This window comes from Mycolicibacterium wolinskyi (assembly GCF_002101965.1).
GTDB classification, from domain to species: Bacteria; Actinomycetota; Actinomycetes; order Mycobacteriales; family Mycobacteriaceae; genus Mycobacterium; species Mycobacterium wolinskyi.
Genome location: NZ_LQQA01000017.1, coordinates 173,015 through 230,002, shown reverse-complemented (window position 1 = coordinate 230,002; position 56,988 = coordinate 173,015). Strand labels below are relative to the sequence as shown.

The following is a 56,988-nucleotide window of genomic DNA, read 5'->3' as shown; positions in this document are numbered from 1 at the left end:
GGCCTGTGCGGACAGCCGCTCGGCCAGCGACATCGGACCGGCGTTGTTGGTCGCGGCCAGGGTCGCCAGGTGCTGGTTGAACCGGTACAGACCCCACGCCGACAGTGCCGCGATGCCGATCAGCATGCCGATCATGCGGGCGACCACCACGAGCGCCGACGCGATGCCGTGCTGTGCGGACGGAACCACGCGCAACGTCGCCGAGGTCAGCGGGCCGATCACCAGGCCGAGCCCGAGCCCGACGATCGCGAGGTCGGTGTCGAGCACCGGCAGGCTGAACAGGCCAAGGTCGTGGCGGGCCGACAACACGTCGATCGACCAGTGCGACACCAGCCAGAAGCCGCCGGCCGCGATCACCAGACCGATGAACGCGACGGCCCGGTCACCGATCCTGGTGGCCAGCCAGCCACCGAGCAGCGCGCCGATGGGCAATGCGATCAAGAACCGCAGCAACAGGAACGCCGCTTCGTTCTGATCCTGACCGAGCACGCCCTGGCCGAAGAGCTCGACGTTGACCAAGGTGACCATCAATGCCGCACCGGCGCACAGCGACGCGCCGAGGGCCGCCAGGAACGGCCGGAAGTGCACGCCTGCGGGCTCTATCAGCCGGGTCTTGGCGACCTTCTCCCACGCGAAGAACGCGACCGTTGCGATCAACGCACCAGCCAGAACCGGCAGGCCCCAGCTGGGCAGTACCTGCTTGCCGTCGGGTTCGGGGTTGTAGAGACCCACGACGGCCAGGCCGAGCGCGATCGCCAGCAGCACACCGCCGACGACGTCTACCTTCTCCGGGGGTTGGTCTTTGTCTCGTGGCGGCAGGCTGAAGTGGATCATCACCATCGCGATGACGGCCAGCGGCACGTTGACCCAGAACACCGCCTGCCAGTGGCTGAACAGCCAGACGAGCGTGATGCCGTAGACCGGGCCCAGGACCGCTCCCAACTCCTGCGCGGCACCCACCCCGCCCAGAACACCGGCGCGGTTACGCGCCGACCACAGATCGGCGGCCAGGGCCAGCGTGACCGGCAGCAGGGCGCCGCTCGCGGTGCCCTGCACGATGCGGCCGATCACAAGGGTGGTCAGATCGCCCGAGAGCGCGGTGATCACCGATCCGATCGCGAAACCGGCCAACCCCACCTGGATCAGCATCTTGCGGCCGAACCGATCGGACGCGCGGCCCAGCAGCGGCATGGCGGCGATATAGCCGAGCAGATAACCCGTGATGATCGGCGTGACCTGCTGGATCTTGTTGATCGCGATGCCGACGTCTTTCATGATGTCGACCATGATCGTGATCACGACATAGGTGTCGAGGGCGCCGAGCAGCACGGCGAGGCTGCCCGCGCTGATCGCGATCGTGCGGTTTCCGCGGGAAGTCACCGCGTCAGCGGTCCGCATCAGGGAGCGGGCTTGGTGACAGTGACCTGCTTACCCCAGTCCGACAGGGTCATCGTGACGCTGTTTCCTGGCGTGGGCTCCAGCTTGGCCTGCAGCAGGGTGTGCTTGTCGTCATCGGTGATCCACGCGGTGCCCGGCACCGGACCGCTCGCCTTGAGCTGCGGTGCGATCTTGTTGACGGCGTCGGCGCTGACGTTGCCGGTCACACGGACACCCTCGGTGCCGTTGATCGACTCACGGCCCTCGGCCTTGGCGTCACTGAAGTTCGCGAGCACGTTGGCCAGGCCGGTGTCGGGGTTGAGGATGGCCGAGACGTCGTAGATGTTGGCGGCCGCGCCGTAGTTCGACAGCGGGTCACCGGGCGTGAGCGCGGCATACAGATTGCCGTCGGCGACGACGAATTGCGCGTCGGCGATCTTCTGGCCGAACGCGATGAGATCTGCGGTGCCCTGCGCGGCGACTGCCGGAGCGTTGGTCAGGTCACCGTCGAGTTTCTCGACCGGCAGCCCTTCGATCGTGCCCTGCACGGTCAGCAGCAGGTGCACGCTCTGCTGGCTCTTGGTCGCCGCCGAGGACTCCTGCAACAGCGTCGTGGCGTCGGGAAGCGGAGCGTCGGACGTCTTCTCCGACGACGAGCACCCCGCGACGAGCGCAACGGAGGCGAAAAGAACGGCGAGCAAGGATTGGACTGCGAAGCGTGGGCGCGTCTGCATGACTGCATCGTAGAGGCTTGCCGCGACGAACTGTCTTTTCGCTCCTCACGTGTGCGGCCGTTTCTCCAACCGGTCACCGACTGAATACTCTGGTCCTCGTGTTCACCGGAATCGTTGAAGAGCTGGGCGTCCTCGTCGACAAGGAGGACCTCGCCGATGCCGCGCGGTTGGCCATCCGCGGGCCCATCGTGACCGCCGACGCGCGGCACGGGGATTCGATCGCGGTGAACGGCGTGTGTCTGACCGTCGTGGACATCCGGCCCGACGGGATCTTCACCGCCGACGTCATGGCCGAGACCCTCAACCGGTCCAGCCTGCAGAAGCTCGAGGTCGGCGGCCGCGTCAATTTGGAACGTGCCGCGGCCGTGAACAGCCGCCTCGGTGGACACATCGTCCAGGGGCATGTCGACGGCACCGGACATGTGATTTCGCGCACGCCGTCCGAGCATTGGGAGGTTGTGCGGATCGGCCTGCCCGAGTCGCTGTCGAGGTATGTGGTCGAGAAGGGTTCGATCACCGTCGACGGGGTGTCGTTGACCGTCTCCGGCTTGGGCGACGACTGGTTCGAGGTGTCGCTGATCCCGACCACGCGTGAGCTCACCACGGTCGGCCACGCGGACGTCGGTGCGCAGGTGAACCTCGAGGTCGACGTCATCGCCAAGTACGTCGAGCGGCTGATGAGCCGTACCGCTCAGTAAGAGCTGGCAATAACTGCTGGTTTTCGGTGGTTCATACTGGAGTCGACGACGATGGTTCCACGTATGGAACGTCGCACTGAACAGGCAAGGTGGCGCAGATGACCAGGCTCGATTCCGTCGAGAGGGCGATAGCCGATATCGCGGCGGGCAAAGCCGTGGTTGTGATCGACGACGAAGACCGCGAGAACGAGGGCGACCTCATCTTCGCCGCCGAGAAGGCCACGCCCGAATTGGTCGCGTTCATGGTGCGCTACACGTCGGGTTATCTGTGTGTGCCGCTGGACGGCGAGATCTGCGATCGCCTGGGCCTGTTGCCGATGTATGCGGTCAACCAGGACAAGCACGGCACCGCATACACCGTCACCGTTGACGCGAAAAAGGATGTGGGAACCGGCATTTCGGCCTCCGACCGGGCAACCACGATGCGTGCCCTCGCCAACCCCGACACGGTTGCCGACGACTTCACGAAACCCGGCCACGTGGTGCCGTTGCGCGCCAAGGACGGTGGTGTGCTGCGGCGCCCCGGCCACACCGAGGCGGCCGTCGACCTCGCCCGGCTGGCCGGTCTGCAGCCCGCCGGCGCGATCTGCGAGATCGTGAGCCAAAAGGACGAAGGGGACATGGCGCGCACCGACGAGTTGCGCGTGTTCGCCGACGACCATGACCTGGCGCTGATTTCGATCGCCGACCTCATCGAGTGGCGGCGCAAGCACGAAAAGCACATCGAGCGCATCGCCGAGGCGCGGATCCCGACCCGGCACGGCGAGTTCCGCGCCGTCGGGTACAAGAGCATCTACGAGGATGTCGAGCATGTCGCCCTGGTCCGCGGCGAGATCGCCGGCCCGAACAGCGACGGTCACGACGTGCTGGTCCGCGTGCACTCCGAATGCCTGACCGGTGACGTGTTCGGATCGCGGCGCTGCGACTGCGGCCCGCAGCTGGACGCCGCGATGGCGATGGTCGCACGCGAAGGGCGCGGCGTGGTCCTCTACATGCGCGGGCACGAGGGCCGCGGCATCGGTTTGATGCACAAGCTGCAGGCCTACCAGTTGCAGGACGCCGGCGAGGACACCGTCGACGCCAACCTGATGCTCGGATTGCCCGCCGACGCACGCGATTACGGCATCGGCGCACAGATCCTGGTCGACCTCGGTATCCGGTCGATGCGCCTGCTGACCAACAATCCGGCCAAGCGCGTCGGACTGGACGGCTACGGCCTGCACATCATCGAGCGGGTGCCGCTGCCGGTGCGGGCCAACGCGGAGAACATCCGCTATCTCATGACCAAGCGGGATCGCATGGGCCATGACCTTGTCGGCCTGGACGACTACGACGAAGCGGTGAGCATGGACGATTACGACGAGGCGGTGTACCTGCTGGGGGACCGCCGCCCGCCGAGTGCCGAGGGTGTGGCGGATAAATGAGTGGGGGCGCAGGCGTTCCCGAACTGCCGCAGATCGATGCCTCGAATGTGAAACTGGCGATCGTGGCCAGTACGTGGCACACGAAGATCTGCGATGCGTTGCTCGACGGTGCGCGCAAGGTTGCCGCCGATGCCGGCATCGCCGAGCCGACCGTCGTCCGCGTGCTCGGTGCGATCGAAATCCCGGTGGTGGCCCAGGCTTTGGCGGCCACCCATGACGCGGTGGTGGCGCTCGGTGTGGTAATCCGTGGCCAGACACCGCATTTCGACTACGTGTGCGATGCCGTCACGCAAGGACTGACCCGGGTGTCGCTGGACGCGTCGACCCCGGTGGCCAATGGCGTGTTGACGACCGACACCGAAGAACAGGCGCTCGATCGGGCCGGCCTCCCGTCGTCGACCGAGGACAAAGGCGCCCAGGCGGCAGCGGCCGCACTGTCGACCGCACTGACCCTTCGTGAGTTGCGCGCCCGCGCATGACCGGTCAGATGACGGCAGACACCTGGGACGTCGAGATCCGCCCGTACCGCACACCGATTTTCGCCTACGGGGCGGCATTGATCATCTTCGCGGCGCACGTCTCGGTGGGCGCGTTGCTCAAAGTGGGGTCCACCGGCGTCGTATTTCGCACTGCCGATCAGGTGGCGATCGCGTTGCTCGGTGCCGTGATCGCCTGTGTGGTGCTGATGTTCGCCCGGCCGCGGCTGCGGGTCGGACCGTCGGGCGTGGCGGTGCGCAATCTCGTCGGCTATCGGACCATCCCATGGTCCGACGTCGTCGATGTCTCGTTCCCGCGGGGCGCCCGCTGGGCCCGCGTGGATCTGCCCGACGACGAGTACATCCCGGTGATGGCGATCCAGGCGATCGACAAGGGACGTGCGGTCGACGCGATGGACAAGGTCCGGGAGCTGGTCGCGAAGTACCGCACCGGACTCAGCTGACCCGCAGCGTCATCGCCAATTCTTTGGCCCCGGCCGATGATTCGGCATCGGCCACATCGAAACCGAGGCTTTCGTACACGCAGCGGGCCGCTGCGTTGTCGGTCGCGACCCGCAGTTTGACGGTCTGGACTCGCCGGCCGCGCGACCAGTCCACGGCCGCGCCGATCAGCCGATGCGCCAGGCCGTGCCCACGCGCCGCCGGATCGACCCACAACGAATACAGGTACATCGTGTCGGCGTTCTGCTGCTGCGCGCCGATGAGGCCGACCGCTCGCCCGTCGACCGCCGCGGTGAATTGAGCGTGATCGCGCAGTCTTCGGCGCCATTGTGCGGCAGTGAATCTGGATTCGCGGCGATAGTGCTGGTCGTCGACCCCCAGCGAGTCGGCAAGCGCACGCAACCGCAGGACGGCGAACAGTCGCCAGTCCGCCTCGGTGAGTCGGATCACCCGGTACCTCATGGGCGTGCGGGTCAACCCGGGTCGCCCATCACCAGACCCTCGCGGCGCGGGTCGGCGCCACCGATCCAGCCGGGCTCGGCGCGCACGATCGCCGAGAGACCGCTGGACTGATCGGCGAGGTCGACCTGATGGCCCAGTGCGCGTAGGCCCTTCACGAGCGGGTCGTGATCACCGGGCAGTCCCGGCGGGCCGGAGGTGTCGATGTTGGGATGTTCGCCGCCGATGTTCGTCTTGGGTGTGTTGGCGGCGCCGAAGTCGACCATCGACACCGCCTGCTGCGGGTCCAGGCCCCAATCGACGACGCCGACAACGGTTTTGACGACGAATTGAATGATGACCGAACCGCCGGGGGAGCCCAGCACGGCGTAGAGCGGGCCTCTCGACCCGGGCGGGCCTGCCGTGCCCTTGTCGAACATGAGGGTCGGCGCCATGGTGCTACGTGGCCGTTTGCCGGGCTCGACCCGATTGGGCACCGGCGTGCCCTCGGGACTGACCGGTTCGGCGGCGAAATCGGTGAGCTGATTGTTGAGCAGAAATCCGTCCACCATGTGGAACGAGCCGAACGCAGATTCGATGGTCGTGGTGAGCGAGGCCGCGTTGCCGTAGCTGTCGACGACGCTCACCTGACTGGTGCCGTGCTCGCGTTGCGGCGGTGCGGTGATGGGTGGGCCGAAGTTGCCCGGCTGTGCGGTACCCATGGTGCGCTGTTCGGAGATCAGCGCGGCCCGGCCGGTGAGGTAGGCGCTTCCCAACAGCGTGTCGGGCGAGCCGCCGGGCAGCGCGACGAAATCGGTGTCGGCGACGTAGCGATCCCGGTCGGCGTAGGCGAGCCGTTCCGCTTCGGAGATCAGGTGGACGCCCATGACGGTGGGCCGCCCGCCGTTGAGATCGATGTCGGTCGGCTTGTGGTTGCCCATCGCGAAGTGTTCGAGCACACCGAGCGTGGCGGCCACCGCGATGCCACCGGACGAGGGCGGTGGCATGCCGCAGATCTCGCGGCCGCGGTACGGCGTGCACAACGGTTCGCGCTGTTTGACGGTGTAGGCGGCGAGATCCTGTTCGGTCAGCATGCCCGGCGTGCGGCCGCCTGCCGGGTCGGCGGTGGCCGCCACGATCGCGCGCGCGATGTCGCCGCTGTAGAACGCCTGCGCCCCATCGGATGCGATGGCGCCCAGGGTTTTCGAGTACGCCGGGTTGGTGAGGCGGGTACCAACCGGCTTGGGGCTGCCGTCCGCATTCAGGAAGTAGGCGGCCGCCGCGGGATCGAGCCGGAGTTCGGTCGCAGAGTCCTCGATCGCCGCCGCCAGGCGGGGGCTGACGTCGAAACCGCGGTCCGCCAGGGAGACGGCCGGGTTGAACAGTTCGCGCCACTCCTTCTTGCCGTACTCGCGGTGCACCTCGTCGAGCAGGCGCACGATGCCGGGCACGCCGATCGAGCGGCCCGACGCCCGGGCGTCGGGCTTGGGCTGGGTGCGGTCCGTGTCGGAGATCCAGCGCAGGTAGTTCTCGTCGGCAGCGGCAGGGGCGGTCTCGCGGCCGTCGTAGGCGCGTACCGCGCCGGAGGCGGCGTCGTAGTACAGGAGGAATCCGCCGCCGCCGATACCGGACGACTGTGGTTCGACCAAGCCCAACATGGCCTGCGCGGTCACGAGCGCGTCGGCCGCCGTGCCGCCGTCGCGCAAGACCCTGCAGGTCGCTTCGGTGGCCAGTGGATTCGCGGTGGCGACCGCGTATTTGGCGGTGCGCACGGCCGTCATGTCACTGCGGTAGCCGGTCGCGACCTCGGGTCGGGTGGCGAGGTCGCGGCTCGTCGGAGGCGGGGCGGGGACAGGTGCCGGCGGGGCCGACTGCGGGGGTGAAGCGGCCGGTGGCTTGGGCATCGGTGTGCCGTTGGACACAATCTCGCACGGGCCCGCAACGGTGCGGGCCGGCCGTTCGGGGCCGTCGGCGCACCCCGCAGCGATCAGCACGACACCGCTGAGCAGGGCGATGACCGACCGTGTGGACGCCAGCAATCGCACCCCTCGACGGTAGCGGAGTTCCGTCGGATCGCGGCAGTAACCTGGAAACCGTGCCCGATCCAGCGACGTACCGGCCGGCGCCCGGGTCGATACCAGTTGAGCCGGGGGTGTATCGGTTCCGGGATCCGCACGGTCGGGTCATCTATGTCGGCAAGGCCAAGAGCCTGCGCAGCAGGCTGACGTCGTACTTCGCCGATCTTGCCGGTCTCGCCCCGCGCACCAGACAGATGGTGATGACCGCGGGCAGCGTCGAGTGGACGGTCGTCAACACCGAAGTCGAAGCGCTGCAGCTTGAGTACAACTGGATCAAAGAGTTCGATCCGCGCTTCAACATCCGTTATCGCGACGACAAGTCGTACCCGGTGCTCGCGGTCACCCTCAACGAGGAATACCCCCGGCTGATGGTGTACCGGGGGCCGCGCCGTAAAGGTGTCCGGTATTTCGGCCCGTACTCCCATGCGTGGGCCATCCGGGAAACCCTCGATCTGCTCACCCGGGTGTTCCCGGCGCGAACCTGCTCGGCCGGAGTGTTCAAGCGTCACAACCAGATCGACCGCCCGTGCCTGCTGGGCTACATCGACAAGTGTTCGGCGCCGTGCGTCGGCCGGGTCACCGCGCAGCAGCACCGCAAGATCGTCGAGGATTTCTGCGACTTCCTGGCGGGAAAGACCGACCGGCTCGCCAGGGATCTGGAGCAGCAGATGGCCGCCGCCGCCGAGGAGCTGGATTTCGAGCGGGCTGCGCGGCTGCGCGACGACATCTCCGCGTTGAAGCGGGCACTCGAGAAGCAAGCCGTGGTGTTCGGCGACGGCACCGACGCCGACGTGGTGGCGTTCGCCGACGACGAACTCGAGGCCGCCGTACAGGTGTTCCACGTGCGCGGTGGCCGGGTCCGCGGCCAACGCGGGTGGATAGTCGAGAAGTCGGGCGACCCGGAACAATCCGGGCAGGACCAGTTGGTCGAGCAGTTTCTGACCCAGTTCTACGGTGAGCAGGCCGAACTCGGTGGCGCGGCCGACGAGGCCACGAATCCCGTACCGCGGCAGGTGCTGGTTCCGGTGTTGCCGCCAAATGTCGACGAGTTGGCCACCTGGCTGTCGGGCCTGCGCGGTTCGCGGGTGAGCGTGCGAGTTCCCGTCCGTGGTGACAAGCGGGCGCTCGCCGAGACCGTGCAGCGCAACGCGCACGAGGCGCTGGCCCAGCACAAACTGCGACGGGCCGGCGACTTCAACGCGAGATCGGAAGCGCTGCAGAGCATTCAAGACACGCTCGGGCTGGCGGATGCGCCGCTGCGTATCGAATGTGTCGACATCAGCCATGTGCAGGGCACCGACGTCGTCGCGTCGCTCGTCGTGTTCGAGGACGGGCTGCCACGCAAATCCGACTACCGCCATTACGCGATCCGCGAGGCGGCGGGCAACGGGCGGTCCGACGACGTCGCCTCGATCGCCGAGGTCACCCGGCGACGTTTCTTGCGTCATGTGACCGACTCCCAACCCGACGCCGGCGGTGAGCAACGTCCCAGACGGTTCGCCTACCCGCCCAATCTGTTCGTCGTGGACGGCGGTGCGCCACAGGTCAACGCGGCCGCCGCGGTGCTCGACGAACTCGGCATCGACGACGTCGCGGTGATCGGGCTCGCGAAGCGACTGGAGGAAGTGTGGGTACCCTCTGAGCCGGATCCGGTGATCTTCCCGCGCAACAGCGAAGGCCTGTATCTGCTGCAGCGGGTGCGCGACGAGGCGCACCGGTTCGCCATCAGCTTCCACCGCAGCAAGCGATCGAAGCGCATGACGGCGTCCGCGCTCGATTCGGTTCGCGGGCTCGGCGAGCATCGGCGCAAGGCGCTGGTGACGCATTTCGGTTCGGTTGCCCGGCTCAAGGAGGCCACGGTGGAGGAGATCACGGCGGTGCCGGGCATCGGTGTGGCCACCGCGCGAGCCGTGCTTGAGGCGCTCGGCGGTCCGCCGAGCGAACCGGGAAGTGAGCCGCAGACCCAGCAGGAGGGCGTGCCGGCCGAGACCGGGTCGGGTACTGAGGTGAATGCCGAGGCGAATTCGAACGCGCCCGCAATGGTTATCGAGGATGATCGACGCAGGGTGATGACGGGGTCGGGGATGAACGAGGGCGAGCAACAGGCGGACCGCACGTGAGCGGAGACCTTCACGAGAACGGTCCCGATACCGGGATCGCCGAAGGGGACGAGGAGTCGGGTATCGACGTCGTTCTGGTCACCGGGCTGTCGGGTGCCGGGCGTGGCACGGCGGCAAAGGTGTTGGAAGACCTCGGTTGGTATGTCGCCGACAATCTGCCGCCCGAGCTCATCGCGCGGATGGTCGAGCTGGGGCTGGCGGCCGGGTCGAGGATCACCCAGCTGGCCGTGGTCATGGATGTGCGCTCCCGCGGATTCACCGGTGACCTGGACTGGGTGCGCCACGATCTGGCCACGCGCAACATCACCCCACGCGTGCTCTTTCTGGAGGCCTCCGACGACATCCTGGTGCGCCGGTATGAGCAGAACCGGCGCAGTCACCCACTGCAGGGCAACCAGACCCTGGCCGAGGGGATTGCCGCCGAGCGGGCGATGCTGGCGCCGGTGCGAGCGGGCGCCGACCTCGTGATCGACACGTCGAAGCTGTCGGTGCCCGCGTTGCGGGAGAGCATCGAGCGCGCGTTCGGCGGGGAGACCGTCGCCTATACCAATGTCACGGTCGAATCGTTCGGCTACAAGTACGGCCTGCCGATGGATGCCGACACCGTGATGGACGTGCGGTTCCTGCCTAACCCGCACTGGGTCGACGAACTGCGCCCGCACACCGGTCAACATCCCGACGTGCGCGACTACGTGCTCGGTCAGCCGGGCGCCAAGGATTTCCTCGACACCTACCATCGGCTCTTGGACGTTGTGATCGCGGGATACCGCAGGGAAGGGAAGCGCTATATGACCGTCGCCATCGGCTGCACCGGCGGTAAACATCGCAGTGTCGCGATTGCCGAAGCACTGGCGGAGCGGTTGCAGGGCGGTGACGGGCTCACGGTGCGGGCGTTGCATCGGGATCTGGGGCGCGAGTGACGCCCCGCATCGTCGCGCTGGGCGGCGGCCACGGGCTCTACGCCACGTTGTCGGCTGCCCGGCGGCTCACCCCACACGTCACCGCGGTGGTGACGGTCGCCGACGACGGCGGCTCGTCGGGCCGGTTGCGCGGCGAGCTCGACATCGTCCCGCCTGGCGATCTGCGAATGGCGTTGGCGGCGTTGGCATCTGACAGCCCGCACGGTCGTCTGTGGGCCACCATCATCCAGCACCGGTTCGGTGGCAGTGGCGCGCTCGCCGGTCACCCGATCGGCAACCTGATGCTCGCCGGCCTCAACGAGGTGCTGGCCGACCCGGTCGCCGCGCTCGACGAGCTGGCGCGGATCCTGGGTGTCAAGGGCCGCGTCCTGCCGATGTGCCCGATCGCGCTGCAGATCGAGGCCGACGTCGCCGGCCTGGAGGCCGATCCGCGCATGAGCCGGGTGATCCGCGGTCAGGTGGCGATCGCGACGACGGTGGGCAAGGTGCGCCGCGTCCGGCTGCTGCCGGGCGACCCGCCGGCCACCCGGCAGGCCGTCGAGGCGATCATGGCGGCCGACCTCGTCGTGCTGGGACCGGGTTCGTGGTTCACCAGTGTGATTCCGCACGTACTGGTGCCGCAGCTGGCTGCGGCGCTGCGCGCGACGACGGCCCGCCGCGCGCTCGTCCTCAATCTGGCCGCCGAACCCGGTGAGACCGCCGGGTTCTCCGCCGAGCGTCACATCCACGTGTTGGCCCAGCACGCCCCCGATTTCACGGTGCATGACATCATCGTCGACGCCAGCAGAGTGCCCAGCGACCGCGAACGTGAGCAGCTCAGCCGCACGGCTAACATCCTCGAGGCCCGCGTCGAGTTTGCTGACGTGTCTCGACCTGGTACACCTTTACATGACCCGGCAAGGTTGGCCGCGGCTCTGGAGGGGGTCCGGTTGCGAGCAATGGCACCCGGCCGGAGCGTGCAGGAACCGACCGTTCCCACGCCCGCCGCCAGGTCGGTCGACGTCACGCGTCAGGAACCGGCACCGAACAGATCGAGAGGGGACGAGCCGTGGCGATGACAGCCGAGGTGAAGGACGAGCTGAGCCGCCTCGTGGTCAACTCGGTCAGTGCGCGCCGCGCCGAGGTCGCGTCCCTGTTGCGCTTTGCCGGAGGGCTGCACATCGTCGCGGGCCGGGTGGTCGTGGAGGCCGAGGTCGACCTCGGCATCATCGCGCGCCGGTTGCGCAAGGACATCTACGACCTATACGGCTACAACGCGGTCGTCCATGTGTTGTCCGCCAGCGGTATTCGCAAGAGCACGCGGTATGTGGTCCGCGTGGCCAATGACGGTGAGGCACTCGCGCGCCAGACCGGTCTGCTCGATCTGCGGGGCCGTCCGGTGCGCGGACTTCCGGCCCAGGTCGTCGGCGGGAGCGTCGGTGATGCGGAGGCCGCGTGGCGGGGCGCGTTCCTGGCGCATGGCTCGCTCACCGAGCCCGGTCGCTCGTCGGCGCTCGAGGTCAGCTGCCCCGGACCGGAGGCCGCGCTGGCTCTGGTGGGTGCCGCGCGGCGGCTCGGCGTCAGCGCGAAAGCCCGGGAAGTCCGGGGGAGTGATCGCGTGGTGGTTCGCGACGGCGAGGCGATCGGCGCACTGCTGACGCGGATGGGCGCTCAGGACACGCGGTTGACCTGGGAGGAACGGCGCATGCGCCGCGAGGTCCGGGCGACGGCCAATCGGTTGGCCAACTTCGACGACGCCAACCTGCGTCGCTCGGCCCGCGCCGCGGTGGCCGCGGCCGCCCGGGTCGAGCGGGCGCTGCAGATCCTCGGCGATACGGTGCCCGACCATCTGGCGGCGGCGGGCAAGCTGCGGGTCGAGCATCGGCAGGCCTCTCTGGAGGAGTTGGGTCGGCTTGCCGATCCGCCCATGACGAAAGACGCTGTGGCGGGGCGTATCCGGCGACTGCTGTCGATGGCAGACCGCAAGGCCAAGCAGGACGGGATTCCCGACACCGAGTCGGCCGTGACACCGGATCTGCTCGACGACGCCTGATCGGCCCGCGAAAAGCCAAGCGTTGCAGGCGATCAGACCGACAGCAGAGCCCAGCCGACGCCGACCACGGTCACCAGCGACACGACGGTGAGCGGGATGCCGAAGCGCATGAACGTCGCCGTCGAATAGCCCCCGGCCGCATCACCATGAGGTTGGACTGGTGGCTGAACGGGTTGAAGAACGTGAACGAGATGCAGGTGCCGACCGTGATGAGGAGCAGCATCGGGTCGAGGCCGGTGCTGGCCGCGATCGTCAGGACCACCGGTGTCAGGATCGATGCCGCGGCGGCGTTGGTGACGACGTTCGTCAGGATCGTGGTACCCACCGCGATGACCAGGACCACGAGCGCCGTGCTGTCGCCGGACAGTTCGAGGATGGCTGCCGAGATGTAGCCGCCGAGACCGCTGTTGACGACGATGACGCCGAGCCCGATGGATCCGGCGATGATCGCGAGGATGTTCCAGTTCAGCGCGCGCACGGCCGATCTCGGCGTCAGCACGCCGGTGAGAACGATCAGCACCGCACCGGTGACCGCGGCGAGTTCGACCGGGGCGATCCCGAACGATCCGGCCAGGATGACGGCCGCCAGGATGCCGAGCGCCACCCACGTCTTGCCGGTCTGGGGAGCCTTGCCGGTGGCCTGCTGCCACAGTGCGACCAGGGGACTGTGCGCGAGTACGTCGGCCGAACTCGCGGTGACCAGGCAGAGTGCGCCCGGCTCGGCGGGGGCGTCGCGGAGTCGCTTGTCCGTCTGGGCCGCGACCACCATGATGTCTTCGTCTTCCTCGAGCTCGCGCACCGTGGCCTGCTCGTTGTCGGCGACCGCGACCAGATAGAGCCGTTGCGGGGACAACCCGAATCGTGGACTGCCCCAGAGCATTCGGACACCTGATTCGGTCGCCCGGTACACGAGGACGTCGTCGACCTCCAGCACCGAGTCCGCCCCGACGGGCTTGCCCCAGCGAAGCACCTCCTGTAGCCCGAACTCGGGGGTGGTGTGGATGCCGAACTCGGCAGCGGTCCTGCCGACCGCGATGGCGCGCGCCGAGATGGGAATCTCGGCCTGCCACGACAAGTCCCGCGCGGCGATCTCCGATGTGCCACCCAGTATCCGCGGCGCCGTCAGGAGCAAGACGACCCACCCGACGAGCGCAACCGGGACGGCGACCGGCACGAACGAGAACATCGACAGTTCGACGCCCGCGGGTGCGGCGAGGGCGGCGATGAGCAGATTGGAACTGGTGCCGATCAGTGTTGCGGAGCCGGCGAGGGTCGTGGCATGGGCGATCGGCAGCAGCACGCCGCGGGCCGGCACGCCGGATTGCTGCTGCAGTTCTTTGGCGGCCGGGATCAGCATCGCGACGATCGGGGTGGTGTTGATGAGCGCCGAGACGAACCCGACCGGCGGGATGAGACGGCGAAGCGCCTGGCCTGGCGTGCGCACGTCGGTGAGCAGGCGGTAGGTCACCCGCGAAACCACCCCGGTGTGCAGAACCCCTTTGGCGATCACCAGCATTGCTGCGATGGTGATGACGCCCGCATTGCTCAGACCGCCGAAAAGCTCGCCGGGAGTGGCGATTCCAAGTAGGCCCGACGCGACCAGGGCGCATATCAGGGCCAGGACCGCAGGTGCTCGGCCCGTCGTCATCGCGATCAACGTGAGGACGACGATCACCGCAGCGACGAATGCCATGTACCGCATTCTCGGGCACTGCCGACCGCCGCGCCGACTCACAGCGTTCCCAGAATGATCGATATTCAAATAACGACTACTATCTGAATATGCCTCACGATGACGATGAAAAACCCCGGCGGCTGACGCGCGCCGAGAACCAGGCCCGCACCCGTGCGCTGTTGCTCGACGCGGCGGCGCGCACTTTCGCCCGCAAGGGCTATGCCGCGGCATCGGTCGATGAGATCGCCGCGACCGCCGGGTTCTCCGTGGGAGCCGTCTACTCGAACTTCTCGGGCAAGGAGCAACTGTTCTCCGAACTGATGGCCGAGCGCGCATCCGGCCGCATCGACCAGGTGGTCGACACGCTCGCCGAAGGCCGACGGGAGACCGGGGAACCGTTGCGGGCGCTGGGGCGGATGCTGATCGAGATCGCCGACAAGGACATCGAGTTCGAAGCGATCCAGTCGGAGTTCTGGCTGCAGGCGGTGCGCAACCCGGACGCGATGCAGATCCTGGTGGATCGCTCGGCACGCACACTCGCCTCGGTGCGCGACATCGTCGCGGAAGCCTTGGAGCGCAACAATGTTGATGACAGCGTCTCTCCGGATGCGTTCGCGGTCGTGGTGCTCGCGTTGTTCCAGGGGCTGATCCGGCAACGCCGCATCGACCCGGACCGGGTGCCCGAGGAACTGTTCGGGCAGGCCCTGGCATGGCAGATCGCGGGCATGCCCAAAGCCTCGGCGGGGCGGGGATAGCCGATGGTCGACGCAATGCGAATCGGGCTCTACGCGATGCCCGCCTTCTTCGTCCTCATGGCGATCGAGTTCCTCAGCTACCGCTTCGACAAGGACAATCCTCGGCCGCGGGCCGGCATCTCGTGGCGCGACAGCTCCACCAGCCTGTCCATCTATGCCCTCGGCTATCTCGTCCGGCCGTTGGAGCGTTTCATCGAGGTTCCGATCGTGGCGATCGCGGCGGCGTTCGCGCCGATGCAGCTGTCGGCCGCGCACTGGTGGGTCTGGATCGTCGCGATCGTGTCGGCCGACCTGGCCTATTACGTCAAACACCGGATGTCTCACCGCATCCGGCTGTTCTGGGCGGCGCACAGCGTGCACCATTCCAGCCAGCACTTCAATCTTTCGACGGCCGTGCGCCTGCCGTGGCTCATCCCGGGATCGTTCCTCAGCTCGATCGTGTACGTGCCGCTGGCGGTGATCGGCATCCCGGTCTGGTTGATCTTCCTGTCGCAGGCGATCGTGCTGCTCTACCAGTTCCCGATTCACACCGAGCGCATCGACCGGCTGCCGCGGCTGATCGAGTTCCTGTTCAACACGCCTTCACACCACCGCGTGCACCACGGCGCGAACAACCCGTACCTGGACAAGAACTACGCGGGCATCCTCATCGTGTGGGACCGCATGTTCGGCAGTTTTGCGCCCGAGGGCGAACCTGTGCGCTATGGGCTCACCAAGAACATCGACACGTACAACCCGGTCAAGGCCAACTTCCACGAATTCGCCGCGATGGTGGGCGATGTCTGGCGGGCCAGGACCTGGCGCGGGCGTCTCGGCTACGTGCTGCGGCCGCCGGGGTGGCGGGAAGACCCCGATACCGCCGGCGCTGTCGTGAGCGAGCGCGATACGCATGAATTCTCACTGTCCGGGCAATCCAAGGTGGCGTCGGTTCCGAATCCCTGATGTCGGACCGTGGCGTTCGGCCGCGCTCACGAGAAGGGACCGCGTCGTGCTTCAGCAGATACCGAGGCTCATCAGCCGGCTCATCCAAGCTGCGCCTGCCGTGATCGGCTGGCGGGTGGGCACCGAAGAACCACCATATGAGGCGGAATCGTTGGCCGACGGGGTGGAGATCCGGCACTACGGCCCCCGGATCGCCGCGGTGACGATCGGCGCCGACCAGGACGCCGCCCTGCGGTTGGGATTCGGGCGCCTCGCCGGTTACATATTCGGCGACAACGGTGGCGCGAGCGAAACGGGCCCGGTCGGCGGGCAGAAGATCGCGATGACCGCGCCGGTCGCACAGACCGGCGGTCGTGGCGACAAGTGGGACGTGCAGTTCTACATGCCGGCCAGGTCGACCATCGACACATTGCCCGAGCCCAACGACGACAGGGTCCGCCTCGCTGAGATACCCGCCCAGTCGGTCGCGGTATTGCGGTTCAGCGGCGACCGCGGCCCCGATGCGGTCGCCGAACGTACCGCGCGACTGCGTGAGGTGCTGCGCGAGTACGGGTTCGATGCCGACGGCGAGGCGACCGCCTGGTTCTACGACCCGCCATGGACGGTTCCGTTCCTGCGTCGCAACGAGATCGCGATCCCGGTGCGCACATAGCGTGGCAGGAATCTTCAGTAGAGTCCGCACCATGGAGCGGGTATTCACGACGGTGATCGACGCGCCGCGCGACGACGTGTTTTCCTGGCACGCGCGTCCCGGTGCGTTCGAGCGGTTGTCGCCGCCATGGCAACCCGTGCGCATAGTCTCCGAGGCCGAGTCGCTGGCCGACGGCCGGGCGCGCCTGGCGCTACCGGGCGGGTTGCGCTGGGTGGCCCGGCATCGTCCGGAACTCTACAATCCGCCAAGGTGTTTCGTCGATTCGATCAGCAGCGACGGTATCGCGTCGCTGCCGGTACGCGTCGTGGCCCGGTGGACGCACACCCACGAGTTCGAAGACGCCGGTGACGGCCGGACCCGGATGATCGACCGGGTCGAGACGCCGGTGCCGGCAGTTGCGCTGCATCCCATGTTCGCCTACCGGCATCGCCAACTCGCGGCCGACCTCGCGGCGCACCGTGCCGCCGGCGAGCGGGGCCTGGGATCGGTGACGGTCGCGATCACTGGATCGTCCGGCCTTGTCGGTTCGGCGTTGTCGGCGTTTCTGACCACCGGTGGGCATCGCGTCATCAAGCTCGTGCGACATTCTGCGGCCAATACCGACGAGCGCCAGTGGAATCCGGCAGATCCTGAGCCGGAGCTGCTGTCGGGCGTGGATGCGCTGATCCACCTGGCGGGCGCCTCGATCGCCGGCCGCTTCACCGCCGAGCACAAGCGGGCGATCCGCGAGAGCCGCGTCGGCCCCACCCGACGGCTCGCCGAGCTTGCCGCCCGGACCGCTGACGGCCCGGCGACGATGGTGTGCGCGTCGGCAATCGGGTTCTACGGAAACGACACCGGTGAGAACCCGGTATCCGAGGACAGCGAGCGGGGCGATGGCCTTCTCGCCGAGGTCGTGGCCGACTGGGAGGCGGCCACCGCACCTGCCGCGGCCGGCGGATTGCGGGTCGTGCAGGTGCGGACCGGAATCGTGCAATCCCCACGGGGCGGAGTGCTGCGCGCACTCTATCCGTTGTTCGCGCTCGGCCTCGGCGGCCGGATCGGCGACGGCACTCAGTGGTTGTCGTGGATCGGCATCGATGACCTGCTCGACGTGTACCACCGCGCGTTGTGGGACGACGGCTTGTCCGGACCGGTGAATGCCGTTGCCCCCGAAGCGGTTCGCAACACCGACTACACCCGCACCCTCGCCCGGGTCCTGCGCAGGCCGGCGCTGCTGCCGGTGCCGGCGTCGGGTCCGAAGCTGCTGTTGGGCGACGAAGGTGCGCGTGAGCTCGCGTGCGCCAGCCAGCGCGTCGTGCCGGTCAGGCTCGAGCGCGCGGGCCACCGATTCCGGCACGCCACCCTGGAGGACGGGCTGCGGCATGTGCTCGGCCGCACGCGTGCGGATTAGTCGCCCGACTGTGCGGCCAGCCCCGTGCACATCGCGGTGAGCAGCCGCGTCAACGTCGGCCCGAACTCGAAATCGAACTCGGGCGGCACCGCCGGTTCGGTCGCGTAGGCGTCGACGAGATCGGCAGGCGGGTGCACCACCTGCCACAGCGTGCCCGCCAGCGCCGTCGCCGACGACAACATGTCGGCCGCGCCCTGGCGGCCGAGGGCGGGCAGCGCACGCTCGATCGCCTCGGCGATCGACATCACGGCGGGGTAGGACTGTCGTTTGACCTTGACGACCTGTTCGGGTTTCACCTCGTGTTCGAGGTGAAGTGGGAGATAGGCCAGCAGATCGCAGAACAGCACGTCCTGCAACAGCCCGCCCACGAGCGCCTCGGCGACGCGGGCCGGCGACACCGGGCCCGGAGCGGCCAGGCTCTCGCACACCGCGGCCGACCAGCGGCCCCAGCCTTCGGCCGCGAGGTGCAACAGGATGTCCTTGTGCGAGGCGTAGTACCGCCGCACCGCTGAGTGGTGGACCCCGGCGCGATCGGCTACGGCGGTCAAAGTCACTGCCGCCACGCCCGATTGGAGTGCGAGCGACCGGGCCGCCTCCATCAGCGCGGCCGCCCGCGCGCGCTTGTTCTCCGCGGTGCGGGCCCTCTTGAAGGTGACCGGTTCCACGGGCCGAACCATAACGGAAGGTATGGCGCGGTGGGTTCCTCCGGCAGGCCTCCGACAAAACCTCCGACGAACCGTAGTCGCCGTTACGCACGTCGTGTGCGTTAACCTCTTCGGGTAGCCAACCCTAAGTTGAAGGGGACCGACGATTCTCACGACTCTCAAGCGGGCGTGGATTCCGCTGGTGATGGCGGCTGTCATCGCCATCGGCGGGTTCGCTGTCACGAAGATCCGCGGCATCTTCGGTACCCAGCAATTGCCCACCTATGCCGGCAGCATGTCCGACGACCAGAAGAACGTGTCGGACCCCAAGCGGGTCGTCTACGAGATCTTCGGCCCGCCCGGAGCGGTGGCCGACGTCAACTACATCGACGACGACGGCGAGCCGAACCAGGTCGACGGCGTGGCCCTGCCGTGGTCGGTCGAGATCGTCACGAACGCGCCGTCGATGACCGGCAACGTGCTCGCGCAAGGCAACAGCGATTTCATCGGCTGCCGCATCTCCTCTGACGGCGAAGTCAAAGACGAACGGACTGCACACGACGTGAACGCCTACATCTACTGTTTCGCGAAGTCCGTATGAGCAACCACGCTCAGCGCGACATCACCCGGCCGACGTTCCTGGCACGGTGGATCCGGCGGCTGTCGATACCGATCATCCTCGGCTGGTTGCTCGTCGTCGCGGTGATGAACCTCGCCGTACCCCAGCTCGAACAGGTCGGCAAAGAGAACGCGGTATCGCTCAGCCCGCACAACGCCCCGTCCATGCAGGCCATGACGAACATGGGCAAGCTGTTCGAGGAATCCGACTCCGACAGCGTCGCGATGATCGTCCTCGAAGGCGAGCAGGAACTCGGCGACGAGGCGCACGCCTATTACGACCAGCTCATGGAACGGCTCAAGGCCGACACCAAGCATGTGCAGCACATCCAGGATTTCTGGGGCGACCCGCTGACCGAGGCCTCCGCTCAGAGCACCGACGGCAAGGCCGTCTACGTGCAGCTCAACCTCGCGGGCAACATGGGCGAGGCACTGGCCAACGAATCGATCGATGCCGTGCGCGCGATCACCGGGGAACTGCCACCGCCGCCGGGCATCAAGGTGTTCGTCACCGGGCCCGCCGCACTGCAGGCCGACCTCAACCATGCCGGCGACGGCAGCATGGTCAAGATCACCCTGCTGACCTTCGCGGTGATCATCACGATGCTGCTGTTCTTCTACCGGTCGATCGTGACCGTCGTGCTCGTGCTCGCGATGGTGGGTGTACAGCTCGCGGTGGCCCGCGGTGTCGTGGCGCTGCTCGGCCACTATCACATCATCGGGCTGTCCACGTTCGCGGTGAACATGCTCGTGGCACTGTCGATCGCGGCGGGCACCGATTACGCGATCTTCCTGATCGGCCGCTACCAGGAAGCGCGCACCAAGGGCCTCGACAAAGAGCCGGCCTACTACGAGATGTTCCACGGCACAGCACATGTCGTGCTCGGATCGGGCCTCACCATCGCCGGTGCGACGTACTGTCTGACGCTCACCCGCATGCCGTACTTCCAGACCCTCGGTGTCCCCAGTGCGGTCGGCATCGTCGCCGGCGTGCTCGTCGCGCTCACCCTGGGGCCGGCGATCGTCACCGTGGGAAGCCGGTTCGGTCTGCTGGAACCCAAGCGCGCCATGCGGATTCACGCGTGGCGCCGGGTCGGCACGGTCGTCGTCCGCTGGCCCGGGCCCATTCTCGTCGCGTCGCTCGCGCTCGCGCTGGTCGGTCTGGCCGCTCTGCCGGGCTACAAGACCAGCTACGACGACCGCAAGTACATCCCGCAGGACATACCCGCCAACGAGGGATTCCAGGCCGCCGACCGGCATTTCAGCCAGGCCAGGATGAACCCCGAGATCCTGCTCATCGAGGCCGATCACGATCTGCGCAACTCGGCGGACTTCCTGGTGGTCGACAAGGTGGCCAAGGCGGTGTTCCGGGTGCCGGGTGTCGCGCGGGTGCAGACCATCACCCGACCCGAGGGCACGCCGATCGAACACAGCTCGATCCCGTTCCTCATCAGCATGCAGGGCGTCGGGCAGATGCAGAACATGAAGCTCATGAAGGACCGGATGGCCGACATGAAGACTCAGGCCGACGAGATGGGCAAGACGGTCCAGACCATGAAGACCATGTACGGGCTGATGACACAGCTCACCGGCGTCACCCACGACATGGTCGGCCAGATGAACGAACTGCAGGGCACCATTCACGACTTACGGGACAAGATCGCCGATTTCGACGATTTCTTCCGGCCGATCCGCAACTACTTCTACTGGGAACCGCACTGCTACGACATCCCGGTCTGCCACTCGATGCGCTCGATCTTCGACGCGATGGACGGCGTCGACACGATGACGGCGACCATGGACAAGGTCATGGTCAACATGACCGAGATGGACGCGCTGATGCCGCAGCTGCTCGCTCAGATGCCGTCGATGATCGCGACGATGGAGAGCATGCAGCAGATGATGCTGACGACGTATGCCACCATGTCCGGCTTCTACAACCAGATGGACGAGTTGAGCAAGGACTCGACCGAGATGGGCAAGGCATTCGACGCCGCCAAGAACGACGATTCGTTCTATCTGCCGCCAGAGGTGTTCGAAAACCCCGACTTTCAGCGCGGGATGGAATCCTTCCTGTCCCCGGACGGCAAGTCGATCCGCATGATCATCTCGCACCGCGGTGAGTCCTCGACCCCGGAAGCGCTCGCGCGGGTGGAACCGATCAAGGTCGCGGCGATCGAGGCCGTCAAGGGCACGCCGCTCGAAGACGCGCGGATCTCGCTCGGCGGCACCGCCGCGACGTTCAAGGACATGGCCGACGGTTCGAAGTACGACCTGCTGATCGCAGGCATCGCGTCGCTGTGCCTGATCTTTTTGATCATGCTGCTCATCACGCGGGCACTGGTCGCCTCGATCGTGATCGTCGGCACCGTGCTGCTGTCGCTCGGCGCGTCGTTCGGCCTGTCGATCCTGATCTGGCAGTACATCGTCGGTATCGACCTGCACTGGATGGTGCTCGCGATGTCGGTCATCGTGCTGCTGGCCGTCGGGTCCGATTACAACCTGCTGTTGGTGTCACGGTTCAAAGAGGAGATACCCGGCGGTTTGAAGACAGGCATCATCCGCGCGATGGGCGGCACCGGCAGCGTGGTCACCGCCGCGGGCATGGTGTTCGCGTTGACGATGGCGGCGATGGTGGTGAGCGATCTGCGGGTGCTTGGGCAGGTCGGCACGACGATCGGGCTCGGCCTGCTGTTCGACACCCTGGTGGTGCGGTCGTTCATGATGCCCGCCATGGCCACCCTGTTGGGCCGGTGGTTCTGGTGGCCCATCAACGTGCTGCGGGTACGGCAACGGCAGCGCCCATTGCCACCGCCGCGCGAACCGGTTGCCGTCGGCGCCTCGACCGATGACGCCCCGACGACGGAGCTGCCCAGGCAGCAACCGGGACCGTCGGGAGCCTGACCCGGATACGGTGAGGCGATGAGCACCTTGCGGGTGGGCGTGGTGGCACCGGATCCGCCGTTCAACGGGATGGCCACTGGGCCTGGGCGCGCCGGCCTGGACATCGACCTGATCAGCGCGATCGCGGAGAGGCTCGGCGCCACAATCGAATTCGTCGACTACACCGGCACCGATTTCGACGGTGTCTTCGACGGTCTCGGCACCGGCACCTACGACTGCGTCATCGCGGGCACCACGGTCACCCCGCAGCGGCAACGGATGGCGGCGTTCGCGCCGCCGTACCTGATCACCGGCCAGGCGCTGGCGGCCGACACCAATCGCTTGCCACATGTACGGTCCGTCGCTGACCTGGCCGGACTGACCATCGGCGTCCAACGGGGTGATACGAGCCAGCCGATCGCCGAGCGGCTCGTCGCCCAGCGCCGGGCGGCCCGGGTGCGCGTCTACGACTATGGCGACATCCGGGCGGCGCTGGAGGACCTGACCACCGGCGGTTGCGACGCGGTCATGAAGCTGGCTCCGGTACTCACCGAACTGGTCAAGCCCCTGCCCGAGGTGGAGGTGGTGCAGCGCAGGCTGTCCACCGAGGAGATCGCGATCGCCGTCGCCCCTGCCGATACCGAACTGCTCGACCGGATCGCCGCTGCTCAGGGCGAATTGGAAGCGGACGGCACGCTGCAGCAGATTCGCCGGCGCTGGCTCGGCAACCCGTTCACCGATCAGCACCTGGCCGCGCTTTGACCGGGCTTCTGACCACACCGCACGAGCCGGTGAAGGCACCACTAGGCTGGCTGACGAGCAGTGACCGGCAACTTTCCCTCGACAATTAGGAGAGACACGTGACCATCCGGGTAGGCGTTAACGGCTTCGGCCGCATCGGACGCAACTTCTACCGGGCCCTGGCGACGCAGAAGGCCGAGGGCAAGAACACCGACATCGAGATCGTGGCGGTCAACGACCTCACCGACAATGCCACCCTCGCGCACCTGCTGAAGTTCGACTCCATCCTGGGCCGGCTGCCCGAGGACGTCAGCCTCGAGGGCGACGACACCATCGTCATCGGTGACACCAAGATCAAGGCCCTGGAGGTCAAGGAAGGCCCGGCGGCGCTGCCCTGGGGTGACCTCGGCGTCGACGTCGTCGTCGAATCCACCGGCATCTTCACCAAGCGCGACAAGGCGCAGGGTCACCTGGACGCCGGCGCCAAGAAGGTCATCATCTCCGCACCCGCCAGCGATGAGGACATCACGATCGTGCTCGGCGTCAACGACGACAAGTACGACGGCAGCCAGAACATCATCTCCAACGCCTCGTGCACCACGAACTGCCTCGGCCCGCTGGCCAAGGTGCTCAACGACGAGTTCGGCATCGTCAAGGGCCTGATGACCACCATCCACGCCTACACGCAGGACCAGAACCTGCAGGACGGTCCGCACAAGGACCTGCGCCGCGCCCGCGCCGCCGCGATCAACATCGTGCCCACCTCGACCGGTGCCGCCAAAGCCATCGGCCTGGTGCTGCCCGAGCTCAAGGGCAAGCTCGACGGCTACGCGCTGCGGGTTCCGATCCCCACGGGCTCGGTCACCGACCTGACCGCCGAGGTCTCCAAGGCCGCGAGCGTCGATGACATCAACGCCGCGTTCAAGGCCGCCGCCGAGGGTCCGCTCAAGGGCATCCTCAAGTACTACGACGCACCGATCGTGTCGAGCGACATCGTCACCGATCCGCACAGCTCGCTCTACGACTCAGGCCTGACCAAGGTGATCGACAACCAGGTCAAGGTCGTGTCCTGGTACGACAACGAGTGGGGCTACTCCAACCGCCTCGTGGACCTGACCGCGCTGGTCGGCAAGTCTCTCTAGTCGCGATGGCTGTCCGCACACTCGAAGATCTTCTGAACGAGGGCGTCGAGGGCCGGGGCGTGTTGGTGCGCTCCGACCTCAACGTCCCGTTGGACGAAGACGGAACCATCACCGACCCCGGACGCATCATCGCGTCGGTGCCGACGCTGAACGCACTGGCCGAGGCCGGTGCCAAGGTCGTCGTGACCGCACATCTCGGCCGTCCCAAGGGCGGCCCGGATCCCAAGTTCTCGCTGGCGCCCGTCGCCGCGGCACTGGGGGAGAAGCTGGGCCGCCATGTGCAACTGGCCGGTGATGTGGTCGGCACCGATGCGCTGGCACGCGCCGAAGGCCTGACCGACGGCGACGTGCTGTTGCTGGAGAACATCCGGTTCGATCCGCGCGAGACCAGCAAGGACGACGCCGAACGGCTCGAGTTGGCGAAGGCGCTGGCGAGCCTCGTCGAGGGTGCCGACGGTTCACCCGGCGCGTTCGTCTCCGACGGCTTCGGTGTGGTGCACCGCAAGCAGGCGTCGGTGTATGACGTCGCCACCATCCTCCCGCACTACGCCGGGACCCTGGTGGCTGCCGAGGTCAAGGTGCTCGAGCAGTTGACGAGCTCGACCGAGCGGCCCTACGCCGTCGTGCTGGGCGGCTCCAAGGTGTCCGACAAGCTCGCGGTCATCGAGAACCTGGCCACGAAGGCCGACAGCCTTATCATCGGCGGCGGGATGTGCTTCACATTCCTTGCCGCGCAAGGGGTTTCGGTCGGCACCTCGCTGCTGCAGGAAGAGATGATCGACACCTGCCGCAAGCTGCTCGAAGACTACGCCGACGTGATCCACCTGCCGGTGGACATCGTGGTCGCCGACAAGTTCGCGGCTGATGCCGAGCCGGAAACGGTTGCCTGCGATCGCATTCCGGACGGCAAGATGGGCCTGGACATCGGCCCGGAGTCGGTCAAGCGGTTCACCGCGCTGCTCTCGAACGCCAAGACGGTGTTCTGGAACGGCCCGATGGGCGTGTTCGAGTTCCCGGCGTTCTCCGCGGGCACCAAGGGTGTCGCCGAGGCGATCATCGGTGCCACCGGCAAGGGCGCGTTCAGCGTCGTCGGCGGCGGCGATTCGGCCGCGGCGGTGCGTCAGCTCGGCCTGCCCGAGGACGGGTTCTCGCATATCTCCACCGGCGGTGGGGCATCGCTGGAATACCTGGAAGGCAAGACCCTGCCCGGCATCGAAGTACTGGAGTCGTAGAACCATGGCCCGTAAGCCGCTCATCGCCGGCAACTGGAAGATGAACCTCAACCACTTCGAGGCCATCGCCCTGGTCCAAAAGATCGCATTCGCCTTGCCGGACAAGTACTTCGACAAGGTGGATGTGACCGTCATCCCGCCGTTCACCGATCTGCGCAGCGTGCAGACGCTGGTCGACGGCGACAAACTGCGCCTGACCTACGGTGCCCAGGACGTGTCACAGCACGACTCCGGCGCCTACACCGGTGAGATCAGCGGTGCGTTCCTCGCCAAGCTGGGCTGCACGTACGTCGTGGTCGGGCACTCCGAACGGCGCACCTACCATCACGAGGACGACGCCCTGGTGGCCGCCAAGGCCGCCGCGGCGTTCAAGCACGGCCTCACGCCCATCGTCTGCATCGGCGAGCACCTCGATGTGCGCGAGGCGGGCAACCACGTCGAGCACAACGTGGAGCAACTGAAGGGCTCCCTGGCCGGGCTGTCCAAGGAACAGATCGGCAAGCTCGTGATCGCCTACGAGCCGGTGTGGGCTATCGGTACCGGGCGCGTGGCCAGTGCGGCCGACGCCCAGGAGGTCTGCAAGGCGATCCGCGACGAACTCGGCAATCTGTCGTCACCCGAGGCGGCGGCCGGCATCCGGGTGCTCTACGGCGGGTCGGTCAACGCCAAGAATGTCGGCGAGATCGTGGCCCAGGGCGACGTGGACGGCGCGCTCGTCGGCGGGGCATCGCTGGACGGCGAGCAGTTCGCGACGCTGTCGGCGATCGCCGCAGGCGGTCCGCTGCCGTAACCCCACGCGGGGCCGGGCAGGCTCACCAGGTATTCTTGCGGCCATGGAATTGGCGCTGCAGATTGTCCTGGTCGTGACCAGTGTGCTGGTCGTGCTCTTGGTTCTGCTGCACCGGGCCAAGGGAGGCGGTCTGTCCACCCTGTTCGGCGGCGGCGTCCAGTCGAGCCTGTCCGGATCCACCGTGGTGGAGAAGAACCTGGACCGCCTCACCTTCTTCGTCACAGGCATCTGGGTGGTGTCCATCATCGGCGTGGCGCTGCAGATCAAGTACAGCTGATCCGAAACGTACGAAAAGCCGCCCCGGTTGCAACCGGGGCGGCCTTTGTATCTGCTCGGTGTCAGTAGTCCGAAGCCGACCCGGCACCGGGCTCACCCAGCAATGCGCGCGAGCCCGAGACACCCAGGCGGGTCGCGCCCGCTGCGATCATGACCCGTGCCTGCTCGAGGGTGCGTACGCCGCCGGATGCCTTCACCGCGAGTCCGTCTCCATGCACCGTGCGGTACATCAGCTCGACCGCGTGAACGCTCGCGCCGCCGGCTGGATGGAAACCCGTCGAGGTCTTGACGAAGTCGGCGCGCGCTGCGGCCGCCGCGCGGCACACCCCGACGATCTCGTCGTCGGTCAAGGCGGCCGATTCGATGATGACCTTGAGTATCTTCGTCGCAGGCACGGCGGCGCGTACCGCCGCGATGTCGGCTTCGACGCGGTCGAACGCCCCCTCTTTGGCCGCACCGACATCGATCACCATGTCGATCTCGTCGGCGCCGTGCCGCACCGCCTCGGCTGCCTCGGCAGCTTTGACCGGCGAGGTGTGCTTTCCGCTCGGAAACCCGCATACCGCGGCGACTTTGAGTCCGGAGCCGGCGGGTATGCCGATCGGCAGCATAGATGGCGACACACAAACCGAATAGGTGCGCAGTGCCACCGCCTCGGCGATGAGTGCTTCGACGTCGGCTGCGGTGGCTTCCGGTTTGAGCAGGGTGTGATCGATCATCGCGGCGACCTCGGCCACGGTCGGTTGGGTCTCGATTGTCATCGGATGGGCCCTTCTGTCGATGGTGGGGTTCAGGCGCTCTTGGCTTGACGGTCGAGGATGTAGTTCATGATCAGAGCGGCGACCAGGATCAGTCCCGTCACGAGCATCTGGAAGAACGAGCTCAACCCCAGCAGGTTGAACAGGTTGCGCAGCACCGACAGCAGTAGCACCGCGATGAATGTGCCCATCACACCGCCCTTTCCGCCGAACAAACTGGTTCCACCCAGCACCACGGCGGCGATCGCATCCAGTTCCAGCCCGGTATTGGCGGTGGGTTGACCGATGGTGAGCCGGGCGGTGAGCAGCACTCCGGTCAACGCGGCCAACCCTCCGCAGATCACATACGCCGCAGTGGTGATGCGCTGCACCGGTAGCCCCGACAGCCGTGCCGCTTTGGCGTTGCTGCCGACGGCGTAGACGTGTTCGCCGAATGTCGTGCGGCGTAGCACCAGACCCACGATCACGGTGGTGGCCACGAAGATAAGCCCGACAACCGGAATGCCGGCCACGGTGCCGGCGCCCAGAAACCGCAGGCCGACCGGGATCTCCGCGGTTGTGGGCGTGCCATTGGTGGTGAGAAATGTCAGACCGCGAATACTCTGCATCCCGGCGAGCGTCACCATGAATGCTGGAAGGGCCAAGTAGGCGCTCAGCCCGCCCATGATCCCGCCGAGACAAAGCCCGCTCAGGATCGCGATCAACATGGCCAGCGGCCAGGCGATCCCCAGTCCGATGAGGATCGCGACCAACATTCCTGACAGTGCCGCAACGCTTCCCACCGAAAGATCGATGCCGGAGGTGAGGATCACGACCGTCATGCCGATCGCGACGATGCCGGTGAGGCTGGACTGCTGGAGCAGATTCGCGAGGTTCTGCGACGTGAGGAATTGCGGGGCGGTGATGGAGGCGACGACGAACAGCGCAACGAAAATGAACAGCAGATTGAACCGCACGATGATGTTCTGGCGGCGCGTCCGTGCGGTGACAGCCGTGGTCGACGGCGCGGCGGGAGTGGGGCCCTGGAGGAGGTCAGTCATTGTCCTGTCTTCCTGTGACGACGCAGCGGGCGATGTCCGCCGGTGATGTGTTTCTGGGGTCGTAGGCTGCGATGTTCCTGCCTTCGTGCATGACCCAGATCAGGTCGCAGTTCTCGGTCAACTCGCTCATCTCGCTCGATGCCATCAATACCCCGACGCCTGCTTCGGCCAGTGCCTGAACCTGTTCGAACAGATCGGCTTTCGCACCGATGTCCAGCCCGCGGGTGGGTTCGTCGAGAAGCAACACGTCGATCCCGCGGGCCATCCACTTGGCCAGCACGACCTTCTGCTGGTTGCCGCCGGAGAGTTCACCGACCGGCTGATCGATGCTGGAGAACTTCACGCCGAGGCGTTGCAGCGGCGGCGTGCACAGCGCTCTGGCGGCTTTCATCGGGTTGATACCGAACGGTGCGAGCGCGGCGATGCCGGCGTTGCGCAGGATCGACTGCTCGAGGAACAGGCCCTGACTCTTGCGGTCCTCGGGAACCAATCCGATTCCGGCCAGAACCGCGCTCCGGGGTGTCAGGTGAGTGACGCGCTTGCCGTTCAACGTCAAGTCGAGCGCAGCGCGGCGGTCGCCGAACACGGTCGCGAGCAATGTGGAACGACCCGCCCCGCCCAACCCCGCCAACCCGATGATGTCTCCGCGCCGTACCGCGATGCCGGACACGTCGATCAAGCCCGGAATGACGGCACGACGAATCTCCAGCAGCTCGGGTCTCTCCACGTCTGCGCGTGGTTTCCTGGGCGGGAGGGATTGCAGGCCGCGGCCGATCATCGCCTCTACCAGTTCCTCTTTGGTCACCGTTGCGACGTCGAACACTCCGACGGTGGCGCCGTCGCGCATGACCGTCGCACGGTCACCGATCGCTTTCACCTCGTCGAGCCGATGCGAAATATAGATCACCGATTTCCCTGCGGCGGTGAGCTCGCGAATCACGCGGAACACTTCCGTGAGATCGTGATCGGTCAGTGTCGCGCTGGGTTCGTCCATGACGATGATGCGGGCGTCGGTGGTGAGTGCCTTGGCGATTGCGGTGAGCTGCTGATCGGACACGGACAGATTCGCGACCACATCAGACGGTGCGAAGCACCCACCGACTCTGGCGATGGCCGCCGCTGCCAGCCGGTCTCGTTGTCGGCGTGCGACGAATGGGCCGCGCAGCGGTTCGTGGCCCAGAAAGAGGTTCTGTGCCACGGTCATATCAGGGATGAGGTCCAGTTCCTGGTAGATGGTGTTGATGCCTGCGCGCACGCCATCAATCGGTGAGCCGAACGAGACTTCCTCGCCGTCCAAAGTGATCGTTCCGGAATCTGGCGTATAGGAACCGGACAGGATCTTCATGAGAGTGCTTTTCCCGGCGCCGTTCTCACCGAGAAGGCAGTGCACTTCGCCCCGGGCGACCTCGAGGGTCGCGCCGTCGCATGCCTTGGTGCCGGGGAACGCTTTCACGATGTTGTGCATCTTCAGCGCGGCCACGCTCCCGGTGTCGCCGGCGGGCCCAGGTAGCGTCGATTCCACGTTGTGGCTGGTTGTCATGTCATTGCTCCAGCACGGCCAGTGCCGTGGGTTCGTCGGTGATCAGGACCGAACACAGACCGCTGTTGAGGGCACCGTTGACGACAGGCACTTTTCGCGCGCCTGCGGCGACCGCGATGGCACAATTGGCGTTCTTGACGTCGTCGAGGCTGAGACCTACTGTGCGCCTGTCGATGTCGTCGTACGCGATCTCGCCGGTCTCGGTGATGTAGTGGGCCAGGATGTCGCCGCAGGCACCGGCTGATTCGAGTTGAGCGAGTTCGGCAGGTGTGACGGCCCCCGACTCGACCAGCACTGAGGTCGGGCCGAGCGCTCCCAGCGAGAACAGGAGTGCCTCTGCCCTGCGGGCGCGGCTCAGCACGTCCTCCACGAAACCCTCGGCGTAGAGCGCGTCACGCGTTTCGATCCGCTCGACGATCGCGGGCACCGGCAACAGGGTCGCCCGGCCATTTCCGCTGTGGGCAATGCCCGTCACGATATTCGCGGCCTTCGTAGGATGCACCGATCGGCTCACCCCGCCGTTGGCCTGAATGACCTCGATACCGCTTGTCCAACCGGCCGGAAGCACCGCAGCTATCTGCTGCAGGGTGTTGCCCCATGAGACGCCCAGGGTGGTGATCCACGACGAGTTCGACTTCAGGTAATTCGCTGCGGCGGTCGCGATGTGACGCCCGGCGGTGTCAGGTGTTTCCGGACCCGGCACGACCACGCACTCGCGAAGGCCGAACCGGCCGCGCATCTCCACTTCGAGGTCGGTGCGACGCGCCTGCGGATGCACGATCCGGATTTCGACGAGGCCCGCCCCGCGAGCCTCGTCGAGAAGTCGCCCGACCTTCCACCGAGTCAGGTGGAGTTCGGACCCGATGTCTTCCTGAGTGCGGCCCTGCTCGTAATAGCACTGTGCGACATAGAGCAGCAGGTCGGTGTGACTCTTGCCAGTGATCGAGCGCATCAGGGTTGTCCGTTCTTCGCGCAAGCGCTCATCAGGGTTGTCCGTTCTTCGCGCAAGCGCTCATCACCGCACCACCTGGAATGCGGCACGCCCGCCCTGCGCCTTACTCGGACCGCCGTCGGCGGCATCACACATGATCGGACGCAGCACGGCGGTGAGCCGCTGATAGTCGTCAAAAGTCTTCTCGTAGACGGCGATTCGCTTTGGCTCGGGCTCCATCATCCGGACCTTGGGGGCGAACAGCCGAGACCCGGCGCGCAGGCTCGGAACGATTCCTGCCGCGGTCGCCGCGATGACCGCACAGGCCCGCAGGGTGAGGTTCTCACCGATCACGAGCTCGGCGGGCCGACCGAGCACATCGACCGTGACTTGCTGCCACAACGGGTTTCGCTCGATGCCACCCGAGAAGACAAGGCGGGCACACGGGACCCCGGACCGTTCGAACGAATCGATGACACTGCGGGTCCCACACGCGACAGCTTCGACCATCGCCCGGTACAGTTCCGCCTTCGTGGTGCCCAGCGTGAGCCCGATGACCGCACCGCGAAGGCGGGCCTCCCGGTGCGGTGTCCGGTTGCCCATGAAGTAGTCGAGGGCACGTAAGCCGTGCGAAGCCGGGTCGACCGCGCCGGCCTGGTCGATCAGCGCCGGGAGATCGCCGCGCGGCACGCCCATAATCGATTCGCCCGTCCATTTCAGCACCGAACCGCTGGTGACCTGACCACCCTCCACCAGCCACTTATCGTGGTTCAGCGCATCGGGATACGGGCCCCACACCTCGTTGGAGGTGGTCGGTCGGTCTACTTCGGTGACGATGGCCGACGACGTGCCGGACACGATGGAGACCAACCCGTCCACGTTGCCGCCGCAGGCAAGGAGCGACACATGGGCATCGATGCCGCCGACCGCGACGACCGGTCGGTCTTCGATGCCCAGATCGGCAGCGGCAGCCTCCGTGAGGGTGCCCGCGACACCGCCCACCGGGACGATCTCATCCGGTAGCTTCCCGATGAGGTCGTCCATTCCCAACGCGGCATAGAGTTCGGCTGGGAAACGGCCCTCGATCGTGTCGTAGTTGTATTTGCACACGGCATTCATCTGCGACCCGACCCATCGGCCGGTGAGCCGGAAGGTCAGGTAGTCGACGGCCTCGACAATGCGCGCGGCCGACCGGTACGCGTCCGGGTCATTCTTTTTGAGCCACATCGCTTTCGGCAGAAGCCATTCTGCGGCATCCGATCCGCCTGACCACTCGAGGATCGGATGCTGCAGACTCAGTCGCGCGGTTTGTTCAGATTCCGCGGCACCGCGCGCGTCCATCCATAGGATCGCCGGGCGCAGCGGTGTTCCCGCCGCGTCGACAACCGCCACTGTCGAGGCGGTGGTCGACGCGGCGATCGCGATGACGCGGCCGGCGATCCGGCACGTCTCGCTGTCCAACAGCTGACGAGTCGCGGCGGTGATCGCGGCCCACCAATCCCGCGGATCCTGCTCGGCCCAACCAGGTCGCGGGTGGTGTGTCGAGTAAGGGCGGTGTGCCGTGCCCAGCGGGGTGCCGTCCTCGGTAAAGGCGCCGATGCGCGCGCCCTCGGTGCCGAGGTCGATCGTCAGGAGTATTCCCATGTGTCAGTCCTCGTTCGGCAGGAACAGAACTTTTGACGAGAAGATCGAGCGGTCGCCGAGCCGCTGCATCATCTGCGGTAGCTCCGAAAGTGGTAGCTCGTGGGTGATCATGAACTCCCACTTGAGTTTTCCTTCGGCGAGCATCTGAGCGGAGGTACGCCATTCGTCACCGGGGAACGGTGCCGAGAACGAGTTCCACGAGCCGTGCAGGCTCGTCTCCTGCCGCATGAACTGGTTGAAGGTGTCCTTATCCAGGGTTACCGGTGCGTGCGGGATACCGACGAAGACCGCGTGTCCGTGCGGACCGGTGAGATTGGCCGCCATATCGGCTGTCGCGGGGACACCGGCGGATTCGAGCACGACATCGAAGCCACGGCCGCCCAAGGCGCGCGCCTCCTCGACGCTCCGCACGGCGTGCGTGGCACCCGCCTCGCGTGCCATGTTCGCCTTCTCCTCGCTCAGGTCGATCGCCACGATCTGACCGGCGCCGTGCAGCTTTGCCCATTGGATCGCGAAAAGTCCGATCGGGCCCGCGCCGATGACCAGGACACGGTGTCCGGCGCGCAGGTCGGTCTTCCACAGCCCGTGCAGCGCGATCGCGGCGGGGTCGAGCATTGCAGCGGCGCGCGGATCTATGCCCGCGGGCAGTTTCAGCAGATTGCCTGACGGACTGACGACGTATTGGGCGTAGGCGCCGTCGGATCGGCTTCCGAAGTAGTCGTAGTTCTCGCAGAGGCCGAATGAGCCTTTGGCGCAGAAGTCGCATTGCCGGCACGGGATGAGTGGGGGCACCGATACGAGTTCGCCGATGTCGAATCCATCGACGCCATCACCGAGTTCGGCCACCCAGCCGGAGAACTCGTGCCCGCAGATGATCGGCATGATGTAGCCGCCGTTGCGCAGCATTCTGGGGATGTCGGAGCCGCACACACCGCAGGCGGCGACCTTGAGCAGTACCTCACCCGGCCCGGGCCTGGGCACTTGTGCCTGCTCGACCCGGATGTCTCCCGGCGCGTACATCACTGCCGCAGTCATGTGCGTGGGCAGAGCCGGTTGTATCGCCGCGGTTGTCGGGGCGGGTGCCTCGGTCGTCATTGAAGCTCTTCTCCTCGTGTGTGGTCGTTGGTCGATTGAGTTGGTCGGCTATTCGGCAGCAAAAGTCGATTGGCTGACCAGCGAGGGTGCGTTCGACTTGTCGACCAAACCTGTTCCGGCATCGACGAACTCGGGGACGGACTCACCGCGGGCAACCTTGGCTGCCGTCTGGATGGCGAGCTTTCCCTCGGCGTTGGGGTCGTTGAGTGCGGTGGCGATGTACTGGTCGCCGTCGGCGATTGCGCGCACGGCTTCCATCAGGCCGTCCACCCCGAAGACTTTGACGTCGGCGCGGTGGTTCTCGGTCAGAACCTGCAGAGCGCCAAGCGCCATATCGTCGTTCTGGGCGTAGACGGCCTTGAGGTCGGGATGGGCTTGCAGAAGGTCCTGCATCGCGGTGACCGCTTTGGATCTGGTGTAGTCGCAGTACGGACCGTCGATGACGGTGATGTTGGGCTGCGCCGATACCGCAGCCTGGAATCCGTCGTGCCGGTCTCGCGCTACCGCGCCACCCGCGTCGCCCTGGATCTCGATGATCTTGCCCCCAGCGGGCCCGAGTGTGTCGACGGCGGCTTTGCCGACAATCTGGCCCATGGCTTTGTTGTCGCGGCCGACGAAGGCCGCCGCGCCTGATTCGACCGGGCGGTCGACGGTGACGACCTTGATGCCTGCCGCTTCGGCGGCAGCCAGGGATGGCGTGATGCCCTTCGGGTCGACCGGGTTGATCACCAGCACATTGACGCCCCGGGTGATCAAATCCTGGACGTCGTTGTTCTGCTTGGTCACATCGCCGTTGGCGTCGGCGTAGAAGAACTCGTCGCCCTGCGCCTGAGCTTCGGCTTTGGCTGCGTCGGTGAGCGCGACGTAAAACGGGCTCTGCTGCGTTGCCTGGCTGAAGCCGATCTTCAGGGGTCCGTCGGTGACCGTGGTGGTCTGGGCAGCGTTGTCACCGGGCACCGAGCAACCGGTGAATGCCAGTGCCATTGCGGCCCCGAGCGCGATTCCCGAGAGGGCTTTTGCGAAGCTCACTTTTCCTCCTAGCTGTGCGCGTCAGTCGTTTGGCTGCGCATGACGCTCATCACGTTATGAACAGGAATGTGAGGACGTCAACATATGCGCATATTTTTGCTCATGTGAGCAAGCGCGCTCCGATGGCCTGGCCAAGGAGGGGGCTGCCCGGGCCTGCACCCGGGTCTGATCACCCCGATACTTGACCCATGGTTGACGGCCCCGACACCACCCTCGAGCCGATCGGATCGGTACACCGCACCCCGGTCGGGCGTGACGCCACCGAGCCGATGCGCGAAGACATCCGGCTGCTCGGCGCGATCCTCGGCGATACCGTGCGCGAGCAGAACGGCGAAGCGGTTTTCGACCTCGTGGAGCGGGCGCGGGTGGAGTCGTTCCGGGTTCGCCGCTCCGAGATCGACCGCGCCGAACTGGCCGGGTTGTTCGCCGGGATCGACGTTCACCGGGCAATCCCGGTGATCCGTGCGTTCACCCACTTCGCGCTGCTGGCCAACGTCGCCGAGGACATCCACCGCGAGCGCCGCCGTGCCGTGCACGTGGCAGCCGGGGAACCGCCGCAGGACAGCAGCCTGGCCGCGACGTATCTCAAGCTGGATTCGGCCGACCTGGACGCCCACGCCGTCGCCGACGCGCTGACCGGCGCGCTGGTCTCGCCCGTCATCACCGCGCACCCCACCGAAACCCGGCGCCGCACGATCTTCGACACGCAACACCGCATCACCGAACTCATGCGCCTGCGCCTGCACGGGCACACGCATACCGAGGATGGGCGCGACATCGAGATCGAGCTGCGCAGGCACATCCTGACGTTGTGGCAGACCGCGCTCGTGCGGTTGTCGCGGCTCAAGATCTCCGACGAGATCGAGACGGGCCTTCGCTACTATCCGGCGGCGTTCTTCCAGGTCATCCCGCAGGTCAATGCCGAGGTCCGTGATGCGCTGCAGGCCCGCTGGCCCGGCACGGAGCTGTTGACCGAACCGATCCTGCGGCCGGGTTCGTGGATCGGCGGTGACCGGGACGGCAACCCGAACGTGACGGCCGACGTGGTGCGGCTCGCCACCGGCCGCGCCGCCTATACGGCATTGGCGCACTACTTCACCGAGATCACTGCGCTGGAAGAAGAGCTGTCGATGTCGGCGCGGCTTGTGAAGGTGACCGACGGCCTGACCGCACTGGCCGACGCGTGCCACGAACCGGCACGTGCCGATGAGCCGTACCGCAGAGCGCTGCGGGTGATCCACGCGCGGCTCACCGCCACCGCGCAGCAGATTCTCGACGAACAACCCGAACACCAACTCGATCTGGGTCTCGACCCCTATCCGACCCCGGTCGAGTTTCTCGCCGACCTCGACACGGTCGACGCGTCACTGCGTGCCAACGGCAGTGCGGTAGTGGCCGACGACCGGCTGGCCCGGATGCGAGAAGCCGTGCGGGTCTTCGGTTTCCATCTGTCCGGCCTCGACATGCGGCAGAACTCCGAAGTGCACGAGCAGGTGATCGCCGAACTGCTGGCCTGGTCGGGAGTGCATGCCGACTATGCGTCGCTGCCCGAGGCGGACCGGGTCGAATTACTGGCGGCCGAGATCTCCACGCGCCGTCCCCTCATCGGGGAGGGCGCCGACCTGTCCGAGTTGGCGCGCAAGGAACTGAACATCGTCGGTGCCGCGGCGCGGGCGGTCAAGGTCCTCGGCCCGCAGGCGGTGCCCAACTACATCATCTCGATGTGCCAGTCGGTCTCGGACATGCTCGAGGCCGCGGTGTTGCTCAAAGAGGCCGGCCTGCTCAATCTGACCGGGCCGCAACCCTATTGCCCGGTCGGTATCGTGCCGCTGTTCGAGACCATCGACGATCTGCAGCGCGGCTCGTCGATTCTCGAAGCGGCGCTGGACCTTCCGGTGTACCGCACGATGGTGGCCTGCCGCGGCAGGCACCAGGAGGTCATGCTCGGCTACTCGGACTCGAACAAGGACGGCGGCTACCTCGCGGCGAACTGGGCGCTGTACCGCGCCGAGCTCGACCTCGTCGAGTCGGCGCGCAAGACCGGAATCCGCCTGCGGCTCTTCCACGGTCGCGGCGGAACCGTCGGTCGCGGCGGAGGGCCCAGCTACGACGCCATCCTCGCCCAGCCGCCGGGAGCGGTGAACGGTTCACTGCGGATCACCGAGCAGGGTGAGGTGATCGCGGCCAAGTACGCCGAGCCGCGGATCGCGCACCGCAATCTCGAGACACTGCTGGCCGCGACGCTGGAATCGACCTTGCTCGACGTCGAGGGGCTCGGGGAGGAGGCCGAACCCGCCTACCGGGTGCTCGACGAACTGGCCGCCCGGGCACAGCGCGCCTACGCCGAATTGGTCCACGAGACACCGGGTTTCGTCGACTACTTCAAGGCGTCGACACCGGTCAGTGAAATCGGTGCGCTGAACATCGGCAGCCGCCCCACGTCGCGTAAACCCACCACATCGATCGCCGATCTTCGTGCCATCCCGTGGGTGCTCGCATGGAGCCAGTCCCGCGTCATGCTGCCCGGCTGGTACGGCACCGGCACGGCATTCGAGGAATGGGTCGCCGAAGACCAATCCAGGCTGGCGGTCCTGCAGGATCTCTACGAACGCTGGCCGTTCTTCCGCACCGTGCTGTCCAACATGGCGCAGGTGCTCGCCAAAGCCGATATGGGTCTGGCAGCGCGTTATTCGGAGCTGGTCGATGACGAGGACCTCAGAGCCAGGGTGTTCGACAAGATCGTCGCCGAGCACGACCGCACCATCCGGATGCACCGGCTGATCACCGGCCAGGACGACCTGCTGGCCGACAACCCGGCACTCGCGCGTTCGGTGTTCAACCGTTTCCCCTACCTCGAACCGCTCAACCACCTGCAGGTCGAACTGCTGCGGCGGTACCGGTCCGGCGACACCGACGAACTCGTGCAGCGCGGAATCCTTCTCACGATGAGCGGGCTGGCCACCGCGCTACGCAACAGCGGCTAGATTGTCGCTCTCGCAACGTTGGCTAGATTGTCGCTCTCGCAACAGCGGCTAGATTGTCGCTCTCGCAACGGTGGCTAGCCAACCGCCGCCGCGAACCGGCGCCGGAACACGATCAGCAGCAGGACCGCGGCGGTGGTGAGACCCGCGGACAGGCCGAGCCACATGCCCACTGCGTCGAGGTCGGCGGCGTAGGCCAGCAGCAGGCCGACCGGGAACCCCACGACCCAATAGCCGACGATCGTGATCACAAAGCTCGAGGACGTGTCATGCAGGCCCCGGAGCAAGCCGATACCGATGTTCTGGGCCGAGTCGACGAACTGCTGGAACGCGGCCACCGCGAGCAACGCCATGGCGATGACCAGCGCGGCGCGGTCACCGGTGTCCATGAACAGCCCGAGCACCTCGGTCGGAATCGCCAGGTAAATGAGCGCGACGACGGCCGCCACAGCCGCGCCCTGCCCATAGGCGAGCCAGGCGATCAGGCGAGTCTGCGCGGCCTCACCGAGCTCCACCAGGCGGCTCACGAGAATCGAGGCGCCGTGGGATATCCCGACCGACACCTGAAAGACGATGTAGCTCAACTGGTTCACCACGGAGTGGGCGGCCAGGGCGGGTGCACCGAACGTGCCGATCACGACCGCGGTCACCGAGAACAACCCGGCCTCACTGCCATAGGTGCCTGCGATGGGAATGCCGAGACGCAGGATCTGCTTCACCGCGGGCAGCGGCGCGCGGTGCACGGCCACGCTGAAGTACGGCGCCAGCTCGGGGTCGGCCCGCACCATCGCGGTGAACGCCACGAACGTCAGCAGGTACACCAGCGACGTCGCGGCGCCGATGCCCGCAAGACCCATCTCCGGCAGCGGGCCGGGGCCGTAGATGAGCGCGGCGTTGAGCGCGACGTTGAGGGCGACCGAAGCCAGGGTGATCAGCAGAAGCGCCTTCGGGCGCCGCATGCCGACCGTGAACTGCCGGACCACCTGAAACCACAGGCACGGCACCAGACCCGGCGCGAGCGCCGCCAGCATCGGCAGCGTGCCGTCGAGCACGGCGGCGTCCTGACCCAGCCAGCGCAGCAGATAGCCCAGGCCGATCAGGGCGAGCCCTCCGACGATTCCGGCGACCGTGGCGACGAGGAAGCCGGCGCGGACCAGATCACGCGTCTCGTCGCCGGACGCCTGCGCGGTGGTCTGGTCGCGTTCGGACCGGCTCGCGGCGGCCGAGACCAAGTTGCCGACCGACGTCAGCAGGCCGACGCCCATTGTGCGGAGCTGATTGAACAGCGTGATGGACAAGCCACCCGCGGCGAGCGCGGCCACGCCGAGCGGGCCCATCATCACCAGGTCGGTGGTGGTCAGCGCAACCTGCGCGAGTTGTGTCAGCGCGATCGGCCCCGCCAAGCGGGTGAGTTCGCGTCCCGTCGCGGCGACCGTCATCGCACAACACCGTATAACCCGGGGCCCGCGACACGTTCGACCCTGTGGGCGTGCCGAGGTTAGGCGAACTTAAGCTACGGGGACAGCAGTGCAGCCGGCGCGGGTGGAAACGGCGAGGGGGAACTCAGTTGCCGCAGTTGAACCGCAGGTCGTTTATCGGGGCATCACTGGGATTGGGAGCGGCGGTGACCCTCGCCGCCTGCGGGGCGAATTCGTCGAGCCCCGGACCCGGTGGCGGTGAACCCAAACCGGGTGGGACCCTACGCATCGGCGCGCTCGGGCAGGCGTCGAACGTGGTGTCGGATCCCTTCGGGCTGCTCGCCAACGACTCCGACATGCTGATCATGTCGCTGGTATACGACCCGCTGACGGTTCCGGCGAAATCGCCGAATGTCACCGGCCGGCTCGCGGCCTCGTGGACCACCGACGCGCAGCAGCAGGTGTGGACGTTCACGCTGCCCGAAGGCGCGACATTCCACGACGGCAGCCCGGTACGACCCGCCGACGTGGCGTGGTCGCTGAAGACCCTCGGCGAGATGACGCCGTGGAAGGTACCGGTCGATCTGAACTCGATCGTGCCGTCCGGTGCGCGTTCGGTGACCATGCGCGCTCCGACGCCCAACAGCCAGCTTCCGTTGCTGCTGCGGCTGATGACGTTCACCGTCAAAGAGGGCAGCACCGATCGGTCGGATTTCATCGGCACCGGACCGTTCCGGATGGAACCCGGCAGTCACCGCGACGGCAACGCCACCCTGGTGCGCAACGACACGTGGCATGGCGACAAGCCGCTGCTGGACCGCATCGTGGTGACGCGGTTCGAGTCGACTGATGCGCTCGCGAACGCGATCATGGGTGGCGAGATCGACGTGGCCTCCAGCGCCGGCCCGCTGGCCGCGCGTACGGCATCGGCGCGGCCCGATCTCATCCTGGTCCGTCGGCCCAACGACCTGTCGATGCCGATCGCCATCCGCACGTCCGACGGACCGTTCACCGATCCGCGCGTACGCGAGGCGATCCGGCTGGGTGTCGATCGGCAGGCGATGATCGAGCAGGTGCTGTCCGGCTACGGCAGTGTCGGCAACGACGTGCTGGGGACGGGAGATCCGACGTACGTCGACCGGCCGCAACGCGCCCGCGACGTGACGCGGGCCAGGCGTCTGCTGGCCGAAGCCCGTTTCGACACCGCGCGAACCTATCCGTTGATCACCAAACGCGAGGTGTTCAACGAGGTGGAGGCGGCGCAGTTGTTCGCCGCGCAGCTGCAGGACATCGGACTCAAGATCGCCGTCGAAGTCAAGGAATCGGCCGACTTCTACGACAACTACTGGGCGAAGCCTTCGGCGCCCTTGGCGACCGCGAGCTGGCCCACCAACGACTCGGTGATGTTCTTCGCCAGCAAGGTGCTCAACTCCGAATCCACCAGCAACGAAACCGCTTTCACGGATCCGGAGTTCGATGCGGCATACCGTGCCGGGCTGGCAGCCGCCCCGGATTCGGCCGACTACCGAGACGCGTCGACCAACCTTCAACAAATTCAGTTCGACCGCGGTGGCTACGTGCTGTGGGGGATGGCCGACGGTATCGACGTGGCCCGCTCGAACGTCCGCGGGCTGCCCGAGTTGCCGGGTTGGGGCCGGGCCCAGCTAGAGAACACGTGGCTCGAAACCTAGCCCGCGCCGCGCGGCCCGCCGCCGCGTTGCTCAACCGTACGGCGATGCTGGTGGTCGCGTTGTTCGCGGTGATGCTGGCGATGGCGTTGTTGCCGGGCAACGGGGTGCGCGCGTTGCTGGGCCGTGACGCCACCGAAACCCAGGTGCGTGCACGGGAAGCCGAACTCGGACTGGACCGTCCGGTCGTGGTGCGGTTCTGGGAGTGGTTGTCGGGGCTGGTACGCGGAGATTTCGGCACGACACTGCGCGGGGAGCCGGTGGGTGACCTGCTGGCGGCGAAGGTGCCGAACTCGCTGGTTCTCACCGGCGTCGCGCTGCTCGTGACGGTGGTGGTGGCTACGCTGCTCGCGGTCTACTGGACCAGCGGTGAACGGCCGGTGTTCCGGCGCATCGCATCGGTGGGCACGATCGTGGTGATCGCACTGCCCGAGTTCGTCGTCGCCACGATCGCGATCCTGGTATTCGCCTTGGCGCTCGACGTCCTGCCCGCCGTGACCGTTCAGGATTCCGCGGGCGCCCCGCGCGATCCGTCGATGTACATCTTGCCGGTGATCGCCCTGGCGCTCCCGCAGATCGGCTGGAACACCAGGGTTTTCGTGGCCGCGATCCGGGAGGCTCGGTCGCTGCCGTACGTGCATGCCGCCGAACTCGACGGTGTGGGTGAGGCGGCGCTGTTCGTCCGGTACATCGCGCCGCGGGCGCTGCCGACGATGATCGCCTCACTGGCGACGACCGTGGGCATGATCGTCGGTGGTTCGGTGGTGGTGGAGTCGCTGTTCAACTTTCCCGGTGTCGGTGCGGTGGTCGCCGGTTCGGTCAACACGCGTGACGTCAACGTCGTTGCGGCGGTGGTCGCCTGCACCGGCGTGGTGATCCTGCTGATGCTGCTCCTCGCCGACGCGACGCGGGCCTGGACGAAGGCACGTGCGGAATGACCCGGCAGCGTTGGGCTTTGGTCACACCCGCGGTGGCGGTGCTGATCGTGGTCGCCGTGGGTCGACTCATCGCGCCCGATGTCGAAGGCCGCGGTTCCGGTGTGCCGTTCGCGTCGCCGTCGGCCGCGCACTGGCTCGGAACGGACGCGCGCAGCGAGGATGTGCTGGCCAAGCTTGCCGCCGGTGGCTGGACGCTGGCCTGGATCGCAGCCGTCATCGCGGTCGGTGTGACGGCGCTGGCGGCCACCTTGGGCGGTCTTGTCGCGCTGCGGCCGCGTTACGCGGCGACGGTCGGCTGGATCACCGACGCGACGATGCTCGTGCCACCGGTCCTGTTCATGCTGCTGGTCCTGGTGTCCTGGCCGCAGGGTGGGATATGGGTGTTGATCGTGCTCGCGGTGGTGATCGGAACGCCCTACACGACGCGTGTTCTCGCGGGCGCGGCGTCATCCGTCGCGGCCAGCGGTTACGTCCAGGTGGCCGAGGCGGCAGGAGAGCGGTTGCCGTATCTCGTCTTCGGACAGGTGTTGCCCAACTTGCGCGACACAATCGCGACGCAGTTCGGGCTACGTTATGTCGAGGCCATCTATGTGGTGAGCACCGCGGCCTTCCTGCAGCTCATTCCCGCGGTCGGCGGGGCGAACTGGGCCGTCATGGTGCGCGAGAACGCGTCGGGGGTGCTGCTCAACCCCGCCGCTGTCGTGGCTCCCGCCGTGGCGATCGCCGTGCTCGCGGTGTCGGTCAACATCGCGGTACTCGTGCGCAACCGGCAATCGGGGGAACGGTCATGAGTGTCGTTGCCGCCAGCGCGCTTACGATCACCGCGGCGTCCGGCCGAATCCTCGCCGGGCCCGTCGATCTGGATCTCGAAGCCTCGACGGTGACCGCGCTCATCGCGCCTTCGGGAGGCGGCAAGTCGCTCGTGTGCCGAAGTCTGGTGGGCGATCTGCCGGCGGGCACGACACTGAGCGGCGGCGCGCGAGTCGGCGACATCGAGGTCGCCGCGCTCGATCGCCGTGCGCTGCGCGCCTTGCGGCGCAGCCGGATCGCCTACGTGGGTCAGGATCCCGGGTCCGCACTCAACCCCGCCGCGACCGTGACGAATCTGCTCACCGAACTCGCCCATCCCGACGCGCCTTCCGTGACCGAGCTACTGGACATGGTGCAACTCGACCACGGGTTGGCGACACGTCGGGCGGTACGCCTGTCGGGCGGCCAGCAGCGCCGGGTCGCCCTCGCCCGTGCCATGTCCCGGCTGACCCCGGTTCTCGTGCTGGACGAACCTTTCGCCGGACTCCACCAGCCCCTCCGCGACGACATCGCCACGCTCATCCGCACCTGGGCGAGCGACCGCCGGGTCGCCGTCCTCGTCACCGCACACACGACCGGCACGGCGGCGACGGTTGCCGATCACGTCGTCGAACTCGGCGCGGCCGCCGCCCCCACACCCCCCGTGCGCGATGCGCCGAAACGCCGGCCCACCGGGCGTGACGTCCTTGAGGTACGCCGGCTCACGGTGACGTTCGGCGCCCACCGGGTTCTCGACGAGGCAGGCCTGACCCTCGGGGCCGGATCAGCCGTCGCGCTGGTGGGCGATTCCGGTGCCGGGAAATCGACGTTCGCCCGGGCGCTGACCGGTCAGGTCGTCGCGGACGGCGGCGAGATCGTGCTGGGCGGAACGGCTTTGGCGCAGCCACTGCACCGCCGGTCACGATCGGACAAGATGGCGATCCAACTCGTGCCGCAGGACCCCGCTGCCACGCTCAACCCGAGGCGCACCGTCGGCGCGACCCTCGACCGGGCGCTGCGCAGCAACGGACATCGGGGCGCGGTGGCCGATGTGCTGGCCCGGGTGGGGTTGCCCGACGACTTCGCCAAGCGCTATCCGCACATGCTGTCGGGTGGCCAACGCCAACGTGTCGCGATCGCGCGCGCCCTCGCATACGCGCCGAAAGTGTTGGTGTGCGACGAGATAACGTCGGCGCTGGACCCCGCCGCGGCCGCGACGGTGATGGACGTCCTGGAACGGGAAATGGACCGGGGCTTGGCCGTGCTGATGATCACCCACGACGCCGAGCTGGCGGCAGGCAACTGCGTGCGCACGGTCCGGCTGGCCGACGGCCGGCTGTCTACAGATGAGTACGGCCGCGAATCGCCTTGACCACGCCGCGAACCGCATTCTCGGTGACCGCGAGCGGCGACATCACGGCTTCACCGATCCCCACGATGACCTCCACGCGATCGACGATGGCCTCCAGCCGCTCAACCACGCCGATGAGCCGTGGTGCGAGTTCATCGATGCGGGTGATCGTGGCGTTGAACCGGTCGAGCGTGGCGTCGAGACCGCCGGTGGACTTGTTGAGATCGACCAGTGTGTTGCTGAGATCGGTCAGCAGCGTGTCGACCTGTTCGACGGTCATGTCGGCATTGAGCGCAGCCTGCGTCAGGGTCTTGATTCGCTGCCGTCCCGAGGCCGGGCGAACACGGCCGTCCCCTTTGTCTGCCATGTCGAACAGTATGGCGGTAGGGAACCGAATGCGGCCCCAGCGCGTCTGAATTGCTGTGCGGCAATTCTGCGAGCTTCGATCCTGGCGTCGTGATCGGGCGGACGCCGACCGCGACCCGGCCGACTATCTGGCCGGCTACGCCGAGGCGCTGGCCGATGGGCACACCGATCACGGCGCAGCCACCGGGGACTGACCGAGGGCGCTACAGCTTGGCGGCCGCGGCCTCGTCGAGCAGCCACACCGTCTTTTCCCGCCCGATCCCGCCTGCCGCAGGCACGTCGACCGGATCGGCACCGCCGACGGCGGCGGCCACCGCATCGGCCTTGGCCTCGCCGGACACCACCAGCCACACCTCCCGCGCGCTCTGGACGGCGGGCAGCGTCAACGAGATTCGCCGAGGCGGCGGCTTGGGGGAGTCGGTGACACCGACCACGAGCCGTGCGGTCTCCCGCACCGCGGCGGTGTCCGGGAACAGCGAGTTGATGTGCCCCTCACCGCCCATGCCGAGCAGGTGTACGTCGAACTCGGGCCCTGGGGCGTCGAAGTTGGCCGCGAGCAGCTGCGCGTAGCCCTCGGCCGCGGCGTCGAGGTCGTCGCCGAACTCACCGTCGCTGGCCGCCATCGCGTGCACGTTGACGGCCGGGATGTCGAGGTGGTCGAGCAGCGCCTCACGGGCCTGCTTGTCGTTGCGCTCGTCGTCGTCCTGCGGTACGAAGCGCTCGTCGCCCCAGTAGAGGTGCACCTTCGCCCAGTCGATCTCGGAGCTGCGCTCGCCGACACGCTTGAGCATGCCGATGCCGGTGCCGCCACCGGTCAACACGATCGTGGCCTGGCCCCGCGCGGTGATCGCCGACTTGATGGCTTCCACCAGCCGGTCACCTGCGGCCGCCACGAGCGCAGCGGTGTCGGGATAGCGTTCGATGACTGTGTCGCTCATACGTATTGGACCTTGTCGATGCCTTGCAGTGCGTTGCGGTAGATCTCGTCGGCGTCGAGCCGCCGCAGATCCTCGGCCAGACATTCCTTGGCCTCTCTGCGGGCCAACGGCAGTAGCGAGTCCGGGCGCCCGGTGCGGCTCAGCGTCGCGGTGATGCCGGTTTGCGGACGCACCAGCGTGACGGTTTCGCTCGGCCGCGTGAGCTCGACCTTCAACTCACCGACCGCCCGGGTGACGGGCCCGTCGATCCGGTTGGCCAGCCAGCCGGCCAGGATGTCGAGTGCGGGCTCACCCTTGAGCCCCGACACCACTGCCGACGTGATCGGCTCGTGGGGCGGCTGGTCGACCGCGGCGGCCAACAGCGCCCGCCAGTACGTGACGCGGCTCCAGGCCAGATCGGTGTCGCCCGGGGTGTAACCGGCCAGTCTGCTCTTGATGCAGGCCAGCGGATCGGCGCCGTTGGTGGCGTCGGTGATCCGGCGGATCGCCAACTTGCCCAACGGGTCCTGTGCGGGCACCTTCGGTGCCACGGCGGGCCACCAGGCCACCACCGGGGTGTCGGGCAACAGGAAGGGCAGCACCACGCTGCTGGCATGACCGGACAGTTCACCGGACAGCTTGAGGACGACGACTTCGCCGGCACCCGCGTCGTGACCGACGCGCAGCTGCGCGTCGAGGCGCGGTGAGTCGGCGTTCGGGTCGCCGGGGACCACGACGATCACGCGGCAGGGATGCTCGCGGCTCGCGAAATTCGCGGCCTCGATGGAATCCTCGACGATGTCCTCGGTGTCCGGCGCGATGACGAGCGTCAACACCCGGCTGAGCGTGAGCGCGCCGCCCTCTTCACGCAGTCCGGTGATCTTCTTGTTGACGTTGTTCGTGGTGGTGTCGGGCAGGTCGACAATCATCTCTAGGGACGCCTCCATTCCCGGCCCGTGCGGCGCAACATCTCATCGGCTGACGGCGGACCCCACGTACCCGATTCGTATGGCTCGGGTTTGCCGTTGGCCGCCCAGTAGTCGAGCACGGGATCGAGGATCTCCCAAGACAATTCGACTTCGGCGTTGACCGGGAACAGCGACGGTTCGCCGAGCAGCACATCGAGGATGAGCCGCTCGTAGGCCTCTGGTGAGTCCTCGGCGAACGCCGACCCGTAAGAGAAGTCCATGTTGACGTCGCGGACTTCCATCGCGCTGCCGGGCACCTTGGAGCCGAAGCGCAGGGTGATGCCCTCGTCGGGCTGCACCCGGATCACCAGGGCGTTCTGGCCCAGTTCCTCGGTCATGGTGGCGTCGAACGGCAAATGGGGTGCCCGCTTGAACACCAGCGCGATCTCGGTGACCCTGCGGCCCAGGCGTTTTCCGGTGCGAAGGTAGAACGGCACGCCCGCCCAGCGCCGGGTGTTCACCTCGAGGGTGATCGCGGCGTAGGTCTCGGTCGTGGAGTCCTTGGCGAAGCCCTCCTCGTCGAGCAGGCCCACCACCTTCTCGCCGCCCTGCCAGCCCGCGGCGTACTGACCGCGTGCGGTGGTCTCGTCCAGTGGCTCGGCGAGTTTCACCGCGGACAGGATCTTGATCTTCTCGGTCTGCAGCTCGTGCGGGCTGAAGCTCACCGGCTCCTCGAGCGCGGTGAGGGCCAGCAGCTGCAACAGGTGGTTCTGGATCACGTCGCGCGCCGCGCCGATGCCGTCGTAATAGCCGGCGCGGCCACCGAGGCCGATGTCCTCGGCCATCGTGATCTGCACGTGGTCGACGTAGTTGTTGTTCCAGATCGGTTCGTACAGCGCGTTGGCGAAGCGCAGCGCCAGGATGTTCTGGACCGTCTCCTTGCCCAGGTAGTGGTCGATGCGGAACACCGACTCCTCCGGGAACACGCTGTTGACCACCGAGTTGAGCTCGCGGGCGGTCTTGAGGTCGTGGCCGAACGGTTTCTCGATGACCACACGGCTCCAGCGGCCGTCGCGCGGCCGGGCGAGGCCCGACTTACGCAGCTGCTCACACACGAGCGGGAATGCGTTCGGCGGAATCGACAGGTAGAAGGCGTGATTGCCGCCGGTGCCGCGCTCGACGTCCAGCTTGTCGAGTGTCTCGGCCAGCCGGCCGAACGCCGCCTCGTCGTCGAAAGTGCCCTGGACGAATCGGAATCCCTCGGCCAGCCGGTCCCAGACCTCCTGGCGGAACGGCGTGCGGGCGTGCTGCTTGACGGCGTCGTAGACGACCTTGCCGAAGTCCTCGTCGGCCCAATCCCTGCGGGCGAACCCGACGAGTGCGAACGATGCGGGCAGCAGACCGCGGTTGGCCAGGTCGTAGATCGCCGGCATCAGTTTCTTGCGGGCCAGATCGCCGGTGACGCCGAAGATCACGACGCCACACGGCCCGGCGATCCGCGGCATCCGCTTGTCCCGCTTGTCGCGCAGCGGATTACGCCACGCGACCTCGGGCTTGTCGTTGACCGCTGTCATTTCTTCGCGGCGTCGAGTTGACCTTGGGTTGCGTCGAGCAGTTCCTGCCACGACTTCTCGAACTTCTCAACGCCCTCGTCTTCGAGCACCTTGAACACGTCGGGCAGGTCGATGCCGATCGCGGCCAGTTTGTCGAAGGTCTCCTGAGCCGCCGCGGCCGTTCCCGAAACGGTGTTGCCGGTGATCTCGCCGTGGTCGGCCACGGCCTCAAGGGTCTTCTCCGGCATGGTGTTCACGGTGTTGGGTGCGACGAGTTCGGTGACATAGAGCGTGTCGGAGTACTCCGGGTTCTTGACACCGGTCGACGCCCACAGCGGACGCTGCACGCGGGCACCGTCGGCCTTGAGCGCGGCGTAGCGGTCGCCGCCGAACACCTCTTCGTAAGCCGCGTAGGCGAGCCGGGCGTTGGCGACGCCCGCCTGCCCGCGCAGGGCGAGGGCGTCCTCGCTGCCGATCTTGTCCAGCCGCGCGTCGATCTCGGTGTCCACCCGGGACACGAAGAACGATGCGACGGAATGGATCTTGGACAGATCGTGGCCCGCCTCCTTGGCCTTCTCGAGGCCGGCGAGGTAGGCGTCCATCACCGCACGGTGCCGTTCGACCGAGAAGATCAGCGTGACGTTCACCGAGATGCCTTCGGCGATCACCGCGGTGATCGCGGGCAGGCCGGCAAGCGTCGCCGGGATCTTGATCAGCAGGTTCGGCCGGTCGACGATCTTCCACAGCTCGATCGCCTGCAGGATCGTCTTGTCGGTGTCGTGCGCGAGGCGCGGATCGACCTCGATCGACACGCGCCCGTCGACACCGCCCGACGCCTCGTACTGCTTGGCCAGTACGTCGCAGGCGTTGCGCACGTCGTCGGTGGTGACGGTGCGGATCGTGGCGTCCACGTCGGCGCCCCGCTCGGCGAGTTCCTTGACTTGTGCGTCGTAGGCGGTGCCCTTCGACAGCGCGGCCTGGAAGATCGACGGATTGGTGGTGACGCCCACAACGCTGCGGGTGTCGATCAGGTTCTGCAGGTTCCCGGTCTGGAGCCGGTCACGGGAGAGGTCGTCGAGCCATACGGATACGCCCGCGGCACTCAGCGCCGCGAGATTCGGGTTCTGAGTCATGATTCGCCTTCTCTACTAGTTCTCGATCAGTTCTCGAGCGATCGCTCCGCGGCAGCCACCACAGCCTCTGGGGTGAAACCGAACTCGCGGAACAACGTCTTGTCGTCGGCGGATTCGCCATAGTGCTCGATCGAGACGATCTCGCCGGTGTCGCCGACCAGCTTGTACCAACTCTGGGCGACGGCTGCTTCCACGGCCACCCGCGCCGAAACAGCCGGTGGCAGCACGCTGTCGCGGTACTCCTTGGGCTGCGATTCGAACCATTCGACGCACGGCATGGACACGACTCGGGCGTTGACGCCCTTGTCGGCGAGGATCTTTCGCGCCTCGACGCACAGCTGCAGCTCCGAACCGGTGCCGATGAGGATCACGTCCGGCTCGCCGTCGCCCGGCCCGCCCAGGACATAGCCGCCCTTGGCGACGCCATCGGCGTCGGTGCCCTCCAGCACCGGGATGCCCTGGCGCGTCAGGATGAAACCGACCGGGCCGCTGCCGTTGCCGCGCGCGATGATGCTGCGCCACGCGTACGCCGTCTCGTTCGGGTCACCGGGCCGCACCACCGAGAGGTTCGGGATGGCCCGCAGCGCCGCCAGGTGCTCGATCGGCTGGTGGGTGGGCCCGTCCTCGCCGAGGCCGATCGAGTCGTGGGTCCAGATGTAGATGGTGTCGATGTCCATCAGCGACGCCAGCCGCACGGCCGGCCGCATGTAGTCGGAGAACTGCAGGAACGTTCCGCCGAACGCACGCGTCGGCCCGTGCAGGACGATGCCGGACAGGATCGAGCCCATCGCGTGCTCGCGGATACCGAAGTGCAGCACCCGGCCGTACCAGTCCGCGGTGAAGTCGTCGGTCGAGATCGACGGCGGCCCAAAGGATTTGACGCCCTTGATGGTGGTGTTGTTGCTGCCCGCGAGGTCGGCCGACCCGCCCCACAGCTCGGGCAGCTTCGGCGCGACGTCGTTGAGCACCTGGCCGAAGGCCGCGCGGGTGGCCAGCGGCTTGGAACCGGGCTCCCAGTAGGTCAGCTCGGAATCCCAGCCCTCCGGCAGCTCATTGGCCAGCAGCCGGTCCAGCAGCGCCTTTCGCTCGGGCTCGCGTTCGGCCCACGCGTCGAATCCGCTCTGCCACTTGGCATGTGCCTCCTGGCCGCGGTTGACCAGCTTGCGGGTGTGCTCGATGACCTCGGGCCGCACCTCGAAGTTCTTGTCGGGATCGAAGCCGAGGATCTTCTTGGTCGCGGCGACCTCGTCGGCGCCGAGCGCCGACCCGTGCACGCCACCGGTGTTCATCTTCGTCGGCGCCGGGTAGCCGATGATCGTCCGCAGCGCGATGAACGACGGCTTGTCGGTGACCTTCTTGGCCTCGGCGATCGCCTTCTCGATCCCGACGACGTTCTCGCCGCCCTCGACCTCCTGCACGTGCCAGCCATAGGCGCGGTAACGGTCGGCGACGTTCTCGCTCAGCGCGATGTTGGTGTCGTGCTCGATCGAGATCTGGTTCTGGTCGTAGAACACGATCAGGTTGCCGAGCTGCTGCGTGCCCGCCAGCGACGACGCCTCGCTGGTCACGCCTTCCTCGATGTCGCCGTCGGAGGCGATCACGTAGACGTAGTGGTCGAACGGGCTCTCGCCCCACGGGGTGTCGGGATCGAACAGCCCGCGCTCGTAGCGCGAGGCCATCGCCATGCCGACCGCCGAGGCCAGCCCCTGGCCCAGCGGGCCGGTGGTGATCTCCACACCCTTGGTGTGGCGGAACTCGGGGTGTCCTGGCGTCTTGGACTTGAACGTGCGCAGCGACTCGATGTCGCTGAGCTCGAGGCCGAAGCCGCCGAGGTACAGCTGGATGTACAGCGTCAGGCTGGAGTGCCCGCACGACAGCACGAAGCGGTCGCGGCCCAGCCAATGGACGTCACTGGGATCGTGGCGCAACTGGCGCTGGAACAGCGTGTAGGCGAGCGGAGCCAGGCTCATAGCCGTTCCGGGATGGCCGTTGCCGACCTTCTGCACCGCGTCAGCCGCCAGCACCCGGACGGTGTCGACCGCGAGGCTGTCGAGGTCGGTCCAGTCATCGGGGTGGTTGGGCTTGGTGAGAGCGGTGATCTCTTCGGCCGTGGTCACGTGCTCGCTCCTCATTCAGATAATTCGCGCTTGACTTGCTGCTACTTCAAACACCCTAGTGCGGGCGACTCATCCGCCGCAGACTGGTTGTGCACGATTCGGGCTCCGTTCACCTCGGGCGGCCGCACGATTGGACCCTGCGGTGTGGAGCCCGTCAGGTCGCCGTCTACCATCGTGTGTAGTAGAAGCCACGTGACGCCACCCGAGGAGTTATTTGCGTGAGCATCCGCGAGCGCCGGCTCATCGGTGAGGCGCCCAGCCGAATAAGGTCCACGTTCCTGGCCTATTTGGCGCTGACGAAGCCGCGTGTGATCGAGCTGTTGCTGGTCACCGCCATTCCGGCGATGCTGCTGGCCGACCGCGGGACGGTCGATCCGCTGTTGATCCTGAACACGTTGGTCGGTGGCATGCTGGCGGCGGCCGGGGCGAACACGCTCAACTGCGTGGCCGACGCCGACATCGACAAGGTCATGAAACGCACCGCGCGGCGGCCGCTGGCCCGAGCGTCGGTGCCGACGCGGCACGCGCTGATCTTCGGTTTGGTGCTGTCGGTTGGCTCGTTCTGCTGGCTGTGGTGGACCACCAACCTGCTGTCGGGCCTTCTCGCGATCGCGACGATCCTGTTCTACGTCTTCGTCTACACGCTGCTGCTCAAGCGCAGAACGTCGCAGAACGTGGTGTGGGGCGGGGCGGCCGGATGCATGCCGGTGATGATCGGCTGGTCGGCGGTCACCGGCACGATCCAGTGGCCGGCACTCGTGATGTTCGCGATCATCTTCTTCTGGACACCGCCGCACACCTGGGCACTCGCGATGCGCTACAAGGACGATTACAAGGCGGCCGGCGTGCCGATGCTGCCCGCCGTGGCCACCGAGCGTCAGGTCACCCGGCAGATCCTGATCTACACCTGGCTGACCGTGCTGACCACGCTGGTGCTGGCGCTGGCCACGGGCTGGCTGTACGGCGCGGTCGCGCTGCTGGCCGGTGCGTGGTTCCTGGTGATGGCCCACCAGCTGTACTCCGGCGTCAAGCGTGGCGAGCCGGTGAAGCCGCTGCGCCTGTTCCTGCAGTCGAACAACTACCTGGCCGTGGTGTTCTGCGCCTTGGCGATCGATTCGGCGCTGGCGCTGCCGACGCTGTTCTGATCTGCGCCGAAACTACGGTTCTTGACGGTCATCGACCGATTTCCGTCAAAACCCGTAGCCTCGGCGAGCTCAGTGTCACGGCACGAGCACGATTGACCCGACGGTCTTGCGGCCCTGCAGGTCGGTGTGTGCGCGGGCGGCATCGGCCAGGGGGTACTTCCCGCCGACCGTGATCGTGATCGAACCGTCCGCGATCGCGTTGATCAGCTCGCCTGCCCGCCACGAGAACTCGTCGGGGGTCCGCGTGTGGTGGGCCAGCGTCGGGCGGGTCAGGAACACCGAACCGGCGGAGTTGAGCCGTTGCGGGTCGACCGGCGGCACCGGGCCGCTCGCGGCACCGAACAACGCCAGCGTGCCGCGCACCGCGAGGCTGGCCAGGCTCGCATCGAACGTCGACGCCCCGACGCCGTCGTAGACCGCGGCCACGCCCGCGCCTCCGGTCAAGTCGCGGATCTTGGCCGCGAACTCATCGGGATCCTCCGGGTACTCGAGAACCTCGACGGCGCCGGCCTGCCGCGACAGTTCGGCCTTCTCCGGTGTCGAGGCCGTCGTGATCACCCGGGTGCCGATGCTGGTGGCCCACTGGGTCAGGATCAGGCCGACACCGCCGGCTCCGGCGTGAACCAGGATCGTGTCGGTGGGCTGCACGGCATAGGTCGACTTGATCAGGTAGTGCGCGGTCATGCCTTTGAGCAGCGCCGAGGCAATCGCTTCCGGCGCGACCCCGTCGGGCACGTAGGCCACGAAATCGGCTGGTGCGACGCACATGTCGGCGTAGGCGCCGACGGCGTTGGCGGTGACCACCCGGTCGCCGACCGCGAGCGCGGCCACGTCGTTGCCGACGGCCGTCACGGTGCCGCAGACCTCGGTGCCCACGATGAAGGGCACCTCACGCGGATAGAGTCCCGAACGGAAGTACGTGTCGATGAAGTTGACCCCGATGGCCTCGGCCTTGATCAACACCTCGCCGGGCCCGGGGGAGGGCTCGGGCCGCTCGACATAGCTCAGGACTTCGGGTCCGCCGGTCTCGGCAACTTCGATGGCATACACGCCCCCTATCATCCACACCTATCATCACGGGAGTGAAGCTCGCCCGTCCGGATCTGTTCCATCCCCGCATCGTCTTCGCCGGTTGTGCAGCGCTGCCGGAGGGCGACGGCGACGACGGCGGACTCGTCGCCGCGCTGCGCGAACGCGGTCTCCATGCGCGCTGGCTGGCCTGGGATGACCCGGCCACATCGGAGGCCGATCTGGTGATCCTGCGGGCGACGTGGGACTACACCGGCCGGCTCGACGAGTTCCTGTCGTGGACCCGGTCGGTGCGCAACCTGCTGAACGCACCCGAACTCGTCGACTGGAACACCGACAAGCGGTACCTGGAGGATCTGCGGCGTCTCGGCGTGCCGGTCGTGCCGACGCAGTACTTCAACGTCGACGAGCCGGTACGCGTGCCCGCCGGTGAGGTGGTGGTGAAACCGGCCGTCGGCGCAGGTTCGGCCGGTGCCCAGCGCTTCGTCGATTCAGTGGCGGCCGCCGCCCACGCGACGGCGTTGCAGGCCCAGGGCAAGGGCGTGCTCGTGCAGCCTTACGACCCGAGAATCGCCGACGGTGAGACCGCGCTGGTGTTTCTCAACGGCGAGGAATCGCACGCGTTCACCAAGGGCCCGATCCTGCCGCCGGCCGGGCACGCCCCGGAGTTCGACGAGTCGGGAACCTATGCCGAGGAATCGCTGTCCCCGGCCGACCCCGAGGACGAGGTGTGGCGCGTGGGCCGCCTCGCGATCTGGGCGGTGACGCGGCTGTTCGACATCGAACCGGAGGATCTGCTCTACGCACGGGTGGACGTGATCGGTGGACCCGAGGACCCGAGGCTGCTCGAGCTCGAACTCGTCGAGCCGTCGTTGGGTTTCCGGCAGCTGAAGCAGAGCGACCGGGCCGACGCCGAACGGGAGTTCGCGATCGGCGTCGAATCGGCTCTGGAGCGGTTCGGGCTGGGACCGCTCTCGCACCGGCGCGGCTGACACGGGGGAACTGTGAGTATCGAGGCATCGACCGCCGGCATCTACCGCCGCTACCTCGAGTGCCTGAATGACAGGCGTTGGGACGATCTCGGCGAGTTCGTGTGTGCGGATGTGATCCACAACGGGAACTCACTGGGGCTCAGCGGTTATCGGGAGATGCTCGAATCCGACGTAGCGGCGATACCGGATCTCCGGTTCGACGCCGACCTCATCGTCGTTCAGGACGATCTGCTGGCCGGCCGACTGCTGTTTCAGTGCACTCCGCAGCGAGAGTTTCTCGGCTTCCAACCGTCCGGCACACGGGTCTCGTTCACCGAGCATGTCTTCTACCGTTTCCGCGACGCCAAGATCGCCCAGGTGTGGTCGGCCATCGATACGCGAACAGTTGCCGCGCAGATCGCGCGCTGATCCGACCGCGTGGACGATCAGTCGCTCAGCCGGACCCCGCTCGTCACATCGAAGCGGTGGACGTCGGCCGCCGAGAGTTCGACCGTAACGCCCGGGGTGACCTCGCTCAGCGCGGCGGCCTCCACGACACTGGTCAGCTGCTGGTCTGCCGCACGAACGGTGACGATGGCGCGGGGGCCGAGGAGCTCGACCAGTTCGACGGTGGCCCCGCCGTCCGCGGCAGGTGTCACGATCAGGTCGTCGGGCCGGATCCCGGCGGTCACCGCGGCCGCGTCCGGTCCGGGAACCCTGATCCGGACCCCGGATTCGGTGCGTAGTTCGCCACCGCTCACCGCGCCGTCGACGAGGTTCATCTTCGGGCTCCCAACGAACGTCGCGACGAACGTGTCGGCAGGCCGCCGGTAGACCTCTTCGGGCGGGCCGGCCTGCGCGATGCGGCCGTCGCGCATCACCACGATGCGGTCCGACAACGTCATGGCCTCTTCCTGGTCGTGGGTCACGTACAGCGACGTGATGCCGAGTTGGCGCTGCAGCCGCAGTAACTCGGTGCGGGTCTCCACCCGAAGTTTGGCGTCGAGGTTGCTCAGCGGCTCGTCGAACAGGAACACGGCCGGTTCGCGGATGATCGCGCGGCCGATCGCGACACGTTGCTGCTGACCGCCGGACAGGTCCTTGGGTTTGCGGGCCACCAGCGCACCCAGCCCGAGCGACTCGGCGATCGCGTCGGCCCGCCTCAGTGCCTCAGAACGCTCGATCCGCTTGGCGCGCAACGGGAATGCGATGTTCTCGCGGACCGACAGATGGGGGTAGAGCGCATAGTTCTGAAACACCATCGCGATGTCGCGTTCCTTGGGTTCCAGGCCTGTCACGTCCCGGTCGCCGATGCGGATGGTTCCCGCGCTCACCGCCTCGAGGCCGGCCAGCATCCGCAACGACGTCGTCTTGCCGCACCCCGACGGGCCTACGAGGACGGTCATGCTGCCGTCGGCGAGCTCGAGGTCGAGTCCGGAAACCACGGTCGCGGCCCCGTAGGACTTGCTGACCGCCGAGAATGTCACCGCTGCCATCTTGTTCCAACCTTGCTTGTCTAGTACTTGACCGCGCCGCCGCTGATCCCCTGGACCAGGCGTCGCTGGATGAAGAAGCTGGCCACCACGACCGGGATGATCGCGATCATGATGGCCGCGCTCATGGTGCCGATCTGCACACCGCGGAACGTGTTGAAGTTCGAGATCGCCACCGGCAGGATCGCGGCGTTGCCCGGCGCCAGGATCAGCCCGTAGAACAGGTCGTTCCACGACAGCGTGAACCCGAAGATGCCTGCGGCGCCGATGCCGGGAAACACCTGCGGCAGCACGACGAGCCGGAACGCCTGCCACCGCGTGAAACCGTCGACGCGGGCCTGCTCCTCCAACGACGGCGGTACGGCCTCGAAGAACCCGATCAGAAACCACGTCACGAGCGGCAGCACGAACGACAGATGCGCGAAGATCACCGGCGCGAGGGTGTCGGTCAGCCGCAGGGCATGCGCCATGGTCAGGAACGGGAAGACCATCACCGCCGGCGGTACGACCTGGGCGGCCAGCATGCCGAACCGGGTCAGCGATCCGCCGGCCCGGTACTTGGCGATGACGTAGGCGCCCATGCTGCCGACCACCAGGCTGATGCTCACGGTGACCAGTCCGACGAGCGCGCTGCGCCCGGCCGCGGCGAAGATGCCCGACTCCAGCACCGCGCGCCAGTTGTCCATGGTCGGCGAAAAGGCCAGCAGGAACGGTTCGGACATCTGTGCAGGCGTCTTGAAGCTCGCCAGCGCCACCCAGGCGATCGGGAACAGCACGAAGATGAACGCCGCCGTCAGGACGGCGATGCGCAGGGTCTCCAGCCAGCGTGGTCGGCTCATCGGGCGGAGCTTCCTTCCCGGCTGCGTTCCATCGTGCGGAACGCCACCACGATCACCGCGAGCACCAGAACCAGGACGACGAACGCCATCGCGCTGGCCTGGGCGAGGCGGAAGAACTGGATGCCTTCGAGGTACATGTAGTACTGCAGGGTCTGGGTTTCGGTGCCCGGGCCGCCGCGCGTGGTGGCGTAGACGTACTCGAACACGCGCAGCGCGTCGAGGCCGCGCAGCAGCACCGCCACGGTGAGCACCGGTGCAAGCATCGGAATCATCACGCGCCGCAACCGGTAGATCGGTCCGGCACCGTCGACTCTGGCCGCTTCCAGGGGTTGCTTGGGCATCGACTCCAGGCCCGCGAGGATCAGCAACACCATGAACGGGGTCCACTGCCAGACGTCGATGAAGGCCAGCGTCAGCAAGGCGCGGCCGGCGCCGAAGAAGTCGTAGTCGGCGCCGATCCCGTGCAGTAGTGCCGGAATGGCACCGATCTGGTCGTTGAGCAGGAACCGGAAGATCAGGCCCACGGCGATGGGCGTGATGAACATGGGCGCCAGCACGATCGCGCGCGACAGGTCCTTGGCCCACCGTTGCTGATGCAGTGCCAGCGCGAGCGAGAAGCCGAGCACGAGCTCGACGCTCACCGCGATCAGGACGTAGATCGCGGTGGTGCCGAACGCCTCCCAGAACGCGGTGTTCGACAGCGCGTTCGTGAAGTTCGCCGCGCCGACGAAACCGGGGGGTTCGCGGTCGGTGAGCTTGTAGTTGGTGACCGACAGGTAGGCGGCGTAGCAGAGCGGGAATCCGACGGCCACG

52 protein-coding genes (2 of these 52 only partly in view) are annotated in these 56,988 nt (G+C 67.1%); 28 read left to right on the top strand and 24 right to left on the bottom strand.

Annotated features, from left to right (window positions below):
- Both AWC31_RS19470 and AWC31_RS19465 read right to left on the bottom strand, forming a co-directional pair.
- A protein-coding gene (locus tag AWC31_RS19470) for an MFS transporter (protein WP_085145699.1) crosses the window boundary here: on the bottom strand, positions 1–1,398 show its 5' portion. It extends 282 nt beyond the left edge of the window; 1,398 of the gene's 1,680 nt are visible here — the first part of the coding sequence; the start codon lies at positions 1,396–1,398; its stop codon lies off the left edge, out of view.
- Positions 1,398–2,111, bottom strand: coding sequence for an LppX_LprAFG lipoprotein (locus tag AWC31_RS19465; RefSeq protein WP_085145698.1), 714 nt, complete (start codon positions 2,109–2,111; stop codon positions 1,398–1,400). The genes AWC31_RS19470 and AWC31_RS19465 overlap by 1 nt, the downstream gene beginning before the upstream one ends.
- Positions 2,112–2,209: 98 nt before the next feature.
- Here AWC31_RS19465 and AWC31_RS19460 point away from each other — a divergent pair, with 98 nt between their 5' ends.
- The 4 genes from AWC31_RS19460 (at position 2,210) to AWC31_RS19445 (ending at position 5,173) form a co-directional block, all read left to right on the top strand.
- Entirely contained in the window at positions 2,210–2,809 is a 600-nt protein-coding gene (locus tag AWC31_RS19460) for a riboflavin synthase (protein ID WP_085145697.1), read from the top strand.
- Positions 2,810–2,907: 98 nt separating this feature from the next.
- Positions 2,908–4,233 (top strand): bifunctional 3,4-dihydroxy-2-butanone-4-phosphate synthase/GTP cyclohydrolase II, encoded by a 1,326-nt coding sequence (locus AWC31_RS19455; protein WP_067845179.1) that lies wholly within the window; start codon positions 2,908–2,910, stop codon positions 4,231–4,233.
- Entirely contained in the window at positions 4,230–4,712 is a 483-nt protein-coding gene (gene ribH, locus AWC31_RS19450) for a 6,7-dimethyl-8-ribityllumazine synthase (protein WP_067845180.1), read from the top strand. Before AWC31_RS19455 ends, ribH begins: the two co-directional genes overlap by 4 nt.
- A gap of 8 nt (positions 4,713–4,720) precedes the next feature.
- Positions 4,721–5,173 (top strand): PH domain-containing protein, encoded by a 453-nt coding sequence (locus AWC31_RS19445; RefSeq protein WP_067845821.1) that lies wholly within the window; start codon positions 4,721–4,723, stop codon positions 5,171–5,173.
- Here the strand turns inward: AWC31_RS19445 and AWC31_RS19440 are convergent.
- Both AWC31_RS19440 and AWC31_RS19435 read right to left on the bottom strand, forming a co-directional pair.
- Positions 5,166–5,633 carry a GNAT family N-acetyltransferase gene (locus AWC31_RS19440; RefSeq protein WP_085145696.1) on the bottom strand — a complete coding sequence of 156 codons (468 nt, stop codon included), beginning with the start codon at positions 5,631–5,633 and terminating at the stop codon, positions 5,166–5,168. The genes AWC31_RS19445 and AWC31_RS19440 overlap by 8 nt on opposite strands.
- Positions 5,634–5,644: 11 nt before the next feature.
- Positions 5,645–7,654: a gamma-glutamyltransferase family protein gene (locus AWC31_RS19435; protein ID WP_207626385.1), complete on the bottom strand. Its 2,010-nt coding sequence runs from the start codon at positions 7,652–7,654 to the stop codon at positions 5,645–5,647.
- Between the two features lie 50 nt (positions 7,655–7,704).
- Here AWC31_RS19435 and uvrC point away from each other — a divergent pair, with 50 nt between their 5' ends.
- The 4 genes from uvrC to whiA are packed head-to-tail and all read left to right on the top strand — an operon-like array spanning position 7,705 to position 12,759.
- The gene (gene uvrC / locus AWC31_RS19425; protein ID WP_085145695.1) at positions 7,705–9,807 is read left to right on the top strand and encodes an excinuclease ABC subunit UvrC; all 2,103 of its coding nucleotides are present in this window, start codon (positions 7,705–7,707) and stop codon (positions 9,805–9,807) included.
- A complete protein-coding gene (gene rapZ, locus AWC31_RS19420; protein ID WP_085145694.1) occupies positions 9,804–10,727 on the top strand; it encodes an RNase adapter RapZ in 924 nt (307 codons plus the stop codon). Before uvrC ends, rapZ begins: the two co-directional genes overlap by 4 nt.
- Positions 10,724–11,785, top strand: coding sequence for a uridine diphosphate-N-acetylglucosamine-binding protein YvcK (yvcK, locus tag AWC31_RS19415; RefSeq protein WP_085145693.1), 1,062 nt, complete (start codon positions 10,724–10,726; stop codon positions 11,783–11,785). Before rapZ ends, yvcK begins: the two co-directional genes overlap by 4 nt.
- Positions 11,782–12,759, top strand: a complete 978-nt coding sequence (gene whiA, locus AWC31_RS19410; protein ID WP_110775168.1) for a DNA-binding protein WhiA — start codon at positions 11,782–11,784, stop codon at positions 12,757–12,759. The genes yvcK and whiA overlap by 4 nt, the downstream gene beginning before the upstream one ends.
- A gap of 70 nt (positions 12,760–12,829) precedes the next feature.
- Here whiA and AWC31_RS19405 read toward each other — a convergent pair whose 3' ends face one another.
- The gene (locus tag AWC31_RS19405; RefSeq protein ID WP_234816916.1) at positions 12,830–14,452 is read right to left on the bottom strand and encodes an SLC13 family permease; all 1,623 of its coding nucleotides are present in this window, start codon (positions 14,450–14,452) and stop codon (positions 12,830–12,832) included.
- A gap of 89 nt (positions 14,453–14,541) precedes the next feature.
- Between AWC31_RS19405 and AWC31_RS19400 the strand changes: the two genes are divergently transcribed.
- Genes AWC31_RS19400 through AWC31_RS19385 form a run of 4 tightly spaced genes read left to right on the top strand, consistent with a single transcriptional unit; the run spans position 14,542 to position 18,176 of the window.
- Complete coding sequence (locus tag AWC31_RS19400) at positions 14,542–15,189, top strand: TetR/AcrR family transcriptional regulator (RefSeq protein ID WP_085145692.1); 648 nt, start codon at positions 14,542–14,544, stop codon at positions 15,187–15,189.
- Positions 15,190–15,192: 3 nt separating this feature from the next.
- Positions 15,193–16,131 carry a sterol desaturase family protein gene (locus AWC31_RS19395; protein WP_085145691.1) on the top strand — a complete coding sequence of 313 codons (939 nt, stop codon included), beginning with the start codon at positions 15,193–15,195 and terminating at the stop codon, positions 16,129–16,131.
- Between the two features lie 46 nt (positions 16,132–16,177).
- Positions 16,178–16,783 carry an SOUL family heme-binding protein gene (locus AWC31_RS19390; protein WP_234816915.1) on the top strand — a complete coding sequence of 202 codons (606 nt, stop codon included), beginning with the start codon at positions 16,178–16,180 and terminating at the stop codon, positions 16,781–16,783.
- Between the two features lie 31 nt (positions 16,784–16,814).
- The gene (locus AWC31_RS19385; RefSeq protein ID WP_085145689.1) at positions 16,815–18,176 is read left to right on the top strand and encodes a TIGR01777 family oxidoreductase; all 1,362 of its coding nucleotides are present in this window, start codon (positions 16,815–16,817) and stop codon (positions 18,174–18,176) included.
- Here AWC31_RS19385 and AWC31_RS19380 read toward each other — a convergent pair.
- The gene (locus tag AWC31_RS19380; protein WP_234816914.1) at positions 18,173–18,841 is read right to left on the bottom strand and encodes a TetR family transcriptional regulator; all 669 of its coding nucleotides are present in this window, start codon (positions 18,839–18,841) and stop codon (positions 18,173–18,175) included. The genes AWC31_RS19385 and AWC31_RS19380 overlap by 4 nt on opposite strands.
- Before the next feature lie 184 nt (positions 18,842–19,025).
- On the opposite strand from AWC31_RS19380, the gene AWC31_RS19375 reads away from it, so the two are divergent.
- The 7 genes from AWC31_RS19375 (at position 19,026) to secG (ending at position 26,503) form a co-directional block, all read left to right on the top strand.
- On the top strand, positions 19,026–19,421 hold the full coding sequence (locus AWC31_RS19375) for an MmpS family transport accessory protein (RefSeq protein ID WP_374214022.1): 396 nt from the start codon (positions 19,026–19,028) through the stop codon (positions 19,419–19,421).
- Positions 19,418–22,342, top strand: a complete 2,925-nt coding sequence (locus tag AWC31_RS19370) for an MMPL/RND family transporter (RefSeq protein WP_085145686.1) — start codon at positions 19,418–19,420, stop codon at positions 22,340–22,342. The genes AWC31_RS19375 and AWC31_RS19370 overlap by 4 nt, the downstream gene beginning before the upstream one ends.
- 18 nt (positions 22,343–22,360) lie before the next feature.
- On the top strand, positions 22,361–23,083 hold the full coding sequence (locus AWC31_RS19365; protein ID WP_085145685.1) for an ABC transporter substrate-binding protein: 723 nt from the start codon (positions 22,361–22,363) through the stop codon (positions 23,081–23,083).
- A gap of 98 nt (positions 23,084–23,181) precedes the next feature.
- Complete coding sequence (gap, locus tag AWC31_RS19360) at positions 23,182–24,204, top strand: type I glyceraldehyde-3-phosphate dehydrogenase (protein ID WP_067845209.1); 1,023 nt, start codon at positions 23,182–23,184, stop codon at positions 24,202–24,204.
- A gap of 5 nt (positions 24,205–24,209) precedes the next feature.
- Positions 24,210–25,436, top strand: coding sequence for a phosphoglycerate kinase (locus tag AWC31_RS19355; protein ID WP_085145684.1), 1,227 nt, complete (start codon positions 24,210–24,212; stop codon positions 25,434–25,436).
- 4 nt (positions 25,437–25,440) lie between these two features.
- Positions 25,441–26,226 (top strand): triose-phosphate isomerase, encoded by a 786-nt coding sequence (gene tpiA / locus AWC31_RS19350; protein WP_067845213.1) that lies wholly within the window; start codon positions 25,441–25,443, stop codon positions 26,224–26,226.
- A 43-nt stretch (positions 26,227–26,269) separates the two neighbouring features.
- Positions 26,270–26,503: a preprotein translocase subunit SecG gene (gene secG / locus AWC31_RS19345; RefSeq protein ID WP_067845215.1), complete on the top strand. Its 234-nt coding sequence runs from the start codon at positions 26,270–26,272 to the stop codon at positions 26,501–26,503.
- Positions 26,504–26,564: 61 nt separating this feature from the next.
- Here the strand turns inward: secG and deoC are convergent, their stop codons facing one another.
- From deoC to AWC31_RS19310, 7 genes are all read right to left on the bottom strand, one after another.
- The gene (gene deoC / locus AWC31_RS19340; RefSeq protein WP_085145683.1) at positions 26,565–27,263 is read right to left on the bottom strand and encodes a deoxyribose-phosphate aldolase; all 699 of its coding nucleotides are present in this window, start codon (positions 27,261–27,263) and stop codon (positions 26,565–26,567) included.
- A 29-nt stretch (positions 27,264–27,292) separates the two neighbouring features.
- Positions 27,293–28,300 carry an ABC transporter permease gene (locus tag AWC31_RS19335; RefSeq protein WP_085145682.1) on the bottom strand — a complete coding sequence of 336 codons (1,008 nt, stop codon included), beginning with the start codon at positions 28,298–28,300 and terminating at the stop codon, positions 27,293–27,295.
- The gene (locus tag AWC31_RS19330; protein WP_085145681.1) at positions 28,293–29,840 is read right to left on the bottom strand and encodes a sugar ABC transporter ATP-binding protein; all 1,548 of its coding nucleotides are present in this window, start codon (positions 29,838–29,840) and stop codon (positions 28,293–28,295) included. The genes AWC31_RS19335 and AWC31_RS19330 overlap by 8 nt, the downstream gene beginning before the upstream one ends.
- A 1-nt stretch (position 29,841) precedes the next feature.
- Positions 29,842–30,792: a sugar-binding transcriptional regulator gene (locus AWC31_RS19325; RefSeq protein WP_085145680.1), complete on the bottom strand. Its 951-nt coding sequence runs from the start codon at positions 30,790–30,792 to the stop codon at positions 29,842–29,844.
- A 63-nt stretch (positions 30,793–30,855) separates the two neighbouring features.
- The gene (locus AWC31_RS19320) at positions 30,856–32,415 is read right to left on the bottom strand and encodes an FGGY-family carbohydrate kinase (protein ID WP_085145679.1); all 1,560 of its coding nucleotides are present in this window, start codon (positions 32,413–32,415) and stop codon (positions 30,856–30,858) included.
- Between the two features lie 3 nt (positions 32,416–32,418).
- Positions 32,419–33,510, bottom strand: a complete 1,092-nt coding sequence (locus AWC31_RS19315) for a galactitol-1-phosphate 5-dehydrogenase (RefSeq protein ID WP_085145678.1) — start codon at positions 33,508–33,510, stop codon at positions 32,419–32,421.
- A 48-nt stretch (positions 33,511–33,558) separates the two neighbouring features.
- Positions 33,559–34,539, bottom strand: coding sequence for a substrate-binding domain-containing protein (locus AWC31_RS19310; RefSeq protein ID WP_234816913.1), 981 nt, complete (start codon positions 34,537–34,539; stop codon positions 33,559–33,561).
- A 188-nt stretch (positions 34,540–34,727) separates the two neighbouring features.
- On the opposite strand from AWC31_RS19310, the gene ppc reads away from it, so the two are divergent.
- Complete coding sequence (ppc, locus tag AWC31_RS19305) at positions 34,728–37,523, top strand: phosphoenolpyruvate carboxylase (protein WP_085145676.1); 2,796 nt, start codon at positions 34,728–34,730, stop codon at positions 37,521–37,523.
- A gap of 74 nt (positions 37,524–37,597) precedes the next feature.
- Here the strand turns inward: ppc and AWC31_RS19300 are convergent, their stop codons facing one another.
- Complete coding sequence (locus tag AWC31_RS19300; RefSeq protein ID WP_085145675.1) at positions 37,598–38,959, bottom strand: MATE family efflux transporter; 1,362 nt, start codon at positions 38,957–38,959, stop codon at positions 37,598–37,600.
- Between the two features lie 185 nt (positions 38,960–39,144).
- Here AWC31_RS19300 and AWC31_RS19295 point away from each other — a divergent pair, with 185 nt between their 5' ends.
- The 4 genes from AWC31_RS19295 to AWC31_RS19280 are packed head-to-tail and all read left to right on the top strand — an operon-like array spanning position 39,145 to position 43,725.
- Positions 39,145–40,629: an ABC transporter substrate-binding protein gene (locus AWC31_RS19295; RefSeq protein ID WP_234816912.1), complete on the top strand. Its 1,485-nt coding sequence runs from the start codon at positions 39,145–39,147 to the stop codon at positions 40,627–40,629.
- A complete protein-coding gene (locus AWC31_RS19290) occupies positions 40,614–41,564 on the top strand; it encodes an ABC transporter permease (RefSeq protein WP_234816911.1) in 951 nt (316 codons plus the stop codon). The genes AWC31_RS19295 and AWC31_RS19290 overlap by 16 nt, the downstream gene beginning before the upstream one ends.
- Positions 41,561–42,355, top strand: a complete 795-nt coding sequence (locus tag AWC31_RS19285; RefSeq protein WP_085145672.1) for an ABC transporter permease subunit — start codon at positions 41,561–41,563, stop codon at positions 42,353–42,355. Before AWC31_RS19290 ends, AWC31_RS19285 begins: the two co-directional genes overlap by 4 nt.
- Positions 42,352–43,725 (top strand): ABC transporter ATP-binding protein, encoded by a 1,374-nt coding sequence (locus AWC31_RS19280; protein WP_085145671.1) that lies wholly within the window; start codon positions 42,352–42,354, stop codon positions 43,723–43,725. Before AWC31_RS19285 ends, AWC31_RS19280 begins: the two co-directional genes overlap by 4 nt.
- On the opposite strand, the gene AWC31_RS19275 is transcribed toward AWC31_RS19280, so the two are convergent.
- Positions 43,694–44,071 carry an ATPase gene (locus tag AWC31_RS19275; protein WP_085145670.1) on the bottom strand — a complete coding sequence of 126 codons (378 nt, stop codon included), beginning with the start codon at positions 44,069–44,071 and terminating at the stop codon, positions 43,694–43,696. The two genes, AWC31_RS19280 and AWC31_RS19275, sit on opposite strands and share 32 nt — an antisense overlap.
- A gap of 55 nt (positions 44,072–44,126) precedes the next feature.
- Between AWC31_RS19275 and AWC31_RS37455 the strand changes: the two genes are divergently transcribed.
- A complete protein-coding gene (locus AWC31_RS37455; protein ID WP_157894372.1) occupies positions 44,127–44,264 on the top strand; it encodes a hypothetical protein in 138 nt (45 codons plus the stop codon).
- Positions 44,265–44,273: 9 nt separating this feature from the next.
- Here AWC31_RS37455 and pgl read toward each other — a convergent pair whose 3' ends face one another.
- From pgl to tkt, 5 genes are read right to left on the bottom strand one after another with little or no spacing between them, the layout of a single operon-like run.
- Entirely contained in the window at positions 44,274–45,008 is a 735-nt protein-coding gene (gene pgl / locus AWC31_RS19270; RefSeq protein ID WP_085145669.1) for a 6-phosphogluconolactonase, read from the bottom strand.
- Entirely contained in the window at positions 45,005–45,916 is a 912-nt protein-coding gene (gene opcA / locus AWC31_RS19265; protein ID WP_067845242.1) for a glucose-6-phosphate dehydrogenase assembly protein OpcA, read from the bottom strand. Before opcA ends, pgl begins: the two co-directional genes overlap by 4 nt.
- A gap of 2 nt (positions 45,917–45,918) precedes the next feature.
- Positions 45,919–47,469, bottom strand: a complete 1,551-nt coding sequence (zwf, locus tag AWC31_RS19260) for a glucose-6-phosphate dehydrogenase (protein ID WP_085145668.1) — start codon at positions 47,467–47,469, stop codon at positions 45,919–45,921.
- Complete coding sequence (tal, locus tag AWC31_RS19255) at positions 47,466–48,581, bottom strand: transaldolase (RefSeq protein ID WP_085145667.1); 1,116 nt, start codon at positions 48,579–48,581, stop codon at positions 47,466–47,468. The genes zwf and tal overlap by 4 nt, the downstream gene beginning before the upstream one ends.
- Positions 48,582–48,607: 26 nt before the next feature.
- Complete coding sequence (gene tkt, locus AWC31_RS19250) at positions 48,608–50,698, bottom strand: transketolase (RefSeq protein WP_085145720.1); 2,091 nt, start codon at positions 50,696–50,698, stop codon at positions 48,608–48,610.
- A 218-nt stretch (positions 50,699–50,916) separates the two neighbouring features.
- Here tkt and AWC31_RS19245 point away from each other — a divergent pair, with 218 nt between their 5' ends.
- The gene (locus AWC31_RS19245) at positions 50,917–51,843 is read left to right on the top strand and encodes a heme o synthase (RefSeq protein ID WP_067845249.1); all 927 of its coding nucleotides are present in this window, start codon (positions 50,917–50,919) and stop codon (positions 51,841–51,843) included.
- Positions 51,844–51,918: 75 nt separating this feature from the next.
- On the opposite strand, the gene AWC31_RS19240 is transcribed toward AWC31_RS19245, so the two are convergent.
- Positions 51,919–52,893, bottom strand: coding sequence for a quinone oxidoreductase family protein (locus AWC31_RS19240; RefSeq protein WP_085145666.1), 975 nt, complete (start codon positions 52,891–52,893; stop codon positions 51,919–51,921).
- A 32-nt stretch (positions 52,894–52,925) separates the two neighbouring features.
- On the opposite strand from AWC31_RS19240, the gene AWC31_RS19235 reads away from it, so the two are divergent.
- The gene (locus tag AWC31_RS19235) at positions 52,926–53,864 is read left to right on the top strand and encodes an ATP-grasp domain-containing protein (protein WP_085145665.1); all 939 of its coding nucleotides are present in this window, start codon (positions 52,926–52,928) and stop codon (positions 53,862–53,864) included.
- Positions 53,865–53,876: 12 nt separating this feature from the next.
- On the top strand, positions 53,877–54,272 hold the full coding sequence (locus tag AWC31_RS19230; protein WP_085145664.1) for an ester cyclase: 396 nt from the start codon (positions 53,877–53,879) through the stop codon (positions 54,270–54,272).
- 17 nt (positions 54,273–54,289) lie between these two features.
- Here the strand turns inward: AWC31_RS19230 and AWC31_RS19225 are convergent, their stop codons facing one another.
- The 3 genes in view from AWC31_RS19225 to AWC31_RS19215 are tightly spaced (at most 20 nt apart) and all read right to left on the bottom strand, a layout consistent with a single transcriptional unit that may run on beyond the window.
- A complete protein-coding gene (locus AWC31_RS19225) occupies positions 54,290–55,339 on the bottom strand; it encodes an ABC transporter ATP-binding protein (protein WP_085145663.1) in 1,050 nt (349 codons plus the stop codon).
- Positions 55,340–55,359: 20 nt separating this feature from the next.
- Positions 55,360–56,175 carry a carbohydrate ABC transporter permease gene (locus AWC31_RS19220; protein ID WP_085145662.1) on the bottom strand — a complete coding sequence of 272 codons (816 nt, stop codon included), beginning with the start codon at positions 56,173–56,175 and terminating at the stop codon, positions 55,360–55,362.
- Positions 56,172–56,988: the 3' portion of a carbohydrate ABC transporter permease gene (locus AWC31_RS19215; protein WP_085145661.1), read on the bottom strand. It continues 47 nt past the right edge of the window; 817 of the gene's 864 nt are visible here — the last part of the coding sequence; the start codon falls outside the window, past its right edge — the gene reads right to left on this strand; its stop codon occupies positions 56,172–56,174. The genes AWC31_RS19220 and AWC31_RS19215 overlap by 4 nt, the downstream gene beginning before the upstream one ends.

Excerpts from the sequence above, each read along its gene's own strand:
- AWC31_RS19465 (WP_085145698.1), bottom strand. The coding sequence starts at position 2,111 with ATGCAGACGCGCCCACGCTTCGCAGTCCAATCCTTGCTCGCCGTTCTT.
- AWC31_RS19455 (WP_067845179.1), top strand. The coding sequence starts at position 2,908 with ATGACCAGGCTCGATTCCGTCGAGAGGGCGATAGCCGATATCGCGGCG.
- ribH (WP_067845180.1), top strand. The coding sequence starts at position 4,230 with ATGAGTGGGGGCGCAGGCGTTCCCGAACTGCCGCAGATCGATGCCTCG.
- AWC31_RS19445 (WP_067845821.1), top strand. The coding sequence starts at position 4,721 with ATGACGGCAGACACCTGGGACGTCGAGATCCGCCCGTACCGCACACCG.
- AWC31_RS19440 (WP_085145696.1), bottom strand. The coding sequence starts at position 5,633 with ATGAGGTACCGGGTGATCCGACTCACCGAGGCGGACTGGCGACTGTTC.
- whiA (WP_110775168.1), top strand. The coding sequence starts at position 11,782 with ATGACAGCCGAGGTGAAGGACGAGCTGAGCCGCCTCGTGGTCAACTCG.
- AWC31_RS19405 (WP_234816916.1), bottom strand. The coding sequence starts at position 14,452 with ATGGCATTCGTCGCTGCGGTGATCGTCGTCCTCACGTTGATCGCGATG.
- AWC31_RS19400 (WP_085145692.1), top strand. The coding sequence starts at position 14,542 with ATGCCTCACGATGACGATGAAAAACCCCGGCGGCTGACGCGCGCCGAG.
- AWC31_RS19395 (WP_085145691.1), top strand. The coding sequence starts at position 15,193 with ATGGTCGACGCAATGCGAATCGGGCTCTACGCGATGCCCGCCTTCTTC.
- AWC31_RS19385 (WP_085145689.1), top strand. The coding sequence starts at position 16,815 with ATGGAGCGGGTATTCACGACGGTGATCGACGCGCCGCGCGACGACGTG.
- AWC31_RS19375 (WP_374214022.1), top strand. The coding sequence starts at position 19,026 with ATGGCGGCTGTCATCGCCATCGGCGGGTTCGCTGTCACGAAGATCCGC.
- AWC31_RS19370 (WP_085145686.1), top strand. The coding sequence starts at position 19,418 with ATGAGCAACCACGCTCAGCGCGACATCACCCGGCCGACGTTCCTGGCA.
- AWC31_RS19365 (WP_085145685.1), top strand. The coding sequence starts at position 22,361 with ATGAGCACCTTGCGGGTGGGCGTGGTGGCACCGGATCCGCCGTTCAAC.
- AWC31_RS19355 (WP_085145684.1), top strand. The coding sequence starts at position 24,210 with ATGGCTGTCCGCACACTCGAAGATCTTCTGAACGAGGGCGTCGAGGGC.
- tpiA (WP_067845213.1), top strand. The coding sequence starts at position 25,441 with ATGGCCCGTAAGCCGCTCATCGCCGGCAACTGGAAGATGAACCTCAAC.
- secG (WP_067845215.1), top strand. The coding sequence starts at position 26,270 with ATGGAATTGGCGCTGCAGATTGTCCTGGTCGTGACCAGTGTGCTGGTC.
- deoC (WP_085145683.1), bottom strand. The coding sequence starts at position 27,263 with ATGACAATCGAGACCCAACCGACCGTGGCCGAGGTCGCCGCGATGATC.
- AWC31_RS19335 (WP_085145682.1), bottom strand. The coding sequence starts at position 28,300 with ATGACTGACCTCCTCCAGGGCCCCACTCCCGCCGCGCCGTCGACCACG.
- AWC31_RS19330 (WP_085145681.1), bottom strand. The coding sequence starts at position 29,840 with ATGACAACCAGCCACAACGTGGAATCGACGCTACCTGGGCCCGCCGGC.
- AWC31_RS19325 (WP_085145680.1), bottom strand. The coding sequence starts at position 30,792 with ATGCGCTCGATCACTGGCAAGAGTCACACCGACCTGCTGCTCTATGTC.
- AWC31_RS19320 (WP_085145679.1), bottom strand. The coding sequence starts at position 32,415 with ATGGGAATACTCCTGACGATCGACCTCGGCACCGAGGGCGCGCGCATC.
- AWC31_RS19315 (WP_085145678.1), bottom strand. The coding sequence starts at position 33,510 with ATGACGACCGAGGCACCCGCCCCGACAACCGCGGCGATACAACCGGCT.
- ppc (WP_085145676.1), top strand. The coding sequence starts at position 34,728 with ATGGTTGACGGCCCCGACACCACCCTCGAGCCGATCGGATCGGTACAC.
- AWC31_RS19300 (WP_085145675.1), bottom strand. The coding sequence starts at position 38,959 with ATGACGGTCGCCGCGACGGGACGCGAACTCACCCGCTTGGCGGGGCCG.
- AWC31_RS19285 (WP_085145672.1), top strand. The coding sequence starts at position 41,561 with ATGACCCGGCAGCGTTGGGCTTTGGTCACACCCGCGGTGGCGGTGCTG.
- AWC31_RS19280 (WP_085145671.1), top strand. The coding sequence starts at position 42,352 with ATGAGTGTCGTTGCCGCCAGCGCGCTTACGATCACCGCGGCGTCCGGC.
- AWC31_RS19275 (WP_085145670.1), bottom strand. The coding sequence starts at position 44,071 with ATGGCAGACAAAGGGGACGGCCGTGTTCGCCCGGCCTCGGGACGGCAG.
- pgl (WP_085145669.1), bottom strand. The coding sequence starts at position 45,008 with ATGAGCGACACAGTCATCGAACGCTATCCCGACACCGCTGCGCTCGTG.
- opcA (WP_067845242.1), bottom strand. The coding sequence starts at position 45,916 with ATGATTGTCGACCTGCCCGACACCACCACGAACAACGTCAACAAGAAG.
- zwf (WP_085145668.1), bottom strand. The coding sequence starts at position 47,469 with ATGACAGCGGTCAACGACAAGCCCGAGGTCGCGTGGCGTAATCCGCTG.
- tal (WP_085145667.1), bottom strand. The coding sequence starts at position 48,581 with ATGACTCAGAACCCGAATCTCGCGGCGCTGAGTGCCGCGGGCGTATCC.
- AWC31_RS19225 (WP_085145663.1), bottom strand. The coding sequence starts at position 55,339 with ATGGCAGCGGTGACATTCTCGGCGGTCAGCAAGTCCTACGGGGCCGCG.
- AWC31_RS19220 (WP_085145662.1), bottom strand. The coding sequence starts at position 56,175 with ATGAGCCGACCACGCTGGCTGGAGACCCTGCGCATCGCCGTCCTGACG.